The 52,689-nt window shown below is 62.0% G+C and carries 61 protein-coding genes and 14 tRNA genes (1 of these 75 running past the window's edge); 38 read left to right on the top strand and 37 right to left on the bottom strand.

All coding sequences use genetic code 11. The annotated features are described in order from the left end of the window. Nucleotides 1-103, bottom strand: the 5' portion of a protein-coding gene (locus AC1D1F_RS03530) for a hypothetical protein (protein ID WP_477696952.1). Its footprint begins 305 nt before the window's first position; the window shows 103 of its 408 coding nt (coding positions 1-103); it begins with the start codon at nt 101-103; its stop codon lies beyond the left edge, outside the window. Nucleotides 104-581: 478 nt separating this feature from the next. Between AC1D1F_RS03530 and AC1D1F_RS03525 the strand changes: the two genes are divergently transcribed. The 13 genes from AC1D1F_RS03525 (at nt 582) to AC1D1F_RS03465 (ending at nt 3,060) form a co-directional block, all read left to right on the top strand. Further along, nucleotides 582-657, top strand: a tRNA-Gly gene (locus AC1D1F_RS03525). Nucleotides 658-1,311: 654 nt separating this feature from the next. Further along, nucleotides 1,312-1,402 (top strand) — tRNA-Ser (locus tag AC1D1F_RS03520). Between the two features lie 8 nt (nt 1,403-1,410). Next, nucleotides 1,411-1,490 (top strand) — tRNA-Gln (locus tag AC1D1F_RS03515). Between the two features lie 11 nt (nt 1,491-1,501). Continuing rightward, nucleotides 1,502-1,581 (top strand) — tRNA-Arg (locus AC1D1F_RS03510). Nucleotides 1,582-1,600: 19 nt separating this feature from the next. Next, a tRNA-Asp gene (locus AC1D1F_RS03505) sits at nt 1,601-1,676 on the top strand. A gap of 35 nt (nt 1,677-1,711) precedes the next feature. Then, nucleotides 1,712-1,788: transfer RNA gene (locus tag AC1D1F_RS03500), tRNA-Trp, on the top strand. A gap of 9 nt (nt 1,789-1,797) precedes the next feature. Further along, nucleotides 1,798-1,883: transfer RNA gene (locus AC1D1F_RS03495), tRNA-Cys, on the top strand. Nucleotides 1,884-1,894: 11 nt separating this feature from the next. Then, nucleotides 1,895-1,973, top strand: a tRNA-Arg gene (locus AC1D1F_RS03490). A gap of 35 nt (nt 1,974-2,008) precedes the next feature. Next, complete coding sequence (locus AC1D1F_RS03485) at nt 2,009-2,194, top strand: short-chain dehydrogenase (RefSeq protein ID WP_477679308.1); 186 nt, start codon at nt 2,009-2,011, stop codon at nt 2,192-2,194. Nucleotides 2,195-2,210: 16 nt separating this feature from the next. Further along, a tRNA-Asn gene (locus AC1D1F_RS03480) sits at nt 2,211-2,286 on the top strand. Between the two features lie 9 nt (nt 2,287-2,295). Beyond that, nucleotides 2,296-2,371 (top strand) — tRNA-His (locus AC1D1F_RS03475). A 15-nt stretch (nt 2,372-2,386) separates the two neighbouring features. Then, nucleotides 2,387-2,461 (top strand) — tRNA-Lys (locus AC1D1F_RS03470). A gap of 38 nt (nt 2,462-2,499) precedes the next feature. Then, nucleotides 2,500-3,060, top strand: coding sequence for an HNH endonuclease (locus AC1D1F_RS03465; RefSeq protein WP_477697387.1), 561 nt, complete (start codon nt 2,500-2,502; stop codon nt 3,058-3,060). A gap of 80 nt (nt 3,061-3,140) precedes the next feature. Here the strand turns inward: AC1D1F_RS03465 and AC1D1F_RS03460 are convergent, their stop codons facing one another. The 5 genes from AC1D1F_RS03460 to AC1D1F_RS03440 form a co-directional block, all read right to left on the bottom strand. Beyond that, nucleotides 3,141-3,944: a hypothetical protein gene (locus AC1D1F_RS03460; protein WP_477697388.1), complete on the bottom strand. Its 804-nt coding sequence runs from the start codon at nt 3,942-3,944 to the stop codon at nt 3,141-3,143. A 97-nt stretch (nt 3,945-4,041) separates the two neighbouring features. After that, a complete protein-coding gene (locus AC1D1F_RS03455) occupies nt 4,042-4,263 on the bottom strand; it encodes a hypothetical protein (RefSeq protein ID WP_477653221.1) in 222 nt (73 codons plus the stop codon). Nucleotides 4,264-4,472: 209 nt separating this feature from the next. Then, a complete protein-coding gene (locus AC1D1F_RS03450; protein ID WP_477678358.1) occupies nt 4,473-4,646 on the bottom strand; it encodes a hypothetical protein in 174 nt (57 codons plus the stop codon). Next, nucleotides 4,643-5,005: a hypothetical protein gene (locus tag AC1D1F_RS03445; RefSeq protein WP_477678359.1), complete on the bottom strand. Its 363-nt coding sequence runs from the start codon at nt 5,003-5,005 to the stop codon at nt 4,643-4,645. Before AC1D1F_RS03445 ends, AC1D1F_RS03450 begins: the two co-directional genes overlap by 4 nt. After that, nucleotides 5,002-5,220 carry a hypothetical protein gene (locus AC1D1F_RS03440; protein ID WP_477678360.1) on the bottom strand — a complete coding sequence of 73 codons (219 nt, stop codon included), beginning with the start codon at nt 5,218-5,220 and terminating at the stop codon, nt 5,002-5,004. Before AC1D1F_RS03440 ends, AC1D1F_RS03445 begins: the two co-directional genes overlap by 4 nt. A 180-nt stretch (nt 5,221-5,400) precedes the next feature. Between AC1D1F_RS03440 and AC1D1F_RS03435 the strand changes: the two genes are divergently transcribed. Together AC1D1F_RS03435 and AC1D1F_RS03430 are read left to right on the top strand one after the other, a co-directional pair. Then, nucleotides 5,401-6,012: a DUF502 domain-containing protein gene (locus tag AC1D1F_RS03435; protein ID WP_477678361.1), complete on the top strand. Its 612-nt coding sequence runs from the start codon at nt 5,401-5,403 to the stop codon at nt 6,010-6,012. 132 nt (nt 6,013-6,144) lie between these two features. Continuing rightward, the gene (locus AC1D1F_RS03430; protein ID WP_477678362.1) at nt 6,145-7,500 is read left to right on the top strand and encodes a dicarboxylate/amino acid:cation symporter; all 1,356 of its coding nucleotides are present in this window, start codon (nt 6,145-6,147) and stop codon (nt 7,498-7,500) included. A gap of 89 nt (nt 7,501-7,589) precedes the next feature. Here AC1D1F_RS03430 and infA read toward each other — a convergent pair whose 3' ends face one another. The 4 genes from infA to AC1D1F_RS03410 form a co-directional block, all read right to left on the bottom strand. Continuing rightward, nucleotides 7,590-7,847, bottom strand: coding sequence for a translation initiation factor IF-1 (gene infA, locus AC1D1F_RS03425; RefSeq protein WP_092132708.1), 258 nt, complete (start codon nt 7,845-7,847; stop codon nt 7,590-7,592). A 60-nt stretch (nt 7,848-7,907) separates the two neighbouring features. Next, nucleotides 7,908-8,144, bottom strand: a complete 237-nt coding sequence (locus tag AC1D1F_RS03420) for a hypothetical protein (protein ID WP_477678363.1) — start codon at nt 8,142-8,144, stop codon at nt 7,908-7,910. A gap of 470 nt (nt 8,145-8,614) precedes the next feature. Further along, nucleotides 8,615-9,667 (bottom strand): response regulator, encoded by a 1,053-nt coding sequence (locus AC1D1F_RS03415; RefSeq protein WP_477700653.1) that lies wholly within the window; start codon nt 9,665-9,667, stop codon nt 8,615-8,617. Continuing rightward, the gene (locus AC1D1F_RS03410; RefSeq protein WP_477697390.1) at nt 9,651-13,181 is read right to left on the bottom strand and encodes a hybrid sensor histidine kinase/response regulator; all 3,531 of its coding nucleotides are present in this window, start codon (nt 13,179-13,181) and stop codon (nt 9,651-9,653) included. Before AC1D1F_RS03410 ends, AC1D1F_RS03415 begins: the two co-directional genes overlap by 17 nt. Nucleotides 13,182-13,350: 169 nt before the next feature. Here AC1D1F_RS03410 and AC1D1F_RS03405 point away from each other — a divergent pair, with 169 nt between their 5' ends. The 8 genes from AC1D1F_RS03405 to ureG all read left to right on the top strand — a co-directional run bounded on the left by AC1D1F_RS03405 (nt 13,351) and on the right by ureG (nt 19,205). After that, on the top strand, nt 13,351-13,653 hold the full coding sequence (locus tag AC1D1F_RS03405) for an urease subunit gamma (protein WP_007874763.1): 303 nt from the start codon (nt 13,351-13,353) through the stop codon (nt 13,651-13,653). A gap of 70 nt (nt 13,654-13,723) precedes the next feature. After that, nucleotides 13,724-14,335, top strand: a complete 612-nt coding sequence (locus AC1D1F_RS03400) for a HupE/UreJ family protein (protein WP_477700656.1) — start codon at nt 13,724-13,726, stop codon at nt 14,333-14,335. Nucleotides 14,336-14,344: 9 nt separating this feature from the next. Then, nucleotides 14,345-14,650: an urease subunit beta gene (locus AC1D1F_RS03395; protein ID WP_477678620.1), complete on the top strand. Its 306-nt coding sequence runs from the start codon at nt 14,345-14,347 to the stop codon at nt 14,648-14,650. A 24-nt stretch (nt 14,651-14,674) separates the two neighbouring features. Then, nucleotides 14,675-15,355, top strand: a complete 681-nt coding sequence (locus tag AC1D1F_RS03390; protein WP_477678619.1) for a LysE family transporter — start codon at nt 14,675-14,677, stop codon at nt 15,353-15,355. A 24-nt stretch (nt 15,356-15,379) separates the two neighbouring features. Beyond that, a complete protein-coding gene (gene ureC, locus AC1D1F_RS03385) occupies nt 15,380-17,098 on the top strand; it encodes an urease subunit alpha (RefSeq protein ID WP_477678618.1) in 1,719 nt (572 codons plus the stop codon). Nucleotides 17,099-17,130: 32 nt separating this feature from the next. Continuing rightward, nucleotides 17,131-17,775: an urease accessory protein UreE gene (gene ureE / locus AC1D1F_RS03380; protein WP_477678617.1), complete on the top strand. Its 645-nt coding sequence runs from the start codon at nt 17,131-17,133 to the stop codon at nt 17,773-17,775. Between the two features lie 37 nt (nt 17,776-17,812). Further along, nucleotides 17,813-18,490 (top strand): urease accessory protein UreF, encoded by a 678-nt coding sequence (locus AC1D1F_RS03375; protein WP_477678621.1) that lies wholly within the window; start codon nt 17,813-17,815, stop codon nt 18,488-18,490. A gap of 43 nt (nt 18,491-18,533) precedes the next feature. Continuing rightward, nucleotides 18,534-19,205, top strand: coding sequence for an urease accessory protein UreG (ureG, locus tag AC1D1F_RS03370; protein WP_477678616.1), 672 nt, complete (start codon nt 18,534-18,536; stop codon nt 19,203-19,205). A 56-nt stretch (nt 19,206-19,261) separates the two neighbouring features. On the opposite strand, the gene AC1D1F_RS03365 is transcribed toward ureG, so the two are convergent. After that, complete coding sequence (locus AC1D1F_RS03365) at nt 19,262-19,570, bottom strand: hypothetical protein (RefSeq protein ID WP_477653207.1); 309 nt, start codon at nt 19,568-19,570, stop codon at nt 19,262-19,264. Between the two features lie 883 nt (nt 19,571-20,453). Here AC1D1F_RS03365 and AC1D1F_RS03360 point away from each other — a divergent pair. Both AC1D1F_RS03360 and AC1D1F_RS03355 read left to right on the top strand, forming a co-directional pair. Then, nucleotides 20,454-21,101, top strand: a complete 648-nt coding sequence (locus AC1D1F_RS03360) for a transcription elongation protein SprT (RefSeq protein ID WP_477679227.1) — start codon at nt 20,454-20,456, stop codon at nt 21,099-21,101. A gap of 10 nt (nt 21,102-21,111) precedes the next feature. Beyond that, the gene (locus tag AC1D1F_RS03355; RefSeq protein WP_477679226.1) at nt 21,112-21,309 is read left to right on the top strand and encodes a hypothetical protein; all 198 of its coding nucleotides are present in this window, start codon (nt 21,112-21,114) and stop codon (nt 21,307-21,309) included. A 47-nt stretch (nt 21,310-21,356) separates the two neighbouring features. Here AC1D1F_RS03355 and AC1D1F_RS03350 read toward each other — a convergent pair whose 3' ends face one another. From AC1D1F_RS03350 to AC1D1F_RS03340, 3 genes are all read right to left on the bottom strand, one after another. Continuing rightward, the gene (locus AC1D1F_RS03350; RefSeq protein ID WP_477697537.1) at nt 21,357-21,884 is read right to left on the bottom strand and encodes a hypothetical protein; all 528 of its coding nucleotides are present in this window, start codon (nt 21,882-21,884) and stop codon (nt 21,357-21,359) included. Between the two features lie 18 nt (nt 21,885-21,902). Beyond that, the gene (locus AC1D1F_RS03345; RefSeq protein WP_477679173.1) at nt 21,903-23,357 is read right to left on the bottom strand and encodes an ATP-dependent nuclease; all 1,455 of its coding nucleotides are present in this window, start codon (nt 23,355-23,357) and stop codon (nt 21,903-21,905) included. A gap of 95 nt (nt 23,358-23,452) precedes the next feature. Further along, entirely contained in the window at nt 23,453-23,761 is a 309-nt protein-coding gene (locus tag AC1D1F_RS03340) for a hypothetical protein (protein ID WP_477679172.1), read from the bottom strand. Between the two features lie 35 nt (nt 23,762-23,796). On the opposite strand from AC1D1F_RS03340, the gene AC1D1F_RS03335 reads away from it, so the two are divergent. Further along, nucleotides 23,797-24,534: an SOS response-associated peptidase gene (locus AC1D1F_RS03335; protein ID WP_477700652.1), complete on the top strand. Its 738-nt coding sequence runs from the start codon at nt 23,797-23,799 to the stop codon at nt 24,532-24,534. Between the two features lie 2 nt (nt 24,535-24,536). Continuing rightward, nucleotides 24,537-24,725, top strand: coding sequence for a hypothetical protein (locus AC1D1F_RS03330; protein ID WP_477679311.1), 189 nt, complete (start codon nt 24,537-24,539; stop codon nt 24,723-24,725). Between the two features lie 7 nt (nt 24,726-24,732). Here the strand turns inward: AC1D1F_RS03330 and AC1D1F_RS03325 are convergent, their stop codons facing one another. From AC1D1F_RS03325 to AC1D1F_RS03290, 8 genes are all read right to left on the bottom strand, one after another. Beyond that, entirely contained in the window at nt 24,733-25,314 is a 582-nt protein-coding gene (locus tag AC1D1F_RS03325) for a recombinase family protein (RefSeq protein WP_477695932.1), read from the bottom strand. A gap of 45 nt (nt 25,315-25,359) precedes the next feature. Continuing rightward, a complete protein-coding gene (locus tag AC1D1F_RS03320) occupies nt 25,360-26,529 on the bottom strand; it encodes a zonular occludens toxin domain-containing protein (protein ID WP_477695933.1) in 1,170 nt (389 codons plus the stop codon). Then, nucleotides 26,529-26,828, bottom strand: coding sequence for a DUF2523 domain-containing protein (locus AC1D1F_RS03315; protein ID WP_477695934.1), 300 nt, complete (start codon nt 26,826-26,828; stop codon nt 26,529-26,531). Before AC1D1F_RS03315 ends, AC1D1F_RS03320 begins: the two co-directional genes overlap by 1 nt. A gap of 3 nt (nt 26,829-26,831) precedes the next feature. Continuing rightward, entirely contained in the window at nt 26,832-27,941 is a 1,110-nt protein-coding gene (locus AC1D1F_RS03310; protein ID WP_477695935.1) for a hypothetical protein, read from the bottom strand. 261 nt (nt 27,942-28,202) lie between these two features. Beyond that, on the bottom strand, nt 28,203-28,448 hold the full coding sequence (locus tag AC1D1F_RS03305) for a major capsid protein (RefSeq protein WP_477678641.1): 246 nt from the start codon (nt 28,446-28,448) through the stop codon (nt 28,203-28,205). Nucleotides 28,449-28,539: 91 nt separating this feature from the next. Next, on the bottom strand, nt 28,540-28,743 hold the full coding sequence (locus AC1D1F_RS03300; RefSeq protein ID WP_477678642.1) for a hypothetical protein: 204 nt from the start codon (nt 28,741-28,743) through the stop codon (nt 28,540-28,542). 220 nt (nt 28,744-28,963) lie between these two features. After that, nucleotides 28,964-29,242 (bottom strand): hypothetical protein, encoded by a 279-nt coding sequence (locus AC1D1F_RS03295; protein WP_477678643.1) that lies wholly within the window; start codon nt 29,240-29,242, stop codon nt 28,964-28,966. Between the two features lie 53 nt (nt 29,243-29,295). After that, nucleotides 29,296-30,372 (bottom strand): replication initiation factor domain-containing protein, encoded by a 1,077-nt coding sequence (locus AC1D1F_RS03290; RefSeq protein ID WP_477678644.1) that lies wholly within the window; start codon nt 30,370-30,372, stop codon nt 29,296-29,298. Between the two features lie 318 nt (nt 30,373-30,690). Between AC1D1F_RS03290 and AC1D1F_RS03285 the strand changes: the two genes are divergently transcribed. Together AC1D1F_RS03285 and AC1D1F_RS03280 are read left to right on the top strand one after the other, a co-directional pair. Then, complete coding sequence (locus AC1D1F_RS03285) at nt 30,691-30,912, top strand: hypothetical protein (protein ID WP_477695936.1); 222 nt, start codon at nt 30,691-30,693, stop codon at nt 30,910-30,912. Between the two features lie 142 nt (nt 30,913-31,054). Next, nucleotides 31,055-31,318 carry a hypothetical protein gene (locus tag AC1D1F_RS03280; RefSeq protein ID WP_477678646.1) on the top strand — a complete coding sequence of 88 codons (264 nt, stop codon included), beginning with the start codon at nt 31,055-31,057 and terminating at the stop codon, nt 31,316-31,318. Here AC1D1F_RS03280 and AC1D1F_RS03275 read toward each other — a convergent pair. Then, nucleotides 31,304-31,393, bottom strand: a tRNA-Ser gene (locus AC1D1F_RS03275). The two genes, AC1D1F_RS03280 and AC1D1F_RS03275, sit on opposite strands and share 15 nt — an antisense overlap. 178 nt (nt 31,394-31,571) lie before the next feature. Between AC1D1F_RS03275 and AC1D1F_RS03270 the strand changes: the two genes are divergently transcribed. Continuing rightward, on the top strand, nt 31,572-31,883 hold the full coding sequence (locus AC1D1F_RS03270; protein WP_477695938.1) for an I78 family peptidase inhibitor: 312 nt from the start codon (nt 31,572-31,574) through the stop codon (nt 31,881-31,883). Between the two features lie 32 nt (nt 31,884-31,915). Here AC1D1F_RS03270 and AC1D1F_RS03265 read toward each other — a convergent pair whose 3' ends face one another. The 6 genes from AC1D1F_RS03265 to AC1D1F_RS03240 all read right to left on the bottom strand — a co-directional run bounded on the left by AC1D1F_RS03265 (nt 31,916) and on the right by AC1D1F_RS03240 (nt 36,750). Continuing rightward, on the bottom strand, nt 31,916-32,128 hold the full coding sequence (locus AC1D1F_RS03265; protein WP_477677588.1) for a hypothetical protein: 213 nt from the start codon (nt 32,126-32,128) through the stop codon (nt 31,916-31,918). A 20-nt stretch (nt 32,129-32,148) separates the two neighbouring features. Beyond that, the gene (gene hemW, locus AC1D1F_RS03260; RefSeq protein WP_477677604.1) at nt 32,149-33,339 is read right to left on the bottom strand and encodes a radical SAM family heme chaperone HemW; all 1,191 of its coding nucleotides are present in this window, start codon (nt 33,337-33,339) and stop codon (nt 32,149-32,151) included. Between the two features lie 8 nt (nt 33,340-33,347). Next, nucleotides 33,348-33,968 (bottom strand): RdgB/HAM1 family non-canonical purine NTP pyrophosphatase, encoded by a 621-nt coding sequence (gene rdgB, locus AC1D1F_RS03255; RefSeq protein ID WP_477677589.1) that lies wholly within the window; start codon nt 33,966-33,968, stop codon nt 33,348-33,350. A 44-nt stretch (nt 33,969-34,012) separates the two neighbouring features. Beyond that, the gene (gene rph / locus AC1D1F_RS03250) at nt 34,013-34,741 is read right to left on the bottom strand and encodes a ribonuclease PH (protein WP_477677590.1); all 729 of its coding nucleotides are present in this window, start codon (nt 34,739-34,741) and stop codon (nt 34,013-34,015) included. Nucleotides 34,742-34,843: 102 nt separating this feature from the next. After that, nucleotides 34,844-35,746 carry a PP2C family protein-serine/threonine phosphatase gene (locus AC1D1F_RS03245; RefSeq protein WP_436156659.1) on the bottom strand — a complete coding sequence of 301 codons (903 nt, stop codon included), beginning with the start codon at nt 35,744-35,746 and terminating at the stop codon, nt 34,844-34,846. Continuing rightward, nucleotides 35,743-36,750: a serine/threonine protein kinase gene (locus AC1D1F_RS03240; RefSeq protein WP_007874747.1), complete on the bottom strand. Its 1,008-nt coding sequence runs from the start codon at nt 36,748-36,750 to the stop codon at nt 35,743-35,745. Before AC1D1F_RS03240 ends, AC1D1F_RS03245 begins: the two co-directional genes overlap by 4 nt. 72 nt (nt 36,751-36,822) lie before the next feature. On the opposite strand from AC1D1F_RS03240, the gene AC1D1F_RS03235 reads away from it, so the two are divergent. The 4 genes from AC1D1F_RS03235 (at nt 36,823) to AC1D1F_RS03220 (ending at nt 41,026) form a co-directional block, all read left to right on the top strand. Beyond that, nucleotides 36,823-37,740, top strand: a complete 918-nt coding sequence (locus AC1D1F_RS03235; RefSeq protein ID WP_477677592.1) for a YicC/YloC family endoribonuclease — start codon at nt 36,823-36,825, stop codon at nt 37,738-37,740. Nucleotides 37,741-37,804: 64 nt separating this feature from the next. Beyond that, nucleotides 37,805-38,425, top strand: a complete 621-nt coding sequence (gene gmk, locus AC1D1F_RS03230) for a guanylate kinase (RefSeq protein WP_477677593.1) — start codon at nt 37,805-37,807, stop codon at nt 38,423-38,425. Nucleotides 38,426-38,466: 41 nt separating this feature from the next. Then, nucleotides 38,467-38,670 (top strand): DNA-directed RNA polymerase subunit omega, encoded by a 204-nt coding sequence (gene rpoZ, locus AC1D1F_RS03225; protein ID WP_348046396.1) that lies wholly within the window; start codon nt 38,467-38,469, stop codon nt 38,668-38,670. Nucleotides 38,671-38,779: 109 nt separating this feature from the next. Then, nucleotides 38,780-41,026 (top strand): RelA/SpoT family protein, encoded by a 2,247-nt coding sequence (locus tag AC1D1F_RS03220; RefSeq protein WP_477677594.1) that lies wholly within the window; start codon nt 38,780-38,782, stop codon nt 41,024-41,026. An 8-nt stretch (nt 41,027-41,034) separates the two neighbouring features. Here the strand turns inward: AC1D1F_RS03220 and greB are convergent, their stop codons facing one another. From greB to hrcA, 5 genes are all read right to left on the bottom strand, one after another. Beyond that, entirely contained in the window at nt 41,035-41,604 is a 570-nt protein-coding gene (gene greB / locus AC1D1F_RS03215; RefSeq protein ID WP_477653196.1) for a transcription elongation factor GreB, read from the bottom strand. Nucleotides 41,605-41,648: 44 nt separating this feature from the next. Next, complete coding sequence (locus AC1D1F_RS03210) at nt 41,649-41,903, bottom strand: hypothetical protein (RefSeq protein WP_477695940.1); 255 nt, start codon at nt 41,901-41,903, stop codon at nt 41,649-41,651. A gap of 139 nt (nt 41,904-42,042) precedes the next feature. Beyond that, nucleotides 42,043-42,119 (bottom strand) — tRNA-Arg (locus AC1D1F_RS03205). A 27-nt stretch (nt 42,120-42,146) separates the two neighbouring features. After that, nucleotides 42,147-42,223: transfer RNA gene (locus tag AC1D1F_RS03200), tRNA-Ile, on the bottom strand. A gap of 46 nt (nt 42,224-42,269) precedes the next feature. Further along, entirely contained in the window at nt 42,270-43,289 is a 1,020-nt protein-coding gene (gene hrcA / locus AC1D1F_RS03195; protein ID WP_477677596.1) for a heat-inducible transcriptional repressor HrcA, read from the bottom strand. A 48-nt stretch (nt 43,290-43,337) separates the two neighbouring features. Here hrcA and AC1D1F_RS03190 point away from each other — a divergent pair, with 48 nt between their 5' ends. The 3 genes from AC1D1F_RS03190 to rapZ are packed head-to-tail and all read left to right on the top strand — an operon-like array spanning nt 43,338 to nt 46,740. Continuing rightward, nucleotides 43,338-44,213 (top strand): NAD kinase, encoded by an 876-nt coding sequence (locus tag AC1D1F_RS03190; RefSeq protein WP_477677597.1) that lies wholly within the window; start codon nt 43,338-43,340, stop codon nt 44,211-44,213. Nucleotides 44,214-44,230: 17 nt separating this feature from the next. Then, complete coding sequence (gene recN / locus AC1D1F_RS03185) at nt 44,231-45,874, top strand: DNA repair protein RecN (RefSeq protein ID WP_477677598.1); 1,644 nt, start codon at nt 44,231-44,233, stop codon at nt 45,872-45,874. After that, nucleotides 45,874-46,740, top strand: coding sequence for an RNase adapter RapZ (rapZ, locus tag AC1D1F_RS03180; RefSeq protein ID WP_436156627.1), 867 nt, complete (start codon nt 45,874-45,876; stop codon nt 46,738-46,740). The genes recN and rapZ overlap by 1 nt, the downstream gene beginning before the upstream one ends. 12 nt (nt 46,741-46,752) lie before the next feature. Here the strand turns inward: rapZ and mutY are convergent, their stop codons facing one another. The 3 genes from mutY to mutM all read right to left on the bottom strand — a co-directional run bounded on the left by mutY (nt 46,753) and on the right by mutM (nt 50,768). Continuing rightward, nucleotides 46,753-47,835 carry an A/G-specific adenine glycosylase gene (mutY, locus tag AC1D1F_RS03175; RefSeq protein ID WP_477677599.1) on the bottom strand — a complete coding sequence of 361 codons (1,083 nt, stop codon included), beginning with the start codon at nt 47,833-47,835 and terminating at the stop codon, nt 46,753-46,755. A 62-nt stretch (nt 47,836-47,897) separates the two neighbouring features. Beyond that, nucleotides 47,898-49,874, bottom strand: coding sequence for a dynamin family protein (locus AC1D1F_RS03170; RefSeq protein ID WP_477653190.1), 1,977 nt, complete (start codon nt 49,872-49,874; stop codon nt 47,898-47,900). A 78-nt stretch (nt 49,875-49,952) separates the two neighbouring features. Next, the gene (mutM, locus tag AC1D1F_RS03165) at nt 49,953-50,768 is read right to left on the bottom strand and encodes a bifunctional DNA-formamidopyrimidine glycosylase/DNA-(apurinic or apyrimidinic site) lyase (RefSeq protein WP_477677601.1); all 816 of its coding nucleotides are present in this window, start codon (nt 50,766-50,768) and stop codon (nt 49,953-49,955) included. Nucleotides 50,769-50,907: 139 nt separating this feature from the next. Between mutM and AC1D1F_RS03160 the strand changes: the two genes are divergently transcribed. Beyond that, complete coding sequence (locus AC1D1F_RS03160; RefSeq protein ID WP_477695941.1) at nt 50,908-52,689, top strand: tetratricopeptide repeat protein; 1,782 nt, start codon at nt 50,908-50,910, stop codon at nt 52,687-52,689.

The following is a 52,689-nucleotide window of genomic DNA, read 5'->3' as shown; positions in this document are numbered from 1 at the left end:
TGCCGACCGGTGATTCACCGGCAGCCAACTCCCTTTCGCTGTATTCGCGAATGATGATCAGGAGGTTATTGCGCCTGGTTCGGTTGATGTCCGGGGAATCCATGTGACGTGATTGCAACAATCAAAATTATTTTCCATCGCCTCGTTGACGATGACGTAAAAAGATTTTACATTACCTTCCATCGCTACTTTTTGACATCAACTCTTTCCGCACATTCATCATGAAACCGATAGCCGCCATCGCAAGAAACAGCACCCCCGTTTGGGGCGGTGCTGGCGTGCGTCGCCTTGACGTTTATCTGGGCCAATGTGGTGGGCAGAGTTCATTTGCGCCGTCCGTTTTGCGGACCGCCATGCCCAAACAGAACCACGAGGATTGCACACCACCGGGAGGAGGAGACGCCTGAGCGTACCTTCTAAATCTCTGACACCCAGAGGCCCGGTATCCGCAAGGAACCGGGCCTTTTTGTTTTCCCCTGACGGTGATCGTGCCGTCTGTGCGCTTCAAGCGCGGGGCTCTTTAAAAATTCAGCAGCAGGACCGCGGCCACACACTGGATGGCGGCGACCCTGCAAAAAATTGCGGACATAGCTCAGTGGGTAGAGCGTGAGCCTTCCAAGCTCAATGTCGTCGGTTCGAAGCCGTCTGTCCGCTCCATTTCGGGTGTGCCTGTTTCACATCACCTGCGCGAAACCGAGGAGACGGTTTGGTGGCGCGTGTGCTGCAGACGGGGGTTCATGGCCCTCGGGAAAGCAGTGCAGCGGGAGATCCCGGTCAGGCTTGATGCCGGCCGCCCGCATGCGGGTACAGCCGAAATGGATTTTTTCCAGATATCCGTCACGTTCGTCTAGCCAGGGCCTGTTAACGCTATTTATGCAAATGCGAATGGGGTGAGGAAGGCGCCAATCAAGGCGCGCGACGACGCCCAGACCGGGCGTCTGGGCTAGGAGCGCAACGCCGAGTGGCGCCTTCCTCACCCCATTCCCTCCGGGTTGCGATCAAAAAGGCCTTGCGCGGCGTTGCAAAGCCTTGACGGGGTTCACTCCGCCTGCGTTTTGCGCCTTGCTCAAGGCCTTTTTGACTCGCAACGCATCTGCATAAATAGCGTTAACAGGCCCTAGCTCAGGACACAAGATTTTCATTCTTGTAGACAGGGGTTCGAATCCCCTACGTGACGCCAATTCCAGGGCGGGAAGCCGAAGTATTTCGACTTCCCGCCAATCAGTAAAGAAGCGCAGTGCCCGAAAAGGCGTAGTGCGGAAACCGGCCTCAAAGATAGGGTGGCACCGGAACTCGTAACCGGAGATTTTTGGAAGATTGGCTGAGGGGTTCAAAGCACTCGCTTGCTAAGCGAGAGCCCGCGAAAGCGGGCTCAGGGGTTCGAATCCCCTATCTTCCTCCAGCCCTTAAAGGCCGTTCGCCAAGTTAGGTCCAAGGCATCGGGTTTTGATCCTGACATTTCGGTGGTTCGAATCCATCACGGCCTGCCATTCATTTTTTTCTCGCGTTAGCTCAGTCCGGAATCAGAGCATCTGCCTACGAAGCAGAGGGTCGGAAGTTCAAATCTTTCACGCGAGGCCATCCAAATTTTTCACCTTTTGGTCTGTTAGCTCAGCTGGTAGAGCACTTCCCTGTCCAGGATGTGGTCACGGGTTCGATTCCCGTACAGGCCGCCAGTATCCACGCCGGGATTCCCCGGGCGCATTCCTGTTGGTGCGTAGCTCAACCAGGCAGAGCAGCGGTCTCCAAAACCGAAGGTTGGAAGTTCGATTCTTCCCGTGCCAGCCAATGATCTCCGGCGGTGTACCCAAGTGGTCGAAGGGCGCGGATTGCAAATCCGCTTGCGTCAGCACACGTCAGTTCGAATCTGACCATCGCCTCCAGATTCCCTCTAGCGCCTGTAGCTCAGCCCGGATAGAGCGACGGTTTTCTACACCGGTTTGTCGGCCGTTCGAATCGGCCCAGGCGCACCACTTCTTCCACACCAACCAACCTCAAGGAGATTGCCATGACAGCCAGAAACACAGCAGCCTCCAAGAGGCCCGCCCAAGCCCGCAAGCGCATTGTTCGCACACTCCTGAGCGGCGTCATCGCTGCCGGCCGCGCCCGGCTCGGCCACGCCCAGCCCACACGCAGGCAGGCGCGCGACGAGCGCGAGCTGGACCAGCGCGTGCGCGAATGCGGTGAGTGGTGAGCGATTCCTTTTCCATTCCACGGTAGCTCAGCAGGTAGAGCGCGCGACTGTTAATCGCGTCGTCCCTGGTTCGATCCCAGGCCGTGGAGCCAGTTTTTCTGGTGCATGTGGCGCAGTTGGCAGCGCAGCGGGATGTGACCCCGCGGGTCACCGGTTCGAGTCCGGTCTTGCACCCCATTTTCCGCGGATAGGGCGGGCGTAGCTCAGAGGCAGAGCAGCCGGCTTTTAACCGGCAGGCCGGGATTTCGAAATTCCCTGCCCGCACCATCCATCACTCAATCATTCATTCAACTCAGGAGGCCACGATGCACCACGTTCTTCAGCTCGACATCCAGGGGACGCCCCAAGCCTGGATCACGGCTGAAGAGGCTGCCCTGCACTACGCCACCGGCGGCGTCGCCTGGGAGCAAGGCGAAAGCCCGCTGGTGACACTGCGTGGCGGCTGGAATGTCGCGCGCGGCCGGCAGTCCACCCTGGTGATCCACCCCATCGTCGCGCTGCGCGGCGCGCCCCGCCGCAATCTTCACGATGTGGCGCCCGCGGTCACCAAGCCGAAGCTGCTGCGCCGCGACCGCTGCACCTGCGCCTACTGCGCCCAGGTGTTCCTGGAAAAGGATCTCGAAGCCGAGCACATCGTTCCGCAGAGCAAGGGCGGGGCCTATTCCTGGACCAATCTGGTCAGCGCCTGCCGCCACTGCAATGGCCGGAAGAAAGACCGCACACCTGAGCAAGCCGGCATGCCGCTGGTCTACCTGCCTTATGTGCCGAGCCGGTATGAGGATTTCCTGCTGCGGGGCCGCAACGTCCGTGCCGACGTCCACGAATGGCTGTCGGCAAGGCTTCCGAAAGGATCGCGGCTGAATTGAGTCCGGCAGCCAAAGCGGCGCATTGCGAAAGCAGTGTGCCGCTTTTTTTTGTCCTGCTGGTGGTGTGCTCAGCGGCCGGGCTAGACGGCGCCGCCCTGCTTGAGCGCAAGCGCATGCGCCGCCGGAAACACCTCGGCCAGCGGCTTGACTTCGGGCAGCACGTAGACCACGCCATAGCTGGCGTTGAAGGCCGGCTTGAGCACATTTTCAAAAAAAGCCACCGGCATGTTGATGCAGCCGTAGGAAATGCGGTTGTCCTCGGTGGTGGGCGACGCCAGGCGCTCCAGCCGGCGCTCTTTGGGCTCGGTGGTGCGCACGCGGTGCATGGAGACGGCCGCGTCGTAATCGACCCAGACCACGTCTTCGCCCGTGGCGTTGCGTCCGGGCTCGGCGACGAAGCGGCCCGCGGGCGTGGTGCGTTCCTGGGGCTGCACTTCGGCGATGGGCCGGCCGCCTATGCCGTCCACCGAGTCATCGCCGCGCGCCGCGCCGATCAGCACCGGCGTGGCGCTGCGCAGCTTGCCCGAGGGCTCGAAGACAAACACCTTGGTGTTGAGTTTGTCGAGGATCACAAAAAAGAGTTTTCGGTTGTCGCCCGATGTGACGACCCAGTTGGCCACTTCGCGTGCTTCCGTCGAGGCGGTTTCACCGCCGAAATCCGCGACACGCGGTGCCTGCCGGGAAACATCGGCCTGGATGGCGGCAGGCGCTGGTGCGGGCGCAACCGGATGGGGCCTGAAGAGCGGCAAGACCAGCACCGCGATGGCGGCGCCCACAAGGACGCCTTGTTTGATGCCGTCAAAAATGTCGGAACGCCGCGTGCCCGACGGCCCCGGGCCTGCGGCGGTAGGCTGCGGCTGAAGATCAGGCAGGGGGGCGGGCATGGCTTGGGGTGGAAAAATGCAATCGGTCGCATAAAACGCCCCGGACCGCAAAGGCGATCCGGAGCGTTTTCATGCGGAATTGCATGGCGGATCTGGCTTAGTTGCGGTCAGCCTGTGCGGGACGCTCGGTCGGCGTGACGGCCGTGTCCGTGCTGGTCGAGGGCGTGCTGGGGGTGGTTGTGCTGCCCTGGTTTTGCATGGTCTGGTCTGCCGGCGTGGCAGGCGTCGTGGTGCTGGTGTCCTGGGCATAGGCCAGGCCGATAGCGCCAACCACCGCGGCTGCGGCGACGACGGAAGCCAGGGGTTTCGATGCTCTCATGGTGTACTCCTAAGGTCATGCCCATCACGGGCAATCGGGTTGGTAAATCGCTGGCCTGATTGCCAGCTAGGTTCAATTTACGGCGAGGAGCGGGGTGGGTTTCGTCGGCCTGCTACAGCGCGAGGTGTAGGACAAGCGAGGTCACAAAATGCTACGAGGCTCACGGGCTGATGCATGCGGCCGGCAAGAGGGCGCCACCCTGGAGCCCCTCATTCAAGGGGATTGTTGCCCTGGATGCCGTGCTCCGCCTTGATGGCGAGTTGAAGTTTCTCAAGCGCTTCAATGAGCTGGTCTATCTTCGCGAAATCCTTGACCGGTGCGGCCTGCAAGGCTTGCAGCTGCGCGCGCAGGCGCGCATAGTCGGCCTCCAGGTCGCGCTTCATGCCGGCACCGCGCCCGGCTTGAGGTGGCCGTTAATGGCGGCGCGCTTGTCGGGGCCGCTTGAAGCGGAGTTGGGCGCGGCCGCGGCGAAGAGGTCGACTTGCAGGTCGTTCTCGCTGCGCGGCCCGTACTGGAGGTCCGGGCCGACCAGGCGTTGCAGTTCGCCGTAGCCGGTGGCAAGGGCCGTGTCGTAGGCTTCAAAGGTGATGTCGGAACAGGAGACGGATTCAAACACCCGCGGGTCCTGGTGGCTTTCAAGAATGCGCCAGCAGAATTCGCCGGGCGTGGGCTCCTCGACGGTAAGGGCCAGGGAACGCAAGGGAGCTTTGAGTTGTGCTTTGACCAGTGTGGAATGGCTCATGAAACAGGAATCCTCCAAAAATATCCGGGCAGGCCGGACGTGGCCTTGCAGCGCAGCTTGGAGCGCGGCAAAAAAATATCAAGGGATGCAAACGTAACTTTCAGCGCAATGGCTGACAACGGCGGGAACGATGGCGATGGCGATAAAAAAAACGAAGCGGCAAAGGCATGCGGGCCTGTGTCCGGTTTCATTTCTGCAGCCACGTCGGGTTCCATGTTTGGTTATTTGCAATGCCGCCAGTTTAAGCATGGAAATATGACAGGCTGCGGTGATTAGTACCCGAAAAATGTAGGAGAAGGCCGACAGGCGCCGGACGGCGGAAGCGTCAACTGAAATGGTTATATTGCAGGCATCGCCAGGCCCGCATGTTGCGGGGCGGCACGAATAAAGAACCCATGAAAAGCCTTTACAAATATTTCTTTCGCGGCCTCATCACCATCCTGCCGGTGGCCTTGACGGTCTACCTGCTGTATATCTTCCTGGCCTGGATGGAAACTGCGGCGCTGTGGATTCTGCGGCCCCTGATCGGCAGCTTCTACATTCCAGGCCTGGGCCTGGTGTTCGGCGTGCTCAGCATCCTGGTGATCGGCTACCTGGTGTCCAAGCAAAGTGTGCGCAAGCTGCTGTCTTTCGCAGAAATGCCCTTCACCAACCTGCCGGTCGTCAAAAGCATCTATTCCTCGCTCAAGAGCTTTGCTGATTACTTTTCGCCTTCGGGCAAACAGGGCGAGCAAAGCGTGGTGATCCTGCGTATGCCGGGCCATGCGATGGAAATCGTGGGTTTGATCACGCGCCGCAGCTTCGCCGACCTGCCCGCCGGTTTCCTGCCCGGCGAGCGCGTGGCGGTCTACCTGCCCATGGGCTACATGATCGGCGGCTACACGGTCTTCGTGCCGGCCGACTGGGTGCAGCCCATAGACATGTCGGTGGAGGAAGCCATGCGCTCCTCGCTGATCGCCTGGATGGCGCGCCCGCCGGCCCAAGGCAGCGGCGGCACGGCCGGCTGAACGGTTTTTCCCGCTGCCGCCGGGGCCGCGTAAAGGTTTGTGATCTGTGGTTTCCCACATTGGACAAATCGCATGGCAGGGCTATATTGGGCAGTCCGATCATCACCGCGCACAGCCTGATGCGCTCCGGCCATGACAACAAGCACAACAGAGACAACACGCCGCAAGCCGCCCCTTTACAAATCACTCTACTTCCAGGTGATCTGCGCTGTGATCGCCGGTGTGCTGCTCGGGCATTTTTACCCCGAGGCCGGCAAACACATGAAGCCGCTGGGCGATGGCTTCATCAAGCTCATCAAGATGATGATCGCGCCCATCATCTTCTGCACCGTCGTGATCGGCATCGCCGGCATGGAGGACATGAAGAAGGTCGGCAAGACCGGCGGCCTGGCGCTGCTGTACTTTGAAGTCGTCAGCACCTTCGCGCTGATCATCGGGCTGGTCCTGGTCAACGTGTTCAAGCCGGGCCAGGGCATGAATGTCGACGTCTCCACACTGGACACCAAGGCCATCGCGGCCTATACCGGCCCCGGGAAGATGGTCGGCACGACCGACTTCATCCTGAACATCATCCCGACCACCGTGGTGGACGCCTTCGCCAAGGGCGAAATCCTGCAGGTGCTGCTGATCGCGGTGATGTTCGGCTTCGCCCTGCACCGCTTCGGCGGGCGCGGCACGCTGGTGTTCGATTTCGTCGAGAAAGCCTCGCACGTGCTGTTCACCATCGTCGGCTTCATCATGAAGGTGGCGCCCATAGGCGCCTTCGGCGCCATGGCCTTCACCATAGGCGCGTACGGCGTGGACAGCCTGGTGTCGCTTGGCAAGCTGATGGCCGCTTTCTATGCGACCTGCCTAATCTTCATCTTCGTGGTGCTGGGGACCATCGCGCGCATCCATGGCTTCAGCATCTGGAAGTTCATCAAGTACATCAAGGAAGAACTGCTGATCGTGCTGGGCACTTCTTCATCCGAGTCCGTGCTGCCGCGCATGATGGAAAAGATGGAGAACCTCGGCGCGAAAAAGACCACCGTGGGCCTGGTGATCCCGACCGGCTATTCCTTCAACCTGGACGGCACGTCCATCTACCTCACGATGGCGGCGGTGTTCATCGCGCAGGCCACCAACACGCCGATGACGCTCACGCAGGAGCTCACGCTGCTGGCGGTGCTGCTGCTGACGTCCAAGGGGGCGGCCGGCATCACCGGCAGCGGTTTCATCGTGCTGGCCGCCACGCTGTCGGCCGTGGGCACCGTGCCCGTGGCCGGACTGGCGCTGATCCTGGGCATAGACCGCTTCATGTCGGAAGCGCGGGCGCTGACCAACCTGATCGGCAACGGCGTGGCCACGCTGGTAGTGGCCAAATGGACCAACGAGCTGGACACCGACAGGCTCAAGGCCGGGCTCGACAACGAGAACTGGGTCGAGGCACAGGAACCCGAGGTGCTGCTCGATAAAAAGACCGAGCACATGGCGGCCGGCCGCCACTGACGCACCGCTGAAAAATGACAAAGCCCGGCAGGTGGAGAGAAATCTCCACCTGCCGGGCTTTGTGCTTTGTAGCGCGGCTAGCCGCCGGTTTAACGGGCCTGGCGCGGCGCCGGGCCTGGGCCACGGCCTGCGATGTGGCGGAAGGTGATCCGGCCCTTGCTCAGGTCGTAGGGCGAGAGCTCCAGCGACACCTGGTCGCCGGCAAGGATGCGGATGTGGTTCTTGCGCATCTTGCCCGAGGTGTAAGCCACAAGCTTGTGGCCGTTGTCGAGCGTGACGCGAAAGCGCGAATCCGGCAACACTTCGTCGACCAGTCCATGCATTTCAATCAGTTCTTCTTTGGCCATGATGTAACTCCTAGGGAATTGAAAAAATTGTCGGTGATGTCTGTTGCGGCGGGCAAGGCCTCAGGCGCAGGCGGGCGTCGAGCGCTCGTTGATCCAGCGCAGGGCGTGTTCGGTCGCGTAATGCACGGCCGCGGCCGCGCTGTCGAAGAGGCCGCTGAAGCGCAGCACGCGGTCGTGCGTGGCGCTGCCGCGGCCTGAGCGGATGGAGACCGATGCAGCGTAGCCTTCGCCTTGCTGTTTGGCCAGTGGTGAGACAAGGTACTTGCCCACCGCGATTTTGGTGTGATCTACGTTCATAAAAAGTCCATGCCGGGTATGTGTCCCGGCTTGATAAATAAGGAGAATCGGCTTGCGAGCAAGCCGGCGGGTGTTCGGTGTCCACCCACCTGGCCCTTGGCAGGGGCTGGGCTGGTTGAGCCATGCGTGGGCACTGTCGGGAATAGTGCTCGCCGGAAAAACGGAACAGTGCTGAGAGGGTTCAGGGCTGTATGGGCACTGAAAACACTGTGGATTCGGGCTCTGGGAAGCGCCGCAATTGAGAAGGAAACCTGTTGGGAAAAGGCTTCGATGAAAAAAGCTGATGCTTTACCGAAGCTCTCATTATAACCGCTGACACATAAAGCTGCATAAAGCCCGGTACAGCGCAAGGCCCGCCCCTCTTCCCTGCAAGCCGGGGCCGCGGGACTGGCTTTGCCAGACCGCAGGCGCAGCGGCCCCCTCGGGGGGCAGGGAGCTACACGAAGTGAGCGACCGTGGGGGCCATATCCCTAGCCTTCAAACTGCGGATGCAGCTGCCGGATCCGGTTCATGGCCATGCCCGCTGCGGCGGTACGGGTTTCCACGCCCAGCTTGGCGTAGACGCGCTCCAGGTGCTTCTTCACGGTGGCTGGGCTGGAGCCCAGGATGTCGCCGATGTCGCGGTTAGTCTTGCCCTTGACCACCCAATACAGCACTTCGGCCTCGCGGGCCGTGAGCTTGAAGCTCAGGCTCATGGCCTCCACCACCGCATCGTCGGAGATCTCGCGCATCACGATCAGCCAGTCGCCGCTGACGGTCCCCCCTCCAACCCCGCCTTCGCCGTCACCGGTCTGCCGGTGCAGCCGGAAGGTCAGCCGGCGCGGCCCCTGCTCCACCGCCAGGCGCGGCGGCTCGACCTGCCGTTCCGCGTCCGCCATGTGGCTGCGCAGCCAGTCCAGCACGGGCTCGGGCGTCTGCGGCGCCGAGGTGCCGTAGTAGCGCATCAGGAGTTCGCGCGCCAGCGGCGTCTGCCAGACCAGCCGGCCGTCGGCGGTGCCGCCCATGCGCACCGTGATGCTGGCATAACCGAAGGCGTCCAGTGCGTTGCGCGCCKGGCCGGCCKGGCGCGCCTCCTGGCGGGCGCGGCGAGCGCCCTGCAGGTGCACGCCCATGCGCGCCATCACCTCCTTGGGCTTGATGGGCTTGGTCACATAGTCCACGCCGCCGGCTTCCAGCGCGGCCACCAGGTGCTCGGTCTCGGTGAGGCCGGTCATGAAGATGATGGGGATGTGGGTGGTCTCGGCCATGGCCTTGAGGCGCTTGGCGACTTCAAAGCCATCCATGCCGGGCATCATGGCGTCCAGCAACACGATGTCGGGCCTGGCCTGCAGCGCGCGCTGCAGCGCGGCCTCGCCGCTGGTGGCCACCAGCACGGTATAACCGGATTCATCGAGGGCGTCGTGCAACACCGACAGGTTGTCGGGCACGTCGTCCACGATCAGCACGACGTCGCTGTTGGCCCGGTCCAGCGTGCGGTCCAGGCTGCGGTTGAGCACGGAGGAATCTTCAAGCACGCGGCTCATGGCTGGCCTCCTGGTTGGCGAGCTGGCGGCCCATGGCCTCGAACTGGAATTGCCGCGCCAGCACCCGCATGTCGTCGACAAACGCGGCGGTGTCCGGCTGCTGCCGCTCTATTTCCGCCAGCATGTTCATGATGCCCCGGTAAAAGCCGAGGCTGACCACCTCCTGCAATGCGGCCAGCTGTGAAGCGTCCGGCAGCACACGCCGCGGGGGCGTTGCCGCGGGCGAGGCTTCCACGGCCGGTGTGTCATAAAGCCAGGTCAGCGACAGGCGCCGCTCCAGCCAGGCGATCAGCTCGGTATGGCGCACGGGCTTCAAGATGAAGTCCTCGGGCAGGATGCCGGCGTCGTTCTCCATGCCCTTGTCAAAGGCATTGGCCGAAACAATGGCCAGGTGTATGCCTTCATGGCCGGAGCCGCGCACGCGGCGCAGCGTCTCCCAGCCGTCTATGCCCGGCATGGCCAGGTCCATGAAGATCACGTCGGGCTGGTAGCCGGCGGCCAGCAGGTCCAGGCAGTCGTGGCCGCTGGCGGCGGTGCGCAGCTCAAAGCCCATGGGCTGCAGCAGTTGCACCAGCAGTTCGCGGTCGGGCTCCTCGTTGTCGACCACCAGCAGCTTGCGGCGCGCGCCCTCGTAGCCGCGCGGCCGGCGCCGCACCGGCGGGGCGACGGTTTCCCTGGCGGCGCCCGCCGGCAGGTGCACCTCGGGCAGGAACAGCCGGATGCGGAAGATGGACCCCTGGCCCGGCGTGCTCACCACCGTCATCTCGCCGCCCATCAGGTCGGTCAGCATCTTGGCGATGGTCAGGCCCAGGCCGGCGCCCGGCGTGCCTTCGGCGCTCTGGCCCGCGGCCGCGCCGCGCGCGAAGGGCTCGAAGATGCGCGCGAGTTCCGCCTCGCGCATGCCGGGGCCGGTGTCCTCGATGTCGATGTAGGCCATCTCGCGCGCATGGCGCAGCCGGAAGGTCACCTGCCCCTGCGCCGTGAACTTGATGGCATTGCCCAGCAGGTTGATGAGGATTTGCCGCACGCGCTTTTCATCGGCGCGCACCAGCTCGGGCAGGTTGCCGCTGGCCTCGAAGTGGAAGGCCAGGCCCTTGGCCGCGGCCTGCAGCTCGAACATGCCGGCCATCTCGTGCACACAATCGGCGAAGTGCATGGGCTTGACGTTGAGGGTCAGTTTGCCGGCCTCGATGCGGGCGATGTCCAGCGTGCCTTCGATCAGCGACAGCAGGTGTTCGCCGCCGCGCTTGATGACGCTGACGGCCTGCTTGCGGTGCGGCGGGATGGCGCTGTCCTCCCCCATGAGCTGCGCATAACCCAGGATGCTGTTGAGCGGGGTGCGCAGCTCGTGGCTGATGGCGCTGATGTAGCGGCTCTTGGCCTGGTTGGCCTGGTCGGCATGGTGGCGCGCCTCTTCGGCCACCAGTTTGGCCTGCTGCAGCGCCTCGTCGGTCTGCCGGTGCGACTCGATCTCACGCATCAGCAGATGCGTCTGGCGGTTCGATTCTTCCTGCGCGACCTGCCGGCTCTTGTGCGCCAGCACCAGCCACCAGGCGACCAAGCCGGCGATCACGAGCAGCGCCATATAGGCTTTGAGGAAACCCGACTTCAGGGCCGGCTCGGACGGTGTCAAATCCGACAGCGCGCTGAGCTCCTGGTGGTAGAGCAAGCCGAACACGCTGGCCAGCAGCGGCACGATGATCAGCATCAGCAGCAGGAAGTGGCCCAGGCCCGTATCAAGGTAAGGCCAGGCGCGGCGCGGCAGCAGCCAGCGCAACGCGCCCGACCACTGCGCCGACAAACTCGCGTGCGGCTTGCATAGGTCGCCGCAGCGCGCGTCCAACGTGCAGCACAGCGAGCAGATGGGGCCCTGGTAGGCCGGGCAATGCGCCATGTCCGGGCCCTCATAGGCGCGCTCGCAGATCACACATTGCTGCGTCGCATAACGCTTGTAGGCGCCCTCCCCTGCGGCCGCACCCGAAGTGCGCGCGATGTAGTAGCGGCCTTTGGTGGCCCAGGCGAGCAGCGGCGCCGTGACAAAAGCCGTCCCCATGGCGATCACCGCGGAAAAGGCCTGCGCCGTCTCCCCATACAGCCCCAGGTGCGCCGTGATGGACAACACCGAGGCCAGGGCCATCGCGCCGACACCGACCGGATTGATGTCGTACAGGTGCGCGCGCTTGAATTCAATGCCCGGCGGGCTCAGGCCCAGCGGCTTGTTGATGACGAGATCCGCCACCACCGCCATCACCCAGGCAATCGCGATGTTCGAGTACAGGCCCAGCACGTCGCCCAGCGCCTGGAACACGTTCATCTCCATCAGCATGAAGGCGATCAGCGTGTTGAACACCACCCACACCACGCGCCCCGGGTGGCTGTGCGTGATGCGCGAGAAGAAATTCGACCAGGCCAGGGAGCCCGCATAGGCGTTGGTCACGTTGATCTTGAGCTGCGACACCACCACGAAGAGCGCGGTCGCCGCCACGGCCATGCCGTAGTGCGGGAACACGTATTCGTAGGCCGCGAGGTACATCTGGTTGGGGTCCACCGCGCGGTCCAGCGGCACCATGTTGGAAATCGCCAGGTAGGCCAGGAAGGCGCCGCCCAGCATCTTCACCACGCCCAAAAACACCCAGCCCGGCCCGCCCACCAGCACGCCGCCCCACCAGCGCCAGCGGTTGGCCGGCGTCTGCACCGGCATGAAGCGCAAATAGTCGGCCTGCTCACCCATCTGGGTGATCAGCGCGATGCCCACCGTCAGAGCAGCACCAAACAGGTGCAAATTAAACTCGCCGCCCACGCCCCTCTCACCGCCATAGTGCAGCACGCCCGAAAAAGCACCAGGATCGCGCAGCAGCACAAATACAAAGGGCACGACCAGCATGACCAGCCACAAGGGCTGCGTCCAGACCTGCAGGCGCGAGATGGCGGACACGCCATGGGTGACCAGCGGAATGACGACCAAGGCGCAGATCAGGTAGCCCCAGCTGGGCGGGATGCCCAGCGCCAGGTCCAAGGCATAGGCCATGACGGCCGCCTCGAGCGCGAAAAAGATAAAGGTGAAGGACGCGTAGATCAGCGAGGTCAGCGTGGAGCCTATGTAGCCGAAACCGGCGCCGCGCGTCAGCAAATCCATGTCCACGCCGTAGCGCGCCGCGTAAATGCTGATGGGCAGTCCCGCCAGGAAGATGATCAGGCCGGTGGCGACGATGGCCCAGAAGGCGTTGGTGAAACCGTACTTGACCAGCAAGGTGGCGCCCACCGCCTCCAGGATCAGGAAGGAGGCCGCGCCGAAGGCGGTATTGGCGACCCGCCATTCCGACCACTTGCGAAAGCGCTGCGGTGTGAAGCGCAGCGCGTAGTCTTCCATGGTTTCGCTGGCCACCCAGCTGTTGTAGTCGCGCCTGACCTTGATGATGCGCTGCAGCGGCGCTTCGGCGCCGCCCGGCAACGGCGCGGCCGCGGCCGTATCGGGCGGCGGTGGCGTTGGCAGGGGCGTGAGCGGGGCGTCCATGGGTGGGCAGATGCGCCGGGCGCGTGGTGATTGACCCTGCTCAAGTGCATGTTCTGTGCCATGCCTCCCCGTGAGCCCGGCCAGGCTGGACCGTGGACAGCTTCTTATGGCACCATTCTTGCACCCCGGCAAGCATCCCCAAGCCGGCAGCCTGCCCTGAGAGAGCCCCATGGAATTGACGCCCCGCGAAAAAGACAAGCTGCTTATTTTTACGGCTGCCCTGCTGGCCGAAAGGCGCCGCGCCCGCGGCCTGAAGCTCAACTACCCCGAGTCCGTGGCGCTGATCAGCGCCGCCGTCATGGAAGGCGCGCGCGACGGCAAGTCCGTCGCCCAGCTCATGAGCGAGGGACGCACGGTGCTGACCCGCGCCGACGTGATGGACGGCATCCCCGAACTGATCCCCGACATCCAGGTCGAAGCTACCTTTCCCGACGGCACCAAGCTGGTCACCGTACACCAGCCGATCGTCTGAGCGCCGCACCCCGTTTTTCGCTTCAAACTACAACATCGACCAACAGGAGATTGCCGTGCGTTTTTCCTTGATGCCTTCATCCCTTACCCTGCGTACTCTGCGCGCCTTGCTCGCCCTCGCGGCTGTGCTGCCAGCCGCCGCCTTCGCGCACACCGGCGTGGACGGCCACTCGCACCTGGATTTCATGACCGGGTTCCTGCATCCGCTGACGGGCATGGATCACTTGGCCGCCATGGTGGCCGTAGGCCTGTGGAGCGCGCTGGCCGCGCGCCGGGCCGGGCCCGGGTTGCTGTGGGGTCCACTGGGTTTTGCGGGCATGCTGCTGGCGGGCGCGTTGCTGGGCCTGCAGGGCGTGCAGATTCCAGCGGTCGAGCCCATGATCGCGGCCTCGCTGCTGGTCACCGGCCTGTTGGTCCTGACGCGCTGGCATGTGCCAGGCATCGCAGCCGCGCTCATCGTAGGCGTGTTCGCCGTCTTCCACGGCCTGGCCCATGGCTATGAACTGGCCGGAGCGCCCAGTGCGTTGGCCACGCTGTCGGGCATGCTGGCCGCTACGCTGCTGTTGCACCTGGCGGGCCTGGGTGCCGGCTGGGCGCTGCGCAGCGCCAATGCCTGGCTGCCGCGCGCGGCCGGTGCAGCCGTCGCCGTCTTCGGCGTGGCACTGCTGGCCCGGCTGGCCTGAGGACGCAGCATGATTCCCGGAGAACTCATTACCGACGGCGCGGGCCATGTGCTCAACGCGGGCCGGCGCACGCTGACCGTCGTCGTGCAGAACACGGCCGACCGGCCCATCCAGGTCGGCTCGCATTACCACTTCGCTGAAACCAACGCCGCGCTCGGCTTTGACCGCGATGCGGCACGCGGCATGCGGCTCAACATCGCGTCGGGCACGGCCGTGCGTTTTGAGCCGGGGCAGCAGCGCACCGTCGAGCTGGTGGACTTCGCCGGTGAACGAAACGTCTATGGCTTTCGCGGCCTGGTCCAAGGCGGGCTCTGAGCCCCGCCAACCCAGGGCAAAGCCATGACGACACTGTTCATCTCCGCGTTTTTCCTGGGGCTGGTCTTTAATGCCGCGCCCGGCGCGGTGTTCGCCGAGACGGTGCGCCAAGGCGTGCGCGGCGGCTTCCGGCCGGCCTTCCAGGTGCAGGCGGGCTCGCTGGTGGGAGACGCCGTGTGGGCAGTCCTGGGCCTTGCAGGCATAGGCCTGGCCATGCAATTCGATGCCTTGCGCTGGCCGCTGGGCCTGGCGGGCGCCGCCTACCTGGCCTGGCTGTCCTGGGACAGCTGGCAGGCCGCGCGGGTCGAGCACACCATGGACAACGCCGGCGCGGCAGTTGCCGGCCAGGGCGCCCTGAAAAAAGGCATGGCGCTGTCGCTGACCAACCCGCAAAACATCGCCTACTGGGCAGCCATGGGCGGCGCAATGGGTGCGGTAGGCGTGGCCCACCCCGGCGCCGCGGACTACGCCGTCTTTTTTGCCGGCTTCATGGTCGCGTCCGTCGTGTGGTGTTTTGTGTGTGCCGCCGTGGTCGACCGCGTGTTCCGCCGACTGGGCGCGCGCTGGGCCCGGTTCACCTATCGCCTCTGCGCGGTGGCCCTGTTGGCCCTGGCCCTGGGCACGCTGCGCGAGCTTTTTTATCCGGTGGCCGGCGGTGGGGCGAACGGGCCGCGCATCGGCCAGCCCACAAGGCCTGCGCCGTAATTTTTCTGAATCGAGGATACAACGATGGCAACGATTGGACGCCGCGCCTACGCGGAAATGTTCGGCCCCACAGTCGGCGACCGCCTGCGCCTGGCCGATACCGAGCTGGTAGTCGAAGTCGAGGCCGACTACACCTTGCGCGCCGGCAGCTACGGCGAGGAAGTCAAGTTCGGCGGCGGCAAAACGATTCGTGACGGCATGGCCCAGTCGCAGAAGACCCGGGCTGAAGGCAGCATGGACTGCGTGATGACGAATGCGCTCATCATCGACCACTGGGGCATCGTCAAGGCCGACATCGGCCTCAAGGGCGGGCGCATCGCCGCCATCGGCAAGGCCGGCAACCCCGACACCCAACCCGGCGTCGACATGATCATCGGCCCCGGCACCGAAATCATCAGCTGCGAAGGCATGATCGTCACCGCCGGCGGCATAGACTCCCACATCCACTTCATCTGCCCGCAGCAAATCGAGGAGGCCTTGACCGCCGGCATCACCACCATGCTGGGCGGCGGCACCGGCCCGGCCACCGGCACCTTCGCCACCACCTGCACACCCGGCCCCTGGAACATCGAGCGCATGCTGCAGGCGGCCGACGCCTTCCCGATGAACCTGGGCTTCCTGGGCAAAGGCAACGCCAGTCTGCCCGCCGCACTGCATGAACAGATCAACGCCGGCGTCATAGGCCTGAAGCTGCACGAGGACTGGGGCACCACGCCGGCGGCCATCAGCAACTGCCTCGACGTGGCCGAAGAAACCGACACACAAGTCGCCATCCACAGCGACACGCTCAATGAATCGGGTTTTGTCGAGAACACGATTGCCGCGACAAAAGGCCGAAGCCTCTGCGCCTTCCACACCGAGGGCGCGGGCGGCGGCCATGCGCCCGACATCCTGCGCGTGGTCGGCGAAGAGAACTTCCTCCCCTCCTCCACCAACCCCACCATGCCCTACACCGTCAACACGCTCGACGAGCATGTCGACATGCTGATGGTGTGCCATCACCTGGACGCCGGCATCGCCGAAGACCTGGCCTTTGCCGAAAGCCGCATCCGCAAGGAGACCATCGCGGCCGAAGACGTGCTGCACGACCTGGGTGCGATCAGCATGTTCAGTTCCGACAGCCAGGCCATGGGCCGCGTCGGCGAGGTCATCATCCGCACCTGGCAGACCGCGCACAAGATGAAGCTGCAGCGCGGCAAGCTGCCCGGCGACAGCGAGCGCCACGACAACTTCCGCGCCAAACGCTACATCAGCAAATACACCATCAACCCGGCGATCGCCCACGGCATCTCGCACGAGGTCGGCTCGGTCGAGCCCGGCAAGTGGGCCGACCTGGTGGTCTGGAAGCCGGCCTTCTTCGGCATCAAGCCCTCAGTGATCCTCAAGGGCGGTTTTATCGCCATGGCGGCCATGGGCGACCCAAACGCCTCCATCCCCACGCCACAACCGGTGCACTACCGCCCCATGTTCGGCGGCTTCGGCGGCGCGATTGCCAGGGGTTCGCTGACCTTTGTCTCGCAGGCCGGCCTGAACGCCGGCGTCAAGGAGCGCTTCGGCCTGGCCAAGACCCTGAGCGCCGTGAAGAACGTGCGCGGAGTGCGCAAGCAGCACATGGTCCACAATGCCTACCTGCCCAGCATGGAAGTCGACCCGCAGACCTACGCTGTGCGTGCCGACGGCCAGCTGCTGACCTGCGAGCCGGCCAGCAGCCTGCCGATGACGCAGCGCTACTTCCTGTTCTGAATCCTGCTCTCCCGTCCTGTTTTTAAGGCCCCATGCTCCAGGTTTCCAAAGTCATTCCACAAGGCGCGGGCCTGGCCCCCGTCCTCGTCAAACGCGCCGCCACCGTCGAGCTCGACTGGGACGTGCGCCAGAAAAGCCGTTTCGACGCGACCGACTCGCTGGGCCGCCAGCTGGGTGTCTTCCTGCCGCGCGGCACGCTGGTGCGCGGTGGCGACGTGCTGGTGGCTGAAGACGGCTCCATGGTCAAGGTGATTGCCGCGCCGCAGGCGGTGCTGCGCATCACCGCCTGCACATCGCATGGCTCGCCCTTTGACCTGACGCGCGCGGCTTACCACCTGGGCAATCGGCATGTGCCGATAGAGCTCAAGCCCGACCACCTGAAGATCGAACCCGACCACGTGCTGGCCGACATGCTGCGCGCCATGCACCTGATCGTGAATGCGGCCGAGGAAGCGTTTGAGCCTGAAGGCGGCGCATACAGCTCGGGCGGACATGGGCATGGGCACCATCACGGGGACCATGCGCACAATCATGCGCCTGTTGCCGCGGCCACTACCGCCGAGCCGGTGCCGCACATACATGGGCCCGGCTGCAACCATGGCCATGATCACGACCACGCACACGAAACCAAGCCCGTGGCCATCCAGGTCCATAAGCACAAGCCGCACAGCCACTAGGCCCGCCGTGGACACATCCACACCGCCCGCGGTCTCCTTGCCGGCATCCAGCCTGCTCCAGCTGATCTGGCTGGCCTCGCCCGCGCTGCCCGTGGGCGGCTTCTCCTACTCGGAAGGGATGGAGGCGGCCGTCGAATGCGGCGAAGTCACAAGCGAAGCCATGGCCGCGCGCCGGCTCAGCGACCAGCTCCAGCTGGCGCTGACCCGCGGCGACCTGGCCGTGATCGCCCAGGCCATTCCGGCTTGGCGCGAGGGGAATCTGGAGCGCATCGCCGGCCTGAACGCCTGGGTGCTGCAGACGCGCGAGACCAGCGAGCTGCGCGCACAGGCCGAACAAATGGGCCGATCGCTGCTCGAATGGCTGCGCAACCATGAAGGCGCCAGCGCCGCGCACATAGAAGCCTGCGCCGCGCTGCAGCCGACCTATCCCGTGGCCTATGCGCTCGCCGCCTCACAGACAGCCGCCGGCGTGCGCGACTGCCTGCTGGCCTATGCCTTTGGCTGGGCCGAGAACATGATGCAGGCCGCGATCAAGTCCGTACCGCTGGGCCAGAGCGCCGGCCAGCGCATACTGGCCCAGCTGAGCCGCGACATCCCCGGCGCGGTCGAGACGGCGATGCGCCTGCCCGATGGAGAGCGCCAGGCCTTCTCCCCCATGCTGGCGATTCTGTCGTCGCAGCACGAAACCCAGTATTCGCGGCTGTTCCGCTCTTGACCCCGTCCATGCCGCCCTCCTTCACGATCTTCAAGGTATCCCCATGAGCTTGCACCACATCGCCAATCGCACCAAAAAACTTCCGCCCCTGCGCGTGGGCATAGGAGGCCCGGTGGGCTCCGGCAAGACCACGCTGCTCGAAATGCTGTGCAAGGGCATGAAGGCGAAGTACGACCTGGTGGCGATCACCAACGACATCTACACCAAAGAAGACCAGCGCCTGTTGACCGTGAGCGGCGCGCTGGATGCCGAACGCATCATGGGCGTGGAAACCGGCGGTTGCCCGCACACCGCGATCCGCGAGGACGCCTCCATCAACCTGGAGGCCATAGATCGCATGCTGGTGGATTTCCCCGATGCCGACGTCGTGTTCGTGGAGTCCGGCGGCGACAACCTGGCGGCCACCTTCAGCCCGGAACTGAGCGATTTGACGATTTACGTGATTGACGTGGCGGCCGGCGAGAAGATCCCGCGCAAGGGCGGCCCGGGCATTACGAAAAGCGATTTATTCGTGATCAACAAGACCGACTTGGCGCCTTATGTTGGTGCGGATCTGGAAGTAATGAAAAAAGACACCACCCGCATGCGAACCACACCCAAGGGTTTGAAACCATTTGTAATGACGAACCTCAAAACCCAGGCCGGCCTGGCCGAGGTGATTGCCTTCATTGAAACCCGAGGAATGTTGTTGCAGCCCAACACAACGGCCGCTTAAAGCGGACTTAAGGCCTTAAACGGGCCCCGAGAGAAGCCACGATGAACCCAGAGCGCTTAGCTCTGGAATTCGCTGGGATGCACGGTTTCGTACATCTTGCCGTCGCGGAAAAAGACCACCATCCAGTTGCCGAATTTTTGCGAAGGATGGGTGGGAATCACCTCGTTCAGGGCCTGGGCGATCGACTTTTTGACCGGTAGCTCGATTTCCTGCGCGTCGGGCGTCAGGGCGTCCACACTGATCAACATAAATGTGCCCCTGTCTTGCATATCCACCCGCGGGAACGACCAGCGGGCTGCGGTTGCCTTGACAAAAGCGGTGGCCACCTTTTCGGCGACTTCGGGGTGGAAAGCGGGAATAGTCATAGGAGTATTCGGTTTGGAGGATGCTGTAACTGAATGTTTCCATAATGACGCGCGCCGCGCTTTTCGTCACTGCCCTGAAAAAGGTTTTCAAATGGTACCGGGAATAGTTCCGGGGAATAGTTCCGGTTTTTTTGGTCTGTTTGTTGCTGAGGGGCTTGGGAATCCCCTTGGCGGCCAAAAGCATCAGTTGCGGGCTTAACCGGAAATTGGCTTGCGCACAGCAATAACCTGGGCAGCCGGCATGCGTGCTGGCCGTAGGACTTGCTGTCGAGTGAGAGAGTGTCAGCGCACTGTGGTGCGGTTACGGCGCCAGGCCGAACCGGAGGTGCACTGTTGGCGGGGCTGAACTTGTGCCACGCAAGTGGCGGAAGCGGTGGCTTACGAACAACACACTAAGGCCCGGAACGCCCGGGCTTTTTTCTTTTGCCGCTCAATATTGGCCGGTTTTCCGCTCGAAATCACGAGAACAAACGTCGCAGAGGGTTTCGAACTTTGGGTGAGGCCTTCGGCACGGTGCTATGGCTTCGCCACTGAGCCATGAGTACATGTCTCAGCCCATCCGGGTAACGCCCCTCTCACAACAGCGCGTCTTTCCCCCGCCGCGCCCACCATTTCCCTGAGTTCCCGCGCCATTCCTCCGGAAGCCTGCCCCAGGCCTGTCACGGCTGCGCGGGGCATTCATAAAGCTTTCAGATGGCGCTTCGCGCTAGTCGCTTTACAAACCTTCCCCGCACATCCGCGCCATTCCTGGTGCCGTCATCCTCCGGGCGCAGGAACTCAGGGAAACGGTGACAGATGTTCGCTCTCTGGTGGAAAGACCAGAACCCCAATTCGGGGAGGGCGAGAAATCTAGGGACCCGGTAACTTTTAAAGGAGCGACGACATGGCGAAACGACAGATCAGCGAACCAAGCACCACCGCACTGCGGGAGCAATGGCTACACGCACTAGCCACCAAGATGAAACCGATCATCGACGCGAAAGCAGGCATCAAAATCCCAGCTTACCGCGTCGCGTGCGGCTTTCCGAGCAAGGGCGGTGAACTGGGCAAGAAAACCAGGGTGCGCGGCCAGTGTTGGAGCGCGGCCGCAAGCGACGATCTGCACGCGGAGATCTTCATATCTCCAGTCGAGGACGACGCGGACAAGATAGCGGCGATCCTGGCTCACGAGCTGATCCATGCGGCGCTCCCCCTTGCAGGTCACAAGCGCCCGTTTCAGGTGGCGGCGGCAAAGATCGGCCACACGAAGCCGTTCACCACCAGCGAACCCACCGAAGAGTTCATGCTGTGGGCGGCCCCACTGATTAGCGCTGTAGGCGCGTATCCGCACAAGCGTTTAAACGCTTTGGTGCAGGTCGGCGAGAAGAAAAAGCAGGGCGCACGCATGCTCAAGTGCGAGTGCGAAGAATGCGGCTACACGGTGCGGACCACTCGCAAATGGCTGGATGAGGCGGGCGCACCGATCTGCCCGAGAAAAGGCCATGGAAGAATGACGAGCGAGGCCGATGAAGACGGCGGCGACGAATCGTAACGGGTAACGTATGCCCAGACCACGCAAATACGCAAGCGACGCCGAGCGCGTTGCAGCCTACCGCGCCAGGCACGAGCTCGTGACACTTTCCGTCGACGTGCCGGCGGAAATCGTCGCCGGCATCGAGGAATACATGAGGTTCAAGAACCTCACGAAAGCCGCGGTGATTACGAAGCTGGTTAAAACACAGCTACTGCGCAAACGATAACGACGAACAAATTGAATTTCCTCATTCCAGGCGGTGCGAAATTCACTTCAGCTACTTCGCCTCATATGTCTAATCTGGTCGCGCATTGTTTTTGAACGAAATGCTTTTGACAAAACACACCCGGTCGCATCAAAAATCTTCATCATCGTAAAGATGAGCATGACACTTGAGATCAAAGAAAAATAGCCCGGCAGATTATGTGGCGGGATTTTTTCAATTGGAGTTGGCGGATAAGAACCCGACCATTGAAGTTGCGAAAAAACTATCGCGATAAAGATGAATGTCCCGAGCGCCTGCAAGACAGCTTCGAGACCTTTCTCAGCGGCAAGTAGGCTACGTCTTTGAGTCGGTCCATCTGGATAAGCTCTGGCGCGGTTGTACATCAGAGCGGTAAATGCAAGCATCAGGGCAATAGCAGCTCCCGCAAAAGCAGGCAACCCTTCAAGCTGCATGTTTCCTAAACGAAATGTCACATAGACATTCATCGCAGAGAACACGCCTATCTGAAACCATTCAGATAGATGTATTGCGAGGGACTTACGCTGGCGAGATCGTCCGGAGGTTCTTGAAAACATCTTTCCCCCTTTGAGCACCTATTCCCCGATAAGAGCGAGTTGCACAATATCCGCAATTGCCTTCCCCTCCTTCACCCCTAAGCACTGAATAGCCCAGACAGAGCACAGGGCTTGCCACAAATTATCGCCACCCAAAGTCAACTCGTTTGCCGCAATGGAAATCCAGTCGTGATGATCATCTGCTGTCATTGCACTTTGACAAGCATCAACAACTGCCGCATGTTGTCTGCCAACACGAGCAGCGACTCCATCCCATTGAATTTCCAGCAACGCCTCAAATACTACTCGTTCAGGTGCGTCTCCACCGGGTAGCAGGTTGCAGCCGTTCGCTGCCTCTTGATCACCATCGAGAAAGACACAAGTCGGCCGCGGGAATTTTTTGCCCGCCGCCATAAGACCCAACGACTGCCCAACAGAAGCGGCGCCGTAAGGGCTAATGAGCGAACGGTTGATTAGCGTGTCGCCATGGTTAACCAAAATCTCGGTCAGCATTGCCTTCGCTTCGCTATCTTCGACATAAATATCACATTCCGGATGTTGCTCTAAATCCATTTTTGTCATGCAGAAGGAGGGGCTCACGCCTTTGATTACCTCACGTCCGTTGGCTCCTTCCCAAATATACAAGCGAGCCTCTTCAGGCAATTCATCAAGAACATAGGGCGAATGTGTCGAAACAATTATCTGTATTTCTTTTAAACGGCAAATCTCCGCAAGATGCCTCATTAGCCGTCTTTGCGCTCTTGGATGAAGAGACGTTTCTATTTCATCAATCAGCACTAGCGAATGTTTTGGTATTTCATTCATCAACAATTCGCTGATTGTGGTTTCCCCGGCTCCGCTATGAAATCCTGAGTACCTCATGCCTGAATGAGACATGACGGGGACCATACGAATTTGGTCAATATCCGTTAGGGACATCTCTGCCACTTCGTACTTGCGACCCATAATGTTGGACAGATCGCCGAGTTGGTCATCAGAAAATTTTGTTGACGATTTCTCTTTTCTTGTCGATTGTGAAAGTTTTGAATAGCCAACCCGAGCAGCCACAGGTTGTATGCGTGACAGGTCAATGTTTTGAACATTCCTTTCGCGCCTATCCAGATTGCCGCGCCATCGGTTGGGAAATTTCCTAATGCTCCCATCTCTGAACTCTTGCCCTTCTTTGACCCACCAGCTTATCGATGCTTCTTGAATTCTTTCCCAGGCCGTATCGGGGAAGAACATATAAGCAAACAATTGTTTGGTTATGGTGTCGTTCGCCGGATTCTTATAAGTCGATGCAGCGGCTTGCAAGATCGTACTTTTACCGGCGCCGTTTTCCCCCACCAATGCCACGATTGGAAATGGGAAGTCAATTCGTTGGCCCGTCCAGCCGCGAAGGCCGCGTATTTCAAGCGAGTTGAGGTGCTTTGGCCAGCTTGTACCCGTCTTCCACTTCTTGTCGAGCAGTCGGAATTCTTTGCTGAGTGCCATGCGCGCTCCAAAATCCCCATTATGCTGAGCTTTCGCGGCACCATCGCGGTTCCGCTGCCGCCGAATTGCGGCAGACAAGCCGACAACCCAGCGAGCTACGTGTTGCGCGATGGACGAATTTTGGCAAGAGTCGCAGTGAGTTGAGCATTCTGCTCAGGCGTCAGCGGCACACACCACCATAGCTGCACTTTTCCGCCCCCATCCCATCCCGCGATCTTTATCCCGCCGTCAATAAGCTTAATACTGGCACCTTCGATAAAGCCTTTTTCCTGCCCGGTCACCACGTCAACAATTTGTGCACGATGGGTTGGCTCTCCCAGTGGATGCGGTTTGTAGCTCAGATGCGCGACCTGTCCAGTCGCGCGGATCGCCTCCGGTGACAGCTTTTCGCCCTTCTGGCGCATGCGATAGATGGTGCAAAACACTGTATAAGCATACAGTGTTTAAGCAGTACTATTCAAGTATGTGCAGCCACTATCAAGCCGAAAATTCCCGGAAAAAGCTGGAACGTATGGGGTTCAAGGTGCCGCCCACCTGGACGCCACCGCCCGGAGGCTCTCACATCTACCCTACCCAGCCAGCCCCGATCATTAGACGGCCACCAGAACGCGAATCGGGAGATGAAGCTGTACCCGAAGCAGAAGTTATTGCGGCCCATTTCGGCATGCTGCCTGGCTTTGCCAAGGAGCTGAAATATGGCGTACGGACCTATAACGCCCGCGCCGAAACCGTGCACGAGCTGGCGAGTTTTAAGAATGCCTGGGCAAAAGCCAGGCACTGCATTGTTCCGGCCGAGGCGATCTACGAACCTGATTGGCGGAGCGGTCGGTTTGTCCCCACACGAATTACCCGAACTGACGGTGAAACTCTGGGGGTCGCCGGCCTATGGCAGCCGTGGAAGTCGCCCTCCGGGGAATGGCTGAATTCGTTCACTATGCTCACCATCAATGCCGACGCTCACCCGATTTTCAAAGAGCTGCACCGGCCAGATCCCAAACGCCCGCCCGAACTCCAAGACAAGCGTATGGTTGTCATCCTGAATGAGGACTCCTACCAGGCATGGCTAGATGCACCGGCAGAGCGCTCCCGCGAGTTCTTAGTTCAATACCCCGCTGATCGACTGACCGCAACTGCGGAACCAGTCGCCGCCAGCACAGATCAACTTTTTGAGGAATGAGCATGCAAGCCAACGAGCGCGAAGACTGGCGCAGGATTTTCGCCGACACCATCATGGACCTGGCTGGCGGTGAAGCCGACATGCTCCAAGTTGCGAGCTGGGCCATTGTGGCGCAGCAGTTGCAGGGCGATCAAGACCCCAAGGCAGTTGCAACCAGAGAGTTTGCGATCGGTGCACCGCCCAGCCTCTAGCAAGCGTTTACAGCAAGCTGGAATGCCCCGGCTTCAAAGCCCTATACACCGCTCTCTTAACGGTGGACGGATGCACCTCAAACACTATAGCCAGGCTATTTAGGGTGTACCAACTGCCCGGCATGCTGTACAGCTTGACGATATCGGCCTCAACGTCGCTTGGGAGAGAGCGTTTGCGGCCACAGTGCACACCGCGTTGCATGGCGGCTTGCTGTCCCGCTATGGACCGCTCCCGAATGATTCCGCGCTCAAACTCTGCGAATGCGCCGAGCATGTGCATCATCATGCGACCGGCGCCTGTAGACGTGTCTACTGGCTCAGTAAGGCTTTGAAAGCATGCGCCGGCTTTTTCGATGCGCTCAAGGATTGAGAGCAAATCGATCAGCGACCGTGCGAACCGGTCGATCTTGTAGACCTTGACCACGTCACCAGGTCGAAGCATTGACAGCAGCAACTGCAAAATGGGCCTGGTGCCCACTGAACTGCGCTTTTCCTGCAAAACCTGTTCGACGCCACCTCGATGGAGCGCGTCAAGCTGTAATGTTGTTTCCTGCTCTGTCGTCGAGACGCGTGCGTACCCGTAAATCACTTACTTGTCACCAAATCACTCCCTAGGAGAAATGTAACAGGCGCACTACTTGATGTAGTCCCGCTTCCGCATAAATGCCATCACCTCAGCATCGCGACTAACCGTACTTCTCACCTCTGGAGGTGGCAACAGCGGAGCAACCGTGCCGATGAAATCGCTCTGCTTAGGCTGCAGGACAGGCTCAGCCACCGTCATACGCGGCGCAGGGGGTGCAGGGTAAGGCGAATCGATAAAGGGCAAGAAGAGGCCATCGCGGACGATCTGGAGGCACATAGACCGTTCGGTAGGGTAAGGCGTGCCGTCTTGGGTGTAGCATTTGCAACCCTTTGACGGCATCGACACACAAGCAGCCGGCAGAGGGACCCGCCGAGGTTTAGTCAATTCATCGTAAACCGGCGCTGTGTGCATCAACGGCGGAAAACGAGGTGTTTGCAGCTCTGCATACTCCGATGCCGTTAGAGGCCTGGCAGCGTCAGAACCATCACCAGGTGATCTACGCGGCGCACTTGGTGCACCAGGCACACCACTGCTAGCCGTTTGCGCTTGCGCAGCCTTCGCCACATCCGCCTTGGAAGGCATAAGGCGATTGATCGCAAACCAGCCCATAGCGATCGCGAGAATTATTGAAATTATGAATATGTAGACCTGCTTCGGAATGCGCACTTTTCCCGTGTGAATGAAGGCGCTTTGATACCAGTCGTAGCATTCCTTCGGCTGCGCACGCGTCGTAATTTGCGCCGTCTTCCCCGAACCATCTTTCTGACAGTTATCGTTTACCGAATCCCATTGCAAGACGCGGGTAAGAGTGCTGGCACCGGCAACACGCTTCAAGTGCTGATGCCAGCCAGGAGCTCCCACAGCCTTGCGGATGAACGAATCGAACTGCGATGGGTGCAGACACAGCATGAAGAAATCCATGCCGCGAGAACGGTGCTCAGCGAGCTTCGCGACATATGGCGGAATCATCGAACCGTTGGCCCTGGGCGGTAAATCGTGATAGACCTCATCGACCAGGAAGATTGTTCCGTCCGGCTCGTCCTGCCACTTTTTGAAATCTATCTGTTTCCAGCCGAATTCCTTTTCGATGTGCGGATAAATTTTGAGCCGTCCGTTGTGCGCGACAGGACGACCCGTTGCTAGTTGAAGGTCGCGAATATCACGAAGCGTGAACAGCGTTTTGCAAGAGCCATTTGCCCCGGTGCGGATGTAGAACATTACTTTGTCACCCAACGTTTGAAAGTGCCACTAGTGAGTCCGGCCAATGACGCACGAACTACCAACGCCGAAAAAATAATGCTTAGTGACTCGCCGACCTTCAACGTCGCCAACAAGCCGAGCAGATCGGGAGGCAACGAAACAAACCTTGCCACCGCCTGATCCTTCAACCAACCGAAGGTGACTTGCACTCCGGTATAAGTCGCCACGCTCATCCCCAACGACAGCAAGACACGACCAACCAGCGACGGCAATATGGCAAGAAACGCGTTCCACAAGAACGCGACGATTACAGGCATGAGCTACCCCTTTGCAACGATCATTAATGCCGTGATGAACGACACGCCAAGCAGGATCAACCCAAGCTGATCGAGCGACGGACAAACACGAGAGAACGGAAGAACGACAGTGAACCGAGCAACCACCACTGTCTTATCTGTGATGCACTGCGCGCTAACACCGAGCAAGTTTGTTTGCGAAAAACTAGCCGGCGAAATGGCTATGTCCTCAGAGGTATATTGCTTGCCGGTTTTTGCAGCCTCCGCATCGAACTTCGCCTGTTCCGTCGGGTTCTCGTAAAACTCGCAATTGCGCTTGTACTGTTCCCGCGCAATAGCAACCTGCAGCGCGTCGCCCTCCCCAACAAAACCACCTGCGCAACTTCCAGAGAACGAACTCTTGCCGGTGCATTCCTTCGCGCCGGGCGTAGCAGCGCAGTACTCGCCCTTGCCCTGTGTCGTGGTGTTGGTCGTGACGCTTGTGCCGCTCGAATTCGTCGTGGTTGTCGTGGTCGTGGTATTGCACGAACCGTTGTCGCAAGCGGTGGTTTTCACCTCCGATTTCGTTTCTGTGCCTGCCGGTCCAGTCGTGCTGGAATCCTTTTTTGCATCTGACACCGTGGGGGTGTTGGGCGGGAACGGAATACACACCGTAACGCCGTTAACTTGTCCAGGCTGACCACCCTTGCACGTATCGGCCTCTGCAGGGCGCGGAGCACCTCCCATGCTGCAAGACGCACTGGTGGCACCTGGAAAGCTATACGTGCCCTCGCTGACCCATACCCCATTCTTCCTGTACGAAACATCACGAGAGAACGCTACCTTGCAGCCAGTGCCCGCGGGAGAGCCAGCAAACGGCATACACGACTCACCACTATCCACCTGTCCGGGTATTTGTACGTCACGACTGCCAAACGCTGTGCTGTCGAGCAACGCTATCCCTGCACACGTGACGTCTTCGGGCCGAGTACAACTCAGCAGCACATAAGCCCACGCGCCCTTATCCACTGTGACGCCAGTTGAAAGCGTAGTCTCAGTGCGCGTGCCGTCGAGACGGCCATTAGTTTCATTCGCGCTGATCAATGTGTAGTCATACCGCACACCGTTTTCAACCCGCCTGTAAGCGGCAAGCATGTTCACTGCACCAGCCGCAGCAGTGCCACATGCATCAGTCGCGGCGTATCGCCAACCACCGGCAGCATGCGCGGGAGTCCAGATCATTGCGAACGTGAGGGCCAGCAATAGAGCCGCACCTACGCGGTATAGATAAGCCATGCTGCCCCCACAATGGCGATGAAAACAAAAATTCCCATTTGATGACCCTCTGCGAAACGCCGACCTTCGGCGCTTTGAAGAAGGCACAAAGGCCGAAGCCTCTGTGCATCTCAGCCCGCTTTAGGCCATCGCGCGACGCACCCACTTGAACGCGTAGATACCCACGACGATCAGCAGCACTGCGCCACCGATCAAGCTGATGGGGACCGCCTGCTCAGCAATGAACGCGACGATGGCAGTCACGTCAATGGCGGCAGCCTGTGAGGCGGAAGCACCGGCGGCCAAGGCCAGCAGGAACATGCTTTTTGCGTAGGTGGTTGCGACTTCGCCAGCAGCACGGGCGATCTTTTGAGAATTGAATTTCATAGGTAACTTTCAGAAGCGGTGGACGGGTGAACCCCGAACTACACCGGAGATGGCACGACGTTTCACAACGCTGGCACCATCCCCGCTGGAGTCAAACTTCTTCAGCAGAAACCTCATCACCCCGCAGGGCGCGAATTGCCATGCGGAACCCCCACCCCACGGCCATCACGGAAATGACCGCCACAGCGACCAGACCACCCTCCTCAGCTGTCATCTGAAGCGGAGGGAGGGACAACTCATGCACGATGGTTACGGTGCACGCGGTGGAACATTCAATGACGGTGGGATCAGCCATGCTCAGGCACCCACAAACGCGATACAGCACCACGACCACCGCAGTGATCGTCAACAGCTTCGAGCGCAGCCTCAGCCGTATCGAACGGAGTAGCCGCAGAGAACAAATGTGTGTAGTCCACCGAGCCTTCACCGTCAGCGCGGAGGAAATAGAAATCGTCCGTTGACTGGACGATGTAGGCAGGGCGGCAGTTCATTCCGTTACGCGTGACGAAACGGCCTTAGACCTTCGCGGCCACAACCGGCTTCACCGAAAGCAGGACCATTTTTTGGCTCTTGCCATTAGTGACAAATTCCATCTCGCAATCGGCCTTGAACGGGAATGTGAGGTGCTTGTACTTTTCAAATTCGTCCGCTTTCGCGAAGCCGTATTCAATCGTTGCGAAACCCTTGGCGTTGCCTTTGGATTCGTCCATGTCGGTCATCGCGTAGACCTTCGTCGAGTCGTAAACCGTACCCTCGAAGTCGCCCTTGGAGGCCTTCATGCCGGTGATGGTCATTTGCTGATTGATTCTCATAATTGCCTTTTTGGTTAATGCTTCGAGTCAGAAATTCACGCGGGTGAAGCGAGCCCGGTGTTAGGGTTGATGCGGTCAAAAAATGTGTTGAGGCCGAGTTGCAAGGCGTGGTGATTCAGCCCGCGCAGTGCGCGAGGAACACGACGCATGGTGTTGTTCAACACAAGCGTGGTCATCCAGTCGTAGTCGGGCATTGCTGCTGTGATCTGCACGAGCGTGGGAGCCACAACGCGATTGACCCAACGCATTGCGGCTTCGACGCTGACGGTCGCCACTTTGGTTTGCGTCATGACGCGTTGCGGCTTAATGCTTTCAACTCCCTGGTGCACGAGCCAATTGCAGAATTCGTAAGCGCCGGCAAAGAATTCACCAGGCTGCATGAGTGCGGCCCATGGAATAACGCGATTGACGCTACGCAGTTCGACCTCGGCGCGTACCCATTGGTCTTCCATCATTCCGAACTGGTGGCCCTTTTCGTAAAGGCGAATGAGCTTTCCGCTTTCGCGTTTGCCGATCTGGAACGTGCGGCTATGGCCGTCAATCCAGCAGCCGTGCTGTGTGTAGCTTGGGAGGCGCTTTTGATAGCTGAATGCGTGGTCGTGATACGCCTTCACTGCGGCTTCGATGCAGAGTTGGCCATGCTCCCAGCAGTCCCTGGCCAAGTCGATACGCGTGATCTTCGGGAACATTTCCGCGAAGAAATCGCTTACGCGTTTTTCCCAGCCAGGCAGAGCGAAGGTGCAGCCTTCACCTTTGAGGGTGAAGCAGAACGTATCGCGCTGGCTCAGACCACCGCCGGAAACAGAGGCGACCTCTTGCCCAAAGGCGTTTTCGATGGTGTAGGTGTGGTCGTAGTAGTCGCGGCCTGGCCGGTGGACGCCGAGGACGTAGCCGAGCAGTTCAGCAAACCGCATTGCCATGATGTGCGCCAGGTTCTCATCGTCGGTATCGATGGGCATGTTGTGCGTTTGCAGCATGCGATCGCGAAGGACGGTGAAGCGCAGGTAGTCGATGATGACCCCGCCCTGGTCTTTGGCCTTGATCTGGCGTTCCTGGGTCAGGAACTTGACCTTGCCGCCCTCGATAACGAGCTTTTCGTCTGGTGCACTCACGAGCGCACCTCATCCGAAAGTTCGCAGATCGCAGGACAACCCAGACTCCAAGGGCAACCTGCGCACGGAAGCATCGACTCATCCGGAAGCCGCGCCACTGGCTGAGATTCATTTACCCCCGTGTTACTCGGGGGGGTAACCAATTCGGGGACGCCTGCGGCGGCGCGTCCTACGGCCGCGCCGAGCGCAGGCGCTTTAGCCCTCATCGCATCAAGACGTACGGCCAGCAAGGGCCAGTCTTTCCGGAATTGCTCGATGGCAAGTTCCACCACCGAACGAGTTCCGGTAGGCTTCGCAGCTACACAACCGGAGGGACGTATGACGTTAGGACAAGTTGGATTTTTGGTGCTGCTGTCGCAAGTAGCGCTTTTCGTGGCCTTCACCTGGCTGTTTTGGTGGCTCACCAAAACAGCCATCCGCGAGGGGATCAAGGAATCAGGCTTGGTTGAGGCAATCAGACGGTCGTCGAGCCGAGGGCCGCAAGAGCAGCTACCAGACTGGGCAACTAAAACGGGACTTCCCGATATGCGGGCTGATTGAACGCAGACTTGTTGCATTGATTCGAGTTTTTTGCAAAACCTGACGGCTTGTCAGGTGCTCGAATGTAGGTACGACTTAACAGGGTGTCAATCATTTTCCTGACAGGGTGTGCATAATCCATAGCGAAAGCCAAGGACATTCCATGCCAAACACCATGCAATTACTGAATCAAGCGCTCGCTAAACAGCGTGCCGCCGATTGGGCGCGTGAGTTGAATTTGACGGATTCTGCGCTGACGCAAGCAAAGAAGCGAGGCCGCCTAAGCCCCGTACTTGCTGGAAACCTTGCTATCAAATTGGGAGAAAATCCAGAGCACTGGATTGCTGTCGCGGCCCTTGAAGCAGAGCCAGACAGTGAGCTACTAGCACGTCTTAGAACAAGTGCCAATAGCTGGCGGAAGCGGTGAGATTCGAACTCACGGAGGACTTGCATCCTCGGCAGTTTTCAAGACTGCTGCATTCAACCGCTCTGCCACGCTTCCGAGTCGGGTAGTTTAACCGCATCGTTTGCCGCGACCGCGCCAAAGTGCTCTCTGGGGACCGTGCCTACAAGAAGCAGCGGCAAGAGCCCATACATCCCGGTGCCGTCGCGCGCTAAGCTCCAGACGATCTGCTCTCAGAGAGCATGCCCATCTATCCACCGTTCGAAAGGACCTCACGATGCGTTCCATGCCACTGGCGGCCCTTGCCGCCACCGCTTCCCTGCTGATATCCGCCTGCGGCAACACCCCCTCCGCCGGCCAGGCACCCGATCCGGCACCTGTTTCAGGCCGCTGCAGCGCCGCCCCGGCCCAGTTCGCCATGGGCCGCAATGTGGATGCAACGCTCCAGAATGACGCACGCACGCGCGCCGGCGCGAAGACCGTGCGAGTGCTAAGGCCCAACCAGGTGGTGACCATGGAATTCAGCGCCGAGCGGCTGAACCTTACGGTGGATGATGCGGGCCGGGTGACGCGGGTCAGCTGCGGTTGATGCTGCCGGTGAGCCACCGCTGCGCCGGTGATTCAGCGCTTGTCTTTGGCGGCTTGCTGAAGCTGGCGTTTGCGCTTGGCCTTGTTGAGCGACTCGGGCTCGGCCGGGCGGTCGCGCAGTGCCGCGGCTGCGCGCTCTTCGGCCGCCTTCTTGCGTTTTTTATCACGGAAGTGCACAAAGAGTCGGCCCAGGCCGAAGCTGATAGCACAGCTGACAACGAGAAAAATAAGGGCTGGAGTTTCCATCTTGTGAAGGGCTTTGCCGTTTAGCCGGCCAGGAACAAGGACTGCAGATCGTTCAGAAAATCAAAGCCGCGCTCCGTGGGCTTGACGTGCACGAAGTCGCGCTCTATCAGTCCCTTGCGCTCGGCTTCTTCCAGTCCTTGCTGGATGGCGGTGATCGGCAGCCCGGTCTTCTCACTGAAATCCTGCAGCTTGAAACCGTCGCGCAGGCGCAGGGCGTTGAGCATGAACTCAAACGGCAGGTCGGCGCGGCTGACTTCTGTTTCTTGCGTCACGGCCTCGCCGGCCAGGGCTTTTTCCATATACAGCTTGGGCTCGCGATAGCGCACCTGGCGCACCACGCGATGGGCGAAGCTGAGCTTGCTGTGGGCGCCCGCGCCTATGCCCAGGTAGTCGCCGAACTGCCAGTAATTGAGGTTGTGGAAGCAGCGGTGGCCGGGCTTGGCGTAGGCCGACACTTCATAACGCTGCAGGCCCGCGGCTCCGGTCATCTCGGTGATCCTGTCGAGCATGGCGTAGGCTGTGTCTTCCTCGGGCACCACGGGCGGGAATTTGGCGAAGTAGGTATTGGGCTCTATCGTCAGGTGATAGATGGAGATGTGGGGCGGCTGCAGGGCCAGGGCCTGTCGCATGTCCTGCTCCAGGCTTTCCGTGGTCTGCCCGGGCAGCGCATACATGATGTCAAGGTTAAAGGTGTCGAAGGCCTGCGCGGCTTCCTCAACCGCGGCGATGGCCTGGGCGCGGTCGTGCACGCGGCCCAGAGCCTTGAGATGCCGGTCGTCAAAGCTCTGCACGCCGACGGACAGGCGGGTGACACCCGCGGCGCGAAAAGCCTTGAAGCGGTCTTTCTCAAAAGTGCCGGGGTTGGCTTCGAGCGTGATCTCGCAATCGGCCTCGAGCCGCAAGCGCGCGCGTATGTCGGCCAGCAGGCGGTCTATGGCCTGCGGCGAAAACAGGCTGGGCGTGCCGCCGCCTATGAAGATGCTGTGCACGGTGCGGCCCCAGACCAGTGGCAGCGCAGCCTCAAGGTCGGCGATCACCGCATCAATGTAGCGCTGCTCGGGCATCTCGCCCACGGCTTCATGCGAGTTGAAGTCGCAGTAGGGGCACTTGCGTATGCACCAGGGCAGGTGCACGTAGAGCGACAGCGGCGGCAGCGCGGCCAGCCGCAGTGTGCCGCTGCGCATGTAGTGCTGGATGTCCTGCTGCGCCATGGCGAGTGTCAGGGGGTGAGCGGCCACTGTCCGCGCATCAGTTCGATCATCTGGCGCGCGGCCTTGCCGCGATGGCTGTTGGCGTTCTTGATCTCGACCGGCAGTTGCGCAAAGGTTTTGCCGAACTCGGGAATGAACATCACCGGGTCGAAGCCGAAGCCGTTGTCGCCCACAGGCTGTGCGGCGATCTGCCCCGCGACGCGGCCGGAGGCAATCAGTGGTTCGGGGTCTTTGTCGGAGCGCACAGCCACCAGCGTGCTAACCAGCGCGGCGCGGCGTTCGGAAGGCTGCGCCAGGTGCGCCATCTGTTCAAGCAAGGCCTTGACGTTGTTGTCATCGCTTTTGGTGTAGCCATAGCGGGTGGCGTAAAAAGCGGTGTCGACGCCGGGCAGGCCGCCGAAAGCCTCGACGCACAGGCCCGCATCGTCGGCCAGTGCGGGCAGGCCGCTGAGGCGCGAGGCCTGTCGAGCTTTGGCGAGGGCGTTTTCGACAAAGGTGCGAAAGGGTTCTTCGGCCTCGGGCAGGCCCAGTTCGGCCTGGCTGACGAGTTCAAGCCCCAGAGGCGCGAACATGGCCTTGAGTTCGGCGAGTTTGCCCTGGTTGTTGGAAGCTAAAACGATTTTTTTCATGGAAGTCGACGAGGGCAAAGCGCCGGAAGCTGCGCGATGGATGCTCAGGCAGCCAGCGACTGCTTCTGCAGATCGACCAACTCGGTGATGCCTTTTTCGGCGAGCACGAGCAGCGCGTCCATTTCCTTGCGCGAAAACGCGGCGCCTTCAGCCGTGCCCTGCACTTCCACATAGTTGCCGGCGCCGGTCATGACGACATTCATATCGGTGTCGCAGGCGGAGTCTTCGGTGTATTCAAGGTCCAGCAGCGGCGTGCCCTGCACGATGCCGACGGAGATGGCGGCGACGTGGTCGATGATGGGGCTTTGCGTGAGCTTGCCGCTGGCGATCAAGGTATTGACGGCGTCCTGCGCCGCGACGAAGGCGCCGGTGATGCTGGCGGTGCGGGTGCCGCCGTCGGCCTGGATGACGTCGCAGTCAAGGTGGATGGTGCGTTCACCGAGTTTTTTCAGGTCAAACACCGAGCGCATGGAGCGGCCGATGAGGCGCTGAATCTCTTGCGTGCGGCCGCTTTGTTTGCCGCGTGCGGCCTCGCGGTCGCTGCGGGTATGGGTAGCGCGGGGCAGCATGCCGTATTCGGCGGTGACCCAGCCTTCGCCGCTGCCTTTTTTGTGGCCGGGGACTTTTTCTTCGACGGAGGCAGTGCACAGCACCTTGGTGCCGCCGAATTCGATCAGCACCGAACCTTCAGCGTAGGCGGTGTAGTGGCGGGTGATGCGCACGCCGCGCAGGGCGTCGGCGGCGCGCGCGCCGCTTCGTTCAAACTGGCTCATGGAAATGGCTTTCTGGCAAAAACGCCGGAGAAAATAAAGCGAAAAAAAGTAAAACGAAAAGGAGAGCCGGGAACGAGGCGCCTTGCGGCGCCGGCCCCGGTATCAGGCTTTTCTGGCGGCCGAACGGCGTATGGCTTCGTTGATCTCGGCGATCGAGCGTTCGATGGTGGCCTCGTCGAGGTCGTCGACCATGGTGTCGAGCACGCCGGCCTGGATGGTCGAGGCGAACACGCCGTCCATGATGCTGTCGGTGGAGACGCCGCGGGTGGACTCGAAGGCGTCGGGCGTTTCCCACTCCATGGCCAGCACGGTGACGTTGTCGCTATGCTCGCCGCCGGTGCGCAGGGCATTTTCGACCAGATCCGGCACGGCGTCGGACACGCCCTTGCTGGCCAGCTGGCGCACGATTTCGGCGTCGCTGAGGCTGCCCCAGAGGCCGTCGGAGCACAGCAGCAGCTTGTCGCCCTGCTGCAGGGTGACGGGGCCGGCGACGTCGAAGACGGGCTTGGTGGGCGAGCCCAGGCAAGTGAACAGGATGTTGCGGTTGATGCGCTCGAGCTTGATCACGCCGGCGCTTTGCTGTTCAAGGTAGGAGTGGTCGCGGGTGCGCGTGAGCAGTTCGCCGTCACGCACGACGTAAAGGCGCGAATCGCCGCAGTGCACCCAGGTGGCGCCCGTGCCCTGCAGGATGGCGGCCACCAGCGTGGTGCGGGGGGTGTCCAGCATGCCTTTTTCGCTGGCGTAGCGGATGATCTGGTGGTGCGCCGCCATCAGGGCGGTGGAGAGGAACTCGGTGGTGTCTTCAATGACGGGGCGCGCTTCCTTCTGGTAGAGCGCCGAGATGGTCTGCAGGGCGAGCTGGGCTGCCACTTCGCCTTCAGGATGGCCGCCCATGCCGTCGGCCAGCACGAAGAGGCCCGATTCGCGCGTGTAGCAATAGCCCATGCGGTCTTCGTTCTTTTCGCGCCCGCCTTTGCGGCTGACCTGAAAGACTGAGAATTTCATTTGAATTTGGTCGCGTAGCCGGTGGCTTTGCGCGCTGATTTTTTGGTGTCGGACACCATGTTGTCAAACTGCAGGCGAACCTTTTCGCTGACGGTGAGCTTGGTGTAGCGGCGCTCACCCTCCCGGCTCAGCTCTTTTTGCAGGGCGAAAACCGATTGGGGACGGGACAGCGGATCGAGCGACATGCACCACTCTACAACCTCGATCAGGTTATCGGAATAGACGCCACGCAAGCGCGACAGGGCAAGCGACAGACGGTCTTTTTCAAGGCGTTGGGGCGCGTCGTTGGGAGGGTAGCCCTGCATGGTGGCGTAAATGCAGGCGCCGATGGCGTAAATGTCAGTCCAGGGGCCCATGGAGGAATCGCGGCGGTACATCTCGGGCGCGGCGAAGCCGGGCGTGTACATGGGGCGAATGAAGTTGCCTTCCTTGCTCAGCACCTCGCGGGCGGCTCCGAAGTCGATCATCACGGCGCGGTTGTCGTCGGTGATGAAGATGTTGGCGGGCTTGATGTCCAGGTGCAGCATCTTGTGCTGGTGCACGATGCGCAGGCCGCGCAGGATTTCGTCGAACAGCGAGCGGATCGTCGATTCGCGGAAAACCTTCTGCTTTTTGAGTTCGCGGGCCGTGATGATGAAGTCCTGCAAGGTGCCGCCTTCCAGGTAATTCATCACCATGTAGACGGTTTCGTTCTCGCGGAAGAAGTTCAGCACGCTGACGACGGAACCGTGGGAAATCTGGGCGAGGGAGCGGCCCTCTTCAAAGAAACTCTTGAGGCCCAGGCGGTACAGCGAGAGTTTTTCAGGCTGGACCTGGGGAAGCAGCTCACCCGGCGAACGGCTGGCCAGGGAAGACGGCAGGTATTCCTTGATGGCGACCTGCTGGCCCTCGTTGTCGACGGCCAAGTAAACTACCCCGAAGCCTCCGGCCGAAAGCTTTCGCACAACACGATAGCCACCAATCACGGTGTCGGGCGGCAACGGTGCAGGCTTGACCTTTGACATAATTTGGGCTTGCCCGGGCGAGACAATGTCGGCCTGGGTCTTGGTTCTCTCTCTAGTAAAGCGTATCTACAAATGTCAGTTTACAGCATGACGGGTTATGCAACCGTGCAATCGAGCATGGCGCAGTCCGCCCCGGAAACTGAATCGGGCCCGGACGCCAGCTCCCGTCTGGGCGTCGAAATACGCTCCGTCAACAGCCGGTTCCTGGACCTGGCCTTCCGCCTGCCCGACGAACTGCGGCAGGCCGAACCAGCCCTGCGCGAACTGCTCACCGGCAAGCTCAAGCGCGGCAAGGTCGAAGTGCGGGTGTCGCTGGAAAGCGCCTCGTCGGGCAACCTGCGCGCGCCCTCGTCGGCCACCTTGCAGCGCCTGGGCTCGCTGGAAGACAGCATCAAGTCCTGGCTGCCGCAGGCGGGGGCGCTCAGCGTCGCAGATATTCTCAGAATTGCGACGAATGAAGACAAAAAACCACACGATTACAGCGATGAGCTGCTCAAGCTGGCAAAAAAAGCCCTGAAAGAACTGATGGCGGCCCGCGAACGGGAAGGGGCCCGCCTCGCGGAGATGCTGCTGGACCGTACTGCGCAGCTACGGGCGCTGGCCGCGCTGGCCGTGCCCATGGTCCCCAAGCTGGTGGAGCAGCAGAAAACCCGCTTCCTGGAGCGCTGGAAAGAAGCCATGGCCCTGTCCGACGGCGGCGCGCTGCCGGAAATCGCCCAGGACCGGGCTCTGACCGAGGCCACGGCCTTCGCCATCCGGATCGACGTGGCGGAAGAAATCACCCGGCTGTCGTCCCACCTCGACGAAATCGACCGCCTGCTCGCCAGCGGCGGGGAACTGGGAAAACGCCTGGACTTCCTGATCCAGGAACTGCACCGTGAAGCCAATACACTGGGCTCCAAATCCGCGTCGCTGGACCTGACCCGCATTTCCGTGGACATGAAGGTGCTGATCGAGCAGATCCGCGAGCAGGTCCAGAACATCGAATAAGCCCCTAAAACGCCCGACAGCCCCTCGCCCCCTCTAGTAAATAAGCACTCAACGACCTGTACGCATGGACTATCCCGGAAACCTTTTTGTCGTGGCCGCCCCCAGCGGGGCGGGAAAATCCAGCTTGGTGAAGGCCCTGATGGAGCTGGATTCACGCATCCAGCCTTCGGTGTCGCACACCACCCGCCCTCCGCGTGGGCAGGAAAAGCACGGCAGGGAGTACTTTTTCCTGTCGCCCGAGGAATTCGACGGTATGGTGTCTCGCGACGCCTTCCTGGAGTGGGCCCATGTGCACGGCCACCGCTACGGCACCTCGCGGCAAACCATCGAGGAGCGGGTGGCCCATGGCGCCGATGTGATCCTGGAGATCGACTTCCAGGGCGCCATCAACATCAAGCGGATTTTCGCCAACGCGGTGCTGATCTTCATCCTGCCGCCCAGCTGGGAAGAACTGCGCTCCCGCCTGCAACGGCGTGGCGAGGACAGCCCCGAGGTCATCGAGCTGCGGCTCAAAAACGCCGGCACCGAGATGGCCCAGGCCCGGGAATTCGACTTCGTTATAATCAACGAGTTGTTTGAGCGGGCAGTTTTCGACCTGAAAACCATTGTGCATGCCCAGCGGCTCAAGTTTTCGGCCCAGCGACGCGCCCGTGCCGAGACCTTCCAGGCCCTTCAAATTCCCTGATTTCAGCGCTTTTCACCTTATCGATCACACCGGAGATCACCATGGCCCGCATTACCGTCGAAGATTGCCTCGAAAAAATCCCGAACCGCTTCCAGCTGGTGCTGGCCGCGACCTACCGCGCGCGCATGCTGAGCCAGGGCCATGCCCCCAAGATCGAAAGCAAGAACAAGCCCGGCGTGACCGCCCTGCGCGAAATCGCCGACGGCAAGATCGGCCTTGAAATGCTGAAAAAAGTCCCCTCCTGAAACACTGTTCAGGCTCGCAAAAAGCACCGAATATCGGTGCTTTTTTCATTTCGGGGCATCCAAAGTCCATTTTTTTCAGGTTTTTTTCATGCCGCGATACATTTAAGGCATGAGCGCCATGCTTTCGCCCGTTGTTGCCAGCAAATCGACCCCGGCCGCCGCCAATGCCGCGGCCGCGAGTTTTGCCGCGCTCACGGCCAGGCTGGACTACCTGAGCGCCGCCGACATCGACAATGTCCGCCGCGCCTACCGTTTTGCCGATGAGGCCCACCTGGGCCAGCTGCGCAACAGCGGCGAACCCTACATCACCCACCCGATCGCCGTGGCGCAGCAGTGCGCCGAATGGAAGCTGGACGCGCAGGCTCTCATGGCCGCCCTGCTGCACGACGCGATTGAAGACTGCGGCGTCACCAAGCCCGAATTGATAGAGCGCTTCGGCGCCCCGGTGGCCGAACTGGTGGACGGGCTGACCAAGCTCGAGAAGCTGGAATTCAACACCCGCGAGGAAAACCAGGCCGAGTCCTTCCGCAAGATGCTGCTGGCCATGGCGCGCGACGTTCGGGTCATCTTGATCAAACTCGCCGACCGCACCCACAACATGCGCACGCTGGGCGACGTCCCGCGCGCCAAGTGGACCCGAATCTCGCGCGAAACCCTCGATATCTATGCGCCCATCGCCCACCGCCTGGGCCTGAACACCACCTACCGCGAACTGCAGGACCTGTCCTTCCAGCACCTGCACCCCTGGCGCTATGCGACCCTGACCAAGGCGCTGCAAAAGGCGCGCGGCCGCCGGCGCGACGTGATCAAGCGGGTTCAAGGCGAAGTCGAATCGGCTTTTACCAACGCGCAGGTGCCCGTGCTGATCTCCGGGCGCGAAAAGACGCTGTATTCCATCTACCGCAAGATGGACGAGAAACACCTGTCCTTCGCCCAGGTCACCGACCTCTACGGCTTTCGGGTGATCGTGAAGGACCTGACCGCCTGCTACACCGCGATGGGCGTGCTGCACCAGCTCTACAAGCCCCTGCCCGGCAAGTTCAAGGACTACATCGCGATCCCCAAGATCAACGGCTACCAGTCGCTGCACACCACCCTGGTCGGCCCCTTCGGCACGAATATCGAGTTCCAGATGCGCACCGAGGCCATGCATGTGGTGGCCGAATCCGGCGTGGCGGCCCACTGGCTGTACAAGGCTACGGACCCGGACAGCGACGCCTCGCAGCGCCTGGGCACGCAGTGGCTGCAGTCGCTGCTCGACATCCAGCATGAAACGCGTGACGCGGCCGAGTTCTGGGACCACGTCAAGATCGACCTGTTCCCCGAAGCGGTTTATGTATTCACGCCGAAAAGCCAGATCATGGCCATGCCGCGCGGCGCGACGATCGTGGACTTCGCCTATGCCATCCACAGCGATGTGGGCCATCGCGCAGTAGCCGCCAAGGTCAATGGCGAGCAGGTACCGCTGCGCTCCGAACTGCACAACGGCGACGTTATCGAGATCATCACGGCTTCCGTCTCCAGCCCCAACCCTGGCTGGCTGGGTTTTGTGCGCACAGGCAAGGCGCGTTCCAAGATACGCCACCACCTGAAGACCATGGCGCTGTCGGAATCGCAGGACCTGGGCGAAAAAATGCTGGCCCAGGCGCTGCGCGCCGAGGGCATAGAACGCGAACGCCTGCCCGAGGACGACGAGGCCCATCACGGTACCTGGGAAAAAATCCTGCGCTTTACCGGCAACCGCACGCGTGCCGATTTGCTGACCGACATCGGCCTGGGCAAACGGATTGCCAGCATGGTCGCCAAGCGCATCGTGACCTTGCTCGCCGAGACCGGCGAAAAACCCAATGCGCTGCTGATGAGCCGCGAGCGCTACACCGCCCATGAGTCGGTGTCGCAAGGCGCCCTGGTGATAGACGGCAGCGAAGGCGCCTCGGTGCAGTTCGCGCCCTGCTGCCGGCCCATTCCAGGCGACGGCATCGTCGGCTACCTGGGCCGCGGCGAGGGCCTGGTCATACACACTGACGACTGCGCCGTCGCCAAGCGCCTGCAGCACCGCGACAGTGAGCGCTTCATCGCGGTCGACTGGTCGGACGAACCGGTGCGCACTTTTGAGACCAACCTGCTGGTCACGGTGTCCAACGGCAAGGGCGTGCTGGCACGCGTTGCGGCCGCGCTGGCCAGCGCCGAGGCCGACATCACCCACGTCGACATGGAGCAGGAGCCCTCGCACGACGCGACCGACCTGCGTTTTGGCGTAGCGGTACGTGACCGCGTGCACCTGGCTTCGGCCCTGCGCAGTGTCAAGCGCACGCCCTCAGTGCTGCGGGTTCAGCGCGCCAAGTCGACCGGCTAGCCTGCCGCTTAACCGGCCGTGCGTTCGTCGGGCGCCGGGTAGTCCACCTTGAGCACCTCCAGCGTCTGCAGGCCTTGCGGCGTCACGAGGCTCACCTCATCCCCCACCCGCGACTTGAGCAACGCCCTGGCGACGGGCGATATCCAGCTGATTTGCCCCAGGGCGCTGTTGGCCTCGTCGATGCCGAGGATGGTCACCATGCGCTCTGCGCCGCTGTCATCGGCATAACTCACGGTCGCGCCGAAAAAGACCTGGTCGCTGCCGTGGTGGATGGAGGGGTTGCTGATTTCCGCGATCTCCAACCTCTGCGTCAGGAAGCGGATGCGCCTGTCGATTTCCCGCAGGCGCTTTTTGCCGTAGTGGTAGTCGCCGTTTTCCGAGCGGTCGCCGTTGCTGGCCGCCCAGTGGACGATTTCCACCATTTTCGGCCGCTCGTTGTCGATCAGGTCCAGCAGTTCGCTGCGCAGGCGCTCATAGCCTTGCGGCGTGATGTAGTTTTTGCCGCCCGCAGGCAGGGGCGCGAGCGCGGGCTCGTCGTCTTCGGACTCATCGGTTTCTTTGGTAAAGGCTTTGTTCATGCTCCGGCCACCATAGCATCCATGGCGGCCGGCCGTGAATGCCCCTAGAAATCTTCCATCTTCAGCGTCAGGGGATTGTCGGGCGTGTAGTTGACGCCCGCCACGACCATGTCGGCGGCCCGGGCGTGAATCATTTCAGCATCACGCTCGTAGGCCTTTTTGAGGGAGTCCGGCTCCGGCACGGCGCCGAAGAACTCCTCCATCGCCTCGCGCGAAATCCTGACCGGAATGGTGCTGCCTGCGTGCGACAGGCCAAAACTCAGCCAGTCGCCGTGGTCCTCGACGTTCAGTGATCCCATGTTTCTCCTCCGGAATGAGCCTCCAGAATAGCGGAGCGGCTGGTGGACGTACAGCCCCTGAAAACCACTAAAAAGCCCTGCGCAAAGAAAAATAGCCTAGAGGGGTAAGCCTCTAAGCTATTGAAATCACTAATAAAAGTGGTGCGGCTGGCAGGAATTGAACCCACGACCCCTTGGTTCGTAGCCAAGTACTCTATCCAACTGAGCTACAGCCGCTAAGCCTCAAATTATAGCTTATTTAAATGGTAGGGCGTGAGTGACTTGAACACTCGACCAAAGGATTATGAGTCCTCTGCTCTAACCAACTGAGCTAACGCCCCACACAAGAGGGAGATTGTAAGGGCCTGCGGGGACCTGCTCACGAGCCTACTTGCTGTGGCTGAGGGCCGTACTGACCAGTTTGGAGGTGATGTCGACGATCTGGATCATTTTTTCGTAGGGCATGCGCATGGGGCCGATGACGCCCAGCGTGCCCACCACCTGGCCGTCGACCTCGTAAGGCGCCGTCACCACCGACAGCTCCTGGTAGGGAATGACCTGGCTTTCGCCGCCTATGTAGATACGAACGCCCTCGGCACGGCTGGACACGTCGAGCAGGCGCATCAGCTGCGCCTTTTGCTCGAACAGGTCGAACAGCTTGCGCAGGTTGCCCATGTCGCCGGAAAAATCGCTGACGGCCAGCAGGTTGCGCTCCCCTGAGATGACGACTTCGTCGCGCGATTCGATGGCTTCGGAGCTGACCTTGACCGCAGCCTGCATCAGCGTGGCAATCTCGCCGCGCAGCGCCTCGACCTCGTTTTTCAGGCGCTCGCGCACTTCCTCTATCGCCATGCCGGCGTAGTGTGAATTGAGGAAATTGGCGGCCTCCACGAGTTGCGACTGGCTGTAGTCGGCCTCGGTGAAGATGACCCGGTTCTGCACGTCGCCGTCGGGCGACACGATGATCACGAGAAAGCGTTTTTCGGACAGGCGCAAAAATTCAATGTGGCGGAACACCGAAGTGCGGCGCGGCGCCATGACCACACCGACGAATTGCGACAGGCTGGAGAGCATGTGCGCCGCATTGCTGAGCACTTTTTGCGGCTGGTCGGGCGCCAGCCGGGGGGCGCCTATCTGGCCCACAGCGGGAAAGGAGTCGCGCTGCGTGGTCAGCATGGTGTCGACGAAGAGGCGGTAGCCGCGCGCCGTGGGGATGCGGCCGGCCGAGGTGTGCGGGCTGACGATCAGGCCGAGCTCCTCGAGGTCGCTCATCACGTTGCGTATGGTGGCGGGGGATAGCTCCAGGCCCGAGGCCTTGGACAGCGTGCGTGAACCCACCGGCTGCCCATCGGCAATGTAGCGCTCCACCAGCGCCTTGAGAAGCAACCGCGCACGATCATCAAGCATGCCGACATTCTACGAAGCTTGGGGCGGATGTTGTGATGTAATTTGCCGATGAAATCGCAATTCCGCCATGTCGCACTGATCGGCAAGTACCACGCACAGGGTTCCCGGTCGGCGCTGGAGGACATCGCGCATTTCCTGGGCACCCAGGGCTGCGAGGTGGCAATCGAGCAGGACACCGCCAGCAACACCGGCCTCACGCAATTCCCCACACTGGACGCAGCCGGCATAGGCGCGCAGTGCGACCTGGCCCTGGTGGTCGGCGGCGACGGCACCATGCTGGGCATAGGCCGGCTGCTGGCGCAGTTCGGCATCCCGCTGGTGGGCATCAACCAGGGCCGGCTCGGTTTCATCACCGACATTGCCTTCGAGCACTACCAAGCCACCCTGATTCCCATGCTGCGCGGCGAGTACGAGGAAGACCGCCGCTGGATGATGCAGGCCAAGGTTGTGCGCGACGGCCGCTGCGTTTTCAGCGCCACCGCCATGAACGACGTGGTGGTCAACCGCGGAGCGACCGCCGGCATGGTGGAGCTTCGCGTCGAGGTGGACGGCCGCTTCGTGGCCAACCAGCGCGCCGACGGCCTGATCATCGCCTCGCCCACCGGCTCCACGGCCTACGCGCTGTCCGCCGGCGGGCCCCTGCTCCACCCCTCGATTGCCGGCTGGGTGCTGGCGCCCATTGCGCCGCACACACTGTCGAACCGGCCCATCGTGCTGTCGGACTCCGGCGAGATCACGATTGAAATCGTCGCGGGGCGTGACGCCAGCGCCAACTTCGACATGCAGTCGCTGGCCAGCCTGCTGCACGGCGACCGCATCACCGTCAGGCGCTCGGAGCACCAGATGCGCTTTCTGCACCCCAAGGGCTGGAGCTACTTCGACACCTTGCGCAAAAAACTTCACTGGAATGAAGGCGTGGCCTGAACGGCGCGGATTTATTTATGAGCCTCAAAAGCATCTCGCTTCGCGATTTCGTCATCGTCCACGAACTCGAGCTGGACCTGTCCGGTGGGTTCACGGTGCTCACCGGTGAGACCGGCGCCGGCAAATCCATCCTGATCGATGCCCTGCAACTGGCCCTGGGCGCGCGCGCCGATGCCGGCGTGATACGCGAAGGCGCGGCCCGCTGCGAGATCAGCGTCGAGTTCGACAGCCCCAAGGGCCTGGCCGCCTGGCTGGAGCAAGCCGGCTTCGACGGCGGCGACAGCCTGCTCTTGCGCCGCACGATAGACGTGCAAGGCAAAAGCCGCGCCTGGATCAACGGCAGCGCGGCAACCGCCACGCAGCTCAAGGAGATCGCCGACCAGCTGGTGGACATCCACGGCCAGCATGCCTGGCAAAGCCTGACCCGGCCCGACGCGGTGCGCGGCCTGCTGGACTCCTATGCGGACGTTTCCACGGATGAACTCTCGCGCCGCTGGCAGCAGTGGCGCCTGGCCCAGAAGACGCTGCTGGAGGCACGCGATGCCCAGGACAGCCTGCAGCGCGAACGCGAGCGACTGGCCTGGCAGATCGGCGAACTGGACAAACTCGCGCCCGGTGCCGACGAGTGGGACGAACTCAATGCCCAGCACGGGCGCCTGTCCAACGCCCAGGCCCTGCGCGACGCGGTGCAAACCGCCGTCGATGCATTGCAGGAATCCGACGACAATGCCAATGCGCTGTTGGGCCGCGCGATTGCGGCGCTGCAAAACCAGGAACACATAGAACCCGAGTTCAAGGCTATGGTGGAAGTCCTGAACGGCGCGCTGGCGCAGATGGAAGACACGGTCCACTCGCTCAACGGCTATGCCCGCCATGCCGAGCTCGAGCCGCAGCGGCTCGCTGAACTGGACGAGCGCCTGTCGCAGTGGGTCAGCCTGGCGCGCCGCTACAAACGCACGCCGGCCGAGCTGCCCGAGCTGCTGGCATCCTGGCAGGCCGAACTGCAAAAACTCAATGCCGCGGCCGACCTGGCCCAGCTTGAGAAGAACGAAGCCGCGGCCAAGGCGGCCTACCTCGAGGAAGCCGGCCAGGTGTCCAAGGCCCGCGCCAAGGCCGCCCCCAAACTCGCCAAGGCCATCACCCAGGCCATGCAAGGCCTGGGCATGCAGGGCGGCAAATTCGACGTGGCGCTGGCCAAACTTGAACAACCCGCCCAGCACGGCCTGGAACAGGCCGAATTCCTGGTGGCCGGCCACAGCGGCAGCACGCCGCGCCCCGTCGGCAAGGTGGCTTCGGGCGGTGAGCTGTCCCGCATCGCGCTGGCCATCGCCGTCACCACCAGCCAACTCGGGCAGGCTGAGACCCTGATTTTTGACGAGGTGGATTCAGGCGTGGGCGGCGCCGTCGCCGAAACCGTGGGCCGCCTCATGAAACAGTTGGGCAAGGACCGCCAGGTCATGGCCGTCACCCATTTGCCCCAGGTGGCGGCCTGCGCCGACCAGCACCTGGTGGTCGCCAAGCGCTCCGAGAACGGCGTCACCCTGAGCGCGGTCGACCATGTCAACGGCGAGCAGCGCGTGGCCGAGATCGCCCGCATGCTGGGCGGCGAACGCCTTTCCGGCACCACGCTGGCGCACGCCAAGGAAATGCTGGGGCAGTGATGGCTACGCTGGAAATGGTCCTCATCACCGGCATGTCGGGCTCGGGAAAATCCGTCGCCCTGCACGCGCTGGAGGACGCCGGCTACTACTGCGTCGACAACCTGCCCCCCGAGCTGCTCACGCCTTTCGTGGCGCTGGAACAGAAGCATGGCGCGCAAAAAGTCGCGATCGCCATGGACGTGCGCAGCGCGACCTCTCTGCCGCTGGTGCCCCAGCAGCTGCGCCAGCTGCGCGAGTCCGGCGTGGTGGTGCAGTCGCTGTTCCTGGACGCCAACACGGAAACCCTGGTGCGCCGCTTTTCGGAAACGCGCCGGCTGCACCCGCTGTCGCGCATAGACGCCTCCGACCAGCACCGCGCGCTGGTGGACGCCATCGAACTGGAACGCGAACTGCTGGGCGAAATGCGCGAGCAGGCCCATGTGCTGGACACCAGCATGATCCGGTCCTCGCAGCTGCAGGGCTATGTGAAGTCGCTGATTTCCGCGCCCACCACCCAGCTGACGCTGGTGTTCGAGTCCTTCGCGTTCAAGCGCGGCGTGCCGCTGGACGCCGACTATGTCTTCGACGTGCGCATGCTTCCCAATCCGCACTATGAGTCCGGCCTGCGCCACCTCACGGGGCGGGATGAACCGGTGGCGGATTACCTCAAGGCGCATCCCGAGGTCGGCGACATGTTCCGGCATATCGAGCAATTCCTCAGCCACTGGCTGAACGCGCTGGTGCGCGACCACCGCAGCTACGTGACGGTCGCCATCGGCTGCACCGGCGGCCAACACCGTTCGGTCTATTTGGTCGAAGAACTGGCGGCGGCTTTCAGCCCCCACTGGCGCACGCTGAAGCGACACCGCGAGCTCGACGCCGGTTAAGAAAACCGGCCTTCAGGCGTCTTGCGCGAGCAGCTTGCGTATAGGTGCGGGCAGGCCCAGCGCGGGCCACGCATCGGGGCCGAACCAGGCACCCGGCCGCTCCTCCGACACCACGGCTTTGGGCAATGCCTGGCCGGCGCCAAAGCCCGCTACCCACGGCGACAAATACAAATCCTTGTGTGTGAGCACATGGACGAACTGCGGCAGGGGATCGAGGCGCGATTGCAGTGAGGGCGGCAGCACCGCCTTCAGCTCGTCATCGCTGTCGAATACCGGCAGGCAATACAGGCCGCCCCAGACGCCCCGGCCGGGACGCCTTTCAAGCCACACCGAGCCGTCAGGCCGTTGCGCCCACAACAGGCTCAGGCCCTGGGCGCTGCGCTTGAGCTTGCGTGTCTTGACGGGGTATTTGCCGGGGTCGCCTTCGGCAAAACCGCGGCACAGCTTCTGCACCGGGCATAGCAGGCACTGCGGCTGGCGCCCGGCGCAAATCGTCGCGCCCAGATCCATCAGCCCCTGGGTGTAGCGCGGCATGGTGTCCGCCAGCTTGCGCGTTGGCAACAGTTCCGTCGCATGGTTCCACAATGCTTTTTCATTGGCGCCTTGCGCCAGGTCGGCGGAAAAACCCAGCACCCGCGTGAGCACCCGCTTGACGTTGCCGTCCAGGATCGCGACACGCTCAGCGAAGCAAAAAGAGGCAATGGCGGCCGCCGTCGAGCGGCCTATGCCGGGCAATGTCTGCAATTGCTCCGACGTGCCCGGAAATTGCCCGCCGTGCAGGGCCACGACATCTTTGGCGCAGCGATGCAGGTTGCGCGCGCGGCTGTAGTAGCCCAGCCCGCTCCACAGGCCCAGCACTTCGTCTTCGCTGGCAGCGGCCAGTTCGGCGACCGTGGGGAAGCGCTCAAGAAAGCGCGCGTAGTAATCGAGGACGGTGGCGACCTGGGTCTGCTGCAGCATGATCTCGGACAGCCACACGCGATAAGGGTCGCGCGTGTTCTGCCAGGGCAGGCTGTTGCGCCCGTGCGTGCTTTGCCAGCGGACGATTTCCCCGGAAAAACCGGAAGGCAGGGTTTGCAAGGCGGATTGCTTCATCTCCGGCTTTGCGCCCTGGGAGGGGAAAAGCGCTGGATGGCTGATTGACCTGCCGGCAAGGCTCAGGCTGCCTCGGGAACGGCCGCGTTCTGGGCGGCTGCGGCGGCCTGCGCCTTGTCTTGCGCAGAAGTGCCGCCCATCAGGTGGGCCGTCAGCTCGGTGAGCTTGTTGTCCAGCTCGTTGAGCACGCCTTCCTGCTCGTCGATCTCGGCGATGCGTTCGTCCAGGCCCGATGCCGCCTGCTGGATGCGCTCAATGGCCTCCAGCCTGCGCCCGAAATTGCGGCGCCGCTCGCGCAACTGGGCGTCCAGTTGCGAGGCTGCAGATTTGTTCCACAGCTCGACCTCGCCCAGCGCGGTCTCGTAGACCACGCGCAGGCGCGTGGCCAGCGCGCGCACCAGGCGCTCGGAAAAGTCCGCCTGGGACAGCTTGATCACATTGCTCAGCCCCAGGTACTGCAGGTGGCTGCGCTCTATCAGTTCGAGGTCGTGTTCGTAGCGGATCAGTTCCGGCTCTTTGGGCGCCTGCAGCGAGAAGCTGAATTCGGCATTGAGCTGGCGGAAGGACGCGGTCAGCATGGACTGGATCTCGCCGCTCAGGATCTGGGATTTCTGCAGCCCCTCGCGCAGGCGCGAGAAGGTCTGCCCGTAGGCTTTTTTGACACCCAGCTTGATACCCGGCTGCTTCAGCGCCTGCGTCAGTTCGGCCAGTTCGGCCTTGAGAGTCGGCGTGCTGAGGAGGTTGAACAGGTCGCGCAGCATCTTGAGGTGGACCGAGCGCACCGCGTGGATCTTCGAACCGCTGGTGTCGAACTCGGCCTGTTCCTGCTCGATGCGGCTGCGCATGTGCTTGATCACCGAGACGTTTTTGCCGCGCAGGCCGCGCAGCTCGATCATCTGCTCGGCCAGGTCGCGCCGGCGAATGTGCATGGCGCGTCCGGCTTCCGTCCGGAGTTCGCCGATGCCGGCTGCTACCGCCGAGCGCAGGATTTTCTGGCGCTGCCCCATCACGCCCTGGCCCAGCGCGAGCTCGAGCGCCGGCAGGTGGCTGGCTTCCAGCAAGGCCTTGTCGCGGGTCACCTTGGCCACCAGCCCCTTTTGGGCCGAGACGGGGATAACCTGCGATTCCGGCAGGCCCAGGATTTCGGCCGAGGTCGCGCGTTGCCGGTCGATCTGCGCCTTGATTTGCTCGGGCGTGCTCAGCGCGTCCCAGAGCGTGTCTATCTTGTTGAGCACCACCAGGCGCGCGTCGCTGCCCTCGCCCTCGGTGATCAGGTGTTCACGCCAGATCGCCAGGTCGGACTTGGTGACGCCGGTGTCGGCGGCCAGGATGAACACCACGGCATGTGCCTGGGGAATCAGGCTCACCGTCAGCTCGGGCTCAGCGCCTATGGCGTTCAGGCCCGGCGTGTCGAGGATCACCAGGCCCTGCTTGAGCAGCGGGTGCGCGATATTGATGAGGGCATGGCGCCACTTGGGCACTTCGATCAGGCCGTCGGGGCCGGCCAGGGGGTTGTCGTCCGGGCTGTTGTCGTGCCAGAAGCCGAGCGCGCGGGCCTCATCCTTGGTGACGTGGCGCACTTCGGCGACTTTTTCCAGGGCTTGTGCCAGCTGGGCGGGATCGTTGACGTCCAGGTCCAGCCGCGTCCACTTTTCGGGGGCCGAGCGCCACTCCATCAGCGCCTGTTTCTGCAAACGCGTCTCGATGGGCAGCAGGCGCAGGCAAGGCGGCACGTCCGCGTCGTAACCGAGCTCGGTCGGGCACATGGTGGTGCGGCCGGCGCTTGCCGGCATGATGCGGCGGCCGTAGCCGGCAAAAAAGATCGCGTTGATCAGTTCGGACTTGCCGCGCGAGAATTCCGCCACAAAAGCCACCATGACCTTGTCGGAACGCACCTGGGACTCCAACCGCTGCAAACGCTCCTCGACGGCAGCGTCAAGCAGGTCATGGTCTTTCATCCACTCAGCAAGCAGCTTCAGGCGAAGCGCAAATTCACGCCGCCACTGGCCATGCTGGTCAAATTGTTCGTTAAAAGACATCGGTCTTCCGTTAAGTGTGATCGGTCAATATAGCATCGCCGCCCCGAAAGGCCTATTGGCGCCTCTACGTATCCGGGTTCAGGGTTTCTGGCAGGTCGCGCAATAAAAAGTCGAGCGCTGGCCCTGGCGGATGCTTTTGACGGGCGCGGCGCAAACCCGGCAAGGCTGGCCGGCCCGGTCGTAGACCATGGCTTCCAGCTGGAAATAACCGGATTCGCCCCAGGCATTCGAGAAGTCCCGCAAGGTGCTGCCGCCTTTTGTAACAGCCTGCGCCAGCACCTGGCGTATGGCCGCGTGCAGCAGCGCCGCGCGCGGCTTGCTGATGCGGCTGGCCCGCGTGGTGGGCCGTATGCCCGCCAGGAACAAGGCCTCGGAGGCGTAAATATTGCCGACGCCCACCACCGCCTCGCCGCCCAGCAGGACTTGTTTGATGGGCGTTTGCCGCAGTTTGAGCGCCTGGTGAAAATCGGCGGCGTCAAAAGCGTCACTGAGCGGCTCCACGCCCAGGCGGCCGAGCAGCTTTTGCGCGGCTGGGGTGTTTTCGCCGCCGGCATAGACCACCGCACCAAAACGGCGCGGGTCGTTGAGCCTCAGGGTTCCCAGGCTGGTCACCATGTCGAAGTGGTCGTGCTTGCCAGGCGCGGGAAAGCCGGCGCCAAAGCTCACGCTGCCGGACATGCCCAGGTGGATCATCAACAGGCCGTCGCTCAAGTCCACCAGCAGGTATTTGCCGCGCCGGCGAACCGCGAGCACCTGCCGGCCGACCAGTTGGCGCGGCTGGCAGCCCAGGGGCCAGCGCAGGGGTTTGCCCATTTCGACGCGCTCGATGCGCGCGCCCGCGATGCGGTCCGCAAAACTCAGGCGGGTGACTTCGACTTCCGGCAGTTCAGGCATAGGTTTGGCAGCTAGGGGCGCCGGTCTGCGGGCGCAAGGGGGGGTGGTTCGCGGCGCCGCGCAATGCCGGCCACAAAAGCTTTCAAGGCGGCAGGGTAAAGCGGGAGCGCGACCCGGAAGCATCAATTATCATGGTTCGATGAAGAAAAAATCTGGCCTTGCCGGCCTTGCCCTCAGCGGCCTGTGGTTTGTCGCACCCCTGGCCCTGGCGCAGACCGACGAGCCGGTTTCCGCCGCGCCCGCCACACTGGTCGAAGCCAAGGCCGCGCAGGAATCCACCCCCTCCTCGCTTCTGGACAGCGCCCTGTTTTACCAACTGCTGGTCGGTGAAATGACCCTGCAGGACGGCGAGCCCGCCGCCGGCTTCGCCCTGATGCTGGACGCCGCCCGGAAAACCGGCGACGCCCAGCTTTACCAGCGCGCCACCGACATCGCCCTGCAGTCGCGCTCGGGCGACGCCGCCCTGCAGTCGGCCCGGGCCTGGAAGCAGGACCAGCCCACCTCGCGCGAGGCCAACCGTTACGTGCTGCAAATCCTGGTGGCGCTCAACCGGATTGCCGACACGGTGGAGCCGCTGCAAACCGAAATCAAACTGGCACCGGATGTGGAGCGGCCGTCCGTCCTGACGTCTGTACCGCGCGTGTACGCCCGCGCAACAGACAAAAAACTGGCCAGCACCGTGGTGGAAGAAGCCCTGGCCGACCACCTGGGCAATCCCGCCACCGCGGGCGCCGCCTGGACCACCGTCGCGCGCATGCGCCTGGCCGCGGGCGACGCCAATGGCGCGCTTGCCGCGGCCCGGCGCGGCCAGGCTGCCGACCCGCGCGCCGAAGGCCCAGCGCTGGTGGCGCTTGAATTGATGGACCCCAAGCTGCCCGAAGCCGAAACTGTGATCCGCAATTATTTCGACGGCAACCCCAAAGCCATGCCTGAAATCAGGATGGGCTATGCCCGGGCGCTGCTGGACGCCCAGCGTTATGCCGAGGCCGCCGCCCAGTTGCAGGTCGTGACGCGCGACAAGCCCGACCTCCCTGAGGGTTGGTTGGTGCTGGGTTCCCTGCAACTGCAGGACAACCAACTGGCGCAGGCGCAAAGCTCGCTGGAGCGCTATGTCGGCCTGGCGCAGCAACAGACTGCCGAAGGCGAACGCAACCGCGGCTTGGCCCAGGCTTATTTGTCTCTCTCGCAAATTGCGGAAAAACGCAAGGATTACGCCGCGGCGGAAAGCTGGCTGGCCAGGATTGACAACGCCTCCGACCTGGCGCTGGCGCAGACCCGGCGCGCTTCCATCCTGGCCAGCCAGGGCAAGCTCGACGAGGGCCGCCAGCTGATCCGCAAGCTGCCCGAGCGCAATCCGGCCGAGGCCAGGGTCAAACTCAATGCGGAAGTGTCCCTGCTGCGCGAGTTCAAGCAGTACCAGCTGGCCCACAAGGTGCTAGCCGAGGCGCTGGTGAAGGCGCCAGAAGAAACCGAGCTGATTTACGACCAGGCCATGATGGCCGAAAAGCTGGGCAAGCTCGATGAGATGGAAAGCCTGCTGCGCAAGGTCATCCAGCTCAAGCCCGACTACCACCACGCCTACAACGCCCTGGGCTACTCGCTGGCCGATCGCAGCGTGCGCTTGCCCGAGGCGCGCGAGTTGATCCGCAAGGCGCTGGAATTTGCCCCCGCCGACCCGTTTATCCGGGACAGCCTGGGCTGGGTGGAATTCCGCCTGGGCAACAAGGCAGAAGCCGCGCAGATCTTCGAGGCCGCCTACAAGGCCAAACCCGATGCGGAGATCGCCGCGCATTTCGGCGAAGTGCTGTGGACCATGGGCCAGCGCGACCGCGCCATTGCCATCTGGAAGGAAGGCAGATTGCTCAATCCCGAGAACGAAACGCTGCAGGAAACGCTCAAGCGCCTGCGCGTGAAGCTGTAA

Source organism: Polaromonas sp. P1_H6 (genome assembly GCF_056405195.1).
Note: the sequence above shows the minus strand (reverse complement) of the source record. Positions and strands in the feature narration are given on the sequence as shown.

Coding starts and splice junctions, on each gene's coding strand:
- AC1D1F_RS03240 (WP_007874747.1), bottom strand. CDS start 36,750: ATGTCAAAGGTCAAGCCTGCACCGTTGCCGCCCGACACCGTGATTGGT.
- AC1D1F_RS03305 (WP_477678641.1), bottom strand. CDS start 28,448: ATGAAATTCAATTCTCAAAAGATCGCCCGTGCTGCTGGCGAAGTCGCA.
- mutY (WP_477677599.1), bottom strand. CDS start 47,835: ATGAAGCAATCCGCCTTGCAAACCCTGCCTTCCGGTTTTTCCGGGGAA.
- AC1D1F_RS03345 (WP_477679173.1), bottom strand. CDS start 23,357: ATGGCACTCAGCAAAGAATTCCGACTGCTCGACAAGAAGTGGAAGACG.
- rpoZ (WP_348046396.1), top strand. CDS start 38,467: ATGGCCCGCATTACCGTCGAAGATTGCCTCGAAAAAATCCCGAACCGC.
- AC1D1F_RS03400 (WP_477700656.1), top strand. CDS start 13,724: ATGCCTTCATCCCTTACCCTGCGTACTCTGCGCGCCTTGCTCGCCCTC.
- AC1D1F_RS03170 (WP_477653190.1), bottom strand. CDS start 49,874: ATGTCTTTTAACGAACAATTTGACCAGCATGGCCAGTGGCGGCGTGAA.
- infA (WP_092132708.1), bottom strand. CDS start 7,847: ATGGCCAAAGAAGAACTGATTGAAATGCATGGACTGGTCGACGAAGTG.
- AC1D1F_RS03365 (WP_477653207.1), bottom strand. CDS start 19,570: ATGACTATTCCCGCTTTCCACCCCGAAGTCGCCGAAAAGGTGGCCACC.
- ureC (WP_477678618.1), top strand. CDS start 15,380: ATGGCAACGATTGGACGCCGCGCCTACGCGGAAATGTTCGGCCCCACA.
- rdgB (WP_477677589.1), bottom strand. CDS start 33,968: ATGAAAAAAATCGTTTTAGCTTCCAACAACCAGGGCAAACTCGCCGAA.
- hrcA (WP_477677596.1), bottom strand. CDS start 43,289: ATGCTTGATGATCGTGCGCGGTTGCTTCTCAAGGCGCTGGTGGAGCGC.
- AC1D1F_RS03220 (WP_477677594.1), top strand. CDS start 38,780: ATGAGCGCCATGCTTTCGCCCGTTGTTGCCAGCAAATCGACCCCGGCC.
- AC1D1F_RS03340 (WP_477679172.1), bottom strand. CDS start 23,761: ATGCGCCAGAAGGGCGAAAAGCTGTCACCGGAGGCGATCCGCGCGACT.
- AC1D1F_RS03390 (WP_477678619.1), top strand. CDS start 14,675: ATGACGACACTGTTCATCTCCGCGTTTTTCCTGGGGCTGGTCTTTAAT.
- mutM (WP_477677601.1), bottom strand. CDS start 50,768: ATGCCTGAACTGCCGGAAGTCGAAGTCACCCGCCTGAGTTTTGCGGAC.
- AC1D1F_RS03315 (WP_477695934.1), bottom strand. CDS start 26,828: ATGCCTGTAATCGTCGCGTTCTTGTGGAACGCGTTTCTTGCCATATTG.
- AC1D1F_RS03190 (WP_477677597.1), top strand. CDS start 43,338: ATGAAATCGCAATTCCGCCATGTCGCACTGATCGGCAAGTACCACGCA.
- AC1D1F_RS03285 (WP_477695936.1), top strand. CDS start 30,691: ATGACGTTAGGACAAGTTGGATTTTTGGTGCTGCTGTCGCAAGTAGCG.
- recN (WP_477677598.1), top strand. CDS start 44,231: ATGAGCCTCAAAAGCATCTCGCTTCGCGATTTCGTCATCGTCCACGAA.
- AC1D1F_RS03235 (WP_477677592.1), top strand. CDS start 36,823: ATGTCAGTTTACAGCATGACGGGTTATGCAACCGTGCAATCGAGCATG.
- AC1D1F_RS03420 (WP_477678363.1), bottom strand. CDS start 8,144: ATGAACGTAGATCACACCAAAATCGCGGTGGGCAAGTACCTTGTCTCA.
- AC1D1F_RS03270 (WP_477695938.1), top strand. CDS start 31,572: ATGCGTTCCATGCCACTGGCGGCCCTTGCCGCCACCGCTTCCCTGCTG.
- AC1D1F_RS03320 (WP_477695933.1), bottom strand. CDS start 26,529: ATGTTCTACATCCGCACCGGGGCAAATGGCTCTTGCAAAACGCTGTTC.
- AC1D1F_RS03450 (WP_477678358.1), bottom strand. CDS start 4,646: ATGAAGCGCGACCTGGAGGCCGACTATGCGCGCCTGCGCGCGCAGCTG.
- AC1D1F_RS03360 (WP_477679227.1), top strand. CDS start 20,454: ATGGCGAAACGACAGATCAGCGAACCAAGCACCACCGCACTGCGGGAG.
- AC1D1F_RS03430 (WP_477678362.1), top strand. CDS start 6,145: ATGACAACAAGCACAACAGAGACAACACGCCGCAAGCCGCCCCTTTAC.
- AC1D1F_RS03405 (WP_007874763.1), top strand. CDS start 13,351: ATGGAATTGACGCCCCGCGAAAAAGACAAGCTGCTTATTTTTACGGCT.
- hemW (WP_477677604.1), bottom strand. CDS start 33,339: ATGGCGCAGCAGGACATCCAGCACTACATGCGCAGCGGCACACTGCGG.
- AC1D1F_RS03440 (WP_477678360.1), bottom strand. CDS start 5,220: ATGGAACCCGACGTGGCTGCAGAAATGAAACCGGACACAGGCCCGCAT.
- AC1D1F_RS03445 (WP_477678359.1), bottom strand. CDS start 5,005: ATGAGCCATTCCACACTGGTCAAAGCACAACTCAAAGCTCCCTTGCGT.
- AC1D1F_RS03355 (WP_477679226.1), top strand. CDS start 21,112: ATGCCCAGACCACGCAAATACGCAAGCGACGCCGAGCGCGTTGCAGCC.
- AC1D1F_RS03160 (WP_477695941.1), top strand. CDS start 50,908: ATGAAGAAAAAATCTGGCCTTGCCGGCCTTGCCCTCAGCGGCCTGTGG.
- gmk (WP_477677593.1), top strand. CDS start 37,805: ATGGACTATCCCGGAAACCTTTTTGTCGTGGCCGCCCCCAGCGGGGCG.
- AC1D1F_RS03465 (WP_477697387.1), top strand. CDS start 2,500: ATGCACCACGTTCTTCAGCTCGACATCCAGGGGACGCCCCAAGCCTGG.
- ureG (WP_477678616.1), top strand. CDS start 18,534: ATGAGCTTGCACCACATCGCCAATCGCACCAAAAAACTTCCGCCCCTG.
- rapZ (WP_436156627.1), top strand. CDS start 45,874: ATGGCTACGCTGGAAATGGTCCTCATCACCGGCATGTCGGGCTCGGGA.
- AC1D1F_RS03245 (WP_436156659.1), bottom strand. CDS start 35,746: ATGAAATTCTCAGTCTTTCAGGTCAGCCGCAAAGGCGGGCGCGAAAAG.
- AC1D1F_RS03410 (WP_477697390.1), bottom strand. CDS start 13,181: ATGGACGCCCCGCTCACGCCCCTGCCAACGCCACCGCCGCCCGATACG.
- AC1D1F_RS03265 (WP_477677588.1), bottom strand. CDS start 32,128: ATGGAAACTCCAGCCCTTATTTTTCTCGTTGTCAGCTGTGCTATCAGC.
- AC1D1F_RS03395 (WP_477678620.1), top strand. CDS start 14,345: ATGATTCCCGGAGAACTCATTACCGACGGCGCGGGCCATGTGCTCAAC.
- AC1D1F_RS03280 (WP_477678646.1), top strand. CDS start 31,055: ATGCCAAACACCATGCAATTACTGAATCAAGCGCTCGCTAAACAGCGT.
- greB (WP_477653196.1), bottom strand. CDS start 41,604: ATGAACAAAGCCTTTACCAAAGAAACCGATGAGTCCGAAGACGACGAG.
- AC1D1F_RS03485 (WP_477679308.1), top strand. CDS start 2,009: ATGACAGCCAGAAACACAGCAGCCTCCAAGAGGCCCGCCCAAGCCCGC.
- AC1D1F_RS03460 (WP_477697388.1), bottom strand. CDS start 3,944: ATGCCCGCCCCCCTGCCTGATCTTCAGCCGCAGCCTACCGCCGCAGGC.
- AC1D1F_RS03310 (WP_477695935.1), bottom strand. CDS start 27,941: ATGCTTGCCGCTTACAGGCGGGTTGAAAACGGTGTGCGGTATGACTAC.
- AC1D1F_RS03210 (WP_477695940.1), bottom strand. CDS start 41,903: ATGGGATCACTGAACGTCGAGGACCACGGCGACTGGCTGAGTTTTGGC.
- AC1D1F_RS03350 (WP_477697537.1), bottom strand. CDS start 21,884: ATGTTTTCAAGAACCTCCGGACGATCTCGCCAGCGTAAGTCCCTCGCA.
- AC1D1F_RS03330 (WP_477679311.1), top strand. CDS start 24,537: ATGCAAGCCAACGAGCGCGAAGACTGGCGCAGGATTTTCGCCGACACC.
- ureE (WP_477678617.1), top strand. CDS start 17,131: ATGCTCCAGGTTTCCAAAGTCATTCCACAAGGCGCGGGCCTGGCCCCC.
- AC1D1F_RS03455 (WP_477653221.1), bottom strand. CDS start 4,263: ATGAGAGCATCGAAACCCCTGGCTTCCGTCGTCGCCGCAGCCGCGGTG.
- AC1D1F_RS03300 (WP_477678642.1), bottom strand. CDS start 28,743: ATGGCTGATCCCACCGTCATTGAATGTTCCACCGCGTGCACCGTAACC.
- rph (WP_477677590.1), bottom strand. CDS start 34,741: ATGAGCCAGTTTGAACGAAGCGGCGCGCGCGCCGCCGACGCCCTGCGC.
- AC1D1F_RS03435 (WP_477678361.1), top strand. CDS start 5,401: ATGAAAAGCCTTTACAAATATTTCTTTCGCGGCCTCATCACCATCCTG.
- AC1D1F_RS03295 (WP_477678643.1), bottom strand. CDS start 29,242: ATGACCATCACCGGCATGAAGGCCTCCAAGGGCGACTTCGAGGGTACG.